39 protein-coding genes and 3 rRNA genes (2 of these 42 only partly in view) are annotated in these 57,671 nt (G+C 69.8%); 21 read left to right on the top strand and 21 right to left on the bottom strand.

Annotation, left to right across the window (positions count from 1 at the left end; genetic code table 11):
- The 7 genes from KHP12_RS22820 to KHP12_RS22850 form a co-directional block, all read left to right on the top strand.
- On the top strand, window positions 1-1,527 hold the 3' portion of the coding sequence (locus KHP12_RS22820; RefSeq protein WP_211833610.1) for a hypothetical protein. It extends 576 nt beyond the left edge of the window; 1,527 of the gene's 2,103 nt are visible here — the last part of the coding sequence; the start codon falls outside the window, past its left edge; its stop codon occupies window positions 1,525-1,527.
- Window positions 1,528-1,748: 221 nt separating this feature from the next.
- Window positions 1,749-2,063, top strand: coding sequence for a hypothetical protein (locus KHP12_RS22825; protein WP_211833612.1), 315 nt, complete (start codon window positions 1,749-1,751; stop codon window positions 2,061-2,063).
- An 84-nt stretch (window positions 2,064-2,147) separates the two neighbouring features.
- The gene (locus KHP12_RS22830) at window positions 2,148-3,032 is read left to right on the top strand and encodes a deazapurine DNA modification protein DpdA family protein (RefSeq protein WP_211833614.1); all 885 of its coding nucleotides are present in this window, start codon (window positions 2,148-2,150) and stop codon (window positions 3,030-3,032) included.
- Entirely contained in the window at window positions 3,029-3,907 is an 879-nt protein-coding gene (locus KHP12_RS22835; RefSeq protein WP_211833621.1) for a bifunctional DNA primase/polymerase, read from the top strand. The genes KHP12_RS22830 and KHP12_RS22835 overlap by 4 nt, the downstream gene beginning before the upstream one ends.
- A gap of 2 nt (window positions 3,908-3,909) precedes the next feature.
- On the top strand, window positions 3,910-5,385 hold the full coding sequence (locus tag KHP12_RS22840; protein ID WP_211834896.1) for an AICE element replication initiation protein: 1,476 nt from the start codon (window positions 3,910-3,912) through the stop codon (window positions 5,383-5,385).
- A 507-nt stretch (window positions 5,386-5,892) separates the two neighbouring features.
- Window positions 5,893-6,096 (top strand): helix-turn-helix domain-containing protein, encoded by a 204-nt coding sequence (locus KHP12_RS22845; RefSeq protein ID WP_307819103.1) that lies wholly within the window; start codon window positions 5,893-5,895, stop codon window positions 6,094-6,096.
- On the top strand, window positions 6,096-7,301 hold the full coding sequence (locus tag KHP12_RS22850; protein WP_211833624.1) for a tyrosine-type recombinase/integrase: 1,206 nt from the start codon (window positions 6,096-6,098) through the stop codon (window positions 7,299-7,301). The genes KHP12_RS22845 and KHP12_RS22850 overlap by 1 nt, the downstream gene beginning before the upstream one ends.
- Before the next feature lie 68 nt (window positions 7,302-7,369).
- Here the strand turns inward: KHP12_RS22850 and mtnA are convergent, their stop codons facing one another.
- Window positions 7,370-8,527: an S-methyl-5-thioribose-1-phosphate isomerase gene (mtnA, locus tag KHP12_RS22855; RefSeq protein WP_211833626.1), complete on the bottom strand. Its 1,158-nt coding sequence runs from the start codon at window positions 8,525-8,527 to the stop codon at window positions 7,370-7,372.
- 149 nt (window positions 8,528-8,676) lie between these two features.
- On the opposite strand from mtnA, the gene KHP12_RS22860 reads away from it, so the two are divergent.
- Window positions 8,677-9,942 (top strand): DUF7847 domain-containing protein, encoded by a 1,266-nt coding sequence (locus KHP12_RS22860; protein WP_086884837.1) that lies wholly within the window; start codon window positions 8,677-8,679, stop codon window positions 9,940-9,942.
- Between the two features lie 309 nt (window positions 9,943-10,251).
- Here the strand turns inward: KHP12_RS22860 and rrf are convergent.
- The 5 genes from rrf to ahcY all read right to left on the bottom strand — a co-directional run bounded on the left by rrf (window position 10,252) and on the right by ahcY (window position 18,260).
- Window positions 10,252-10,368, bottom strand: a 5S ribosomal RNA gene (gene rrf, locus KHP12_RS22865).
- Between the two features lie 91 nt (window positions 10,369-10,459).
- Window positions 10,460-13,581: ribosomal RNA gene (locus KHP12_RS22870) — 23S ribosomal RNA — on the bottom strand.
- A 287-nt stretch (window positions 13,582-13,868) separates the two neighbouring features.
- Window positions 13,869-15,395, bottom strand: a 16S ribosomal RNA gene (locus KHP12_RS22875).
- Together the 16S, 23S and 5S rRNA genes form the textbook arrangement of a ribosomal RNA operon.
- Before the next feature lie 653 nt (window positions 15,396-16,048).
- Entirely contained in the window at window positions 16,049-16,666 is a 618-nt protein-coding gene (locus KHP12_RS22880; RefSeq protein ID WP_086885279.1) for a hypothetical protein, read from the bottom strand.
- 136 nt (window positions 16,667-16,802) lie between these two features.
- Window positions 16,803-18,260, bottom strand: coding sequence for an adenosylhomocysteinase (ahcY, locus tag KHP12_RS22885; protein WP_086885280.1), 1,458 nt, complete (start codon window positions 18,258-18,260; stop codon window positions 16,803-16,805).
- Window positions 18,261-18,726: 466 nt separating this feature from the next.
- Here ahcY and KHP12_RS22890 point away from each other — a divergent pair, with 466 nt between their 5' ends.
- Window positions 18,727-20,898, top strand: a complete 2,172-nt coding sequence (locus KHP12_RS22890; protein WP_210610426.1) for a fructose-specific PTS transporter subunit EIIC — start codon at window positions 18,727-18,729, stop codon at window positions 20,896-20,898.
- A 531-nt stretch (window positions 20,899-21,429) separates the two neighbouring features.
- Here KHP12_RS22890 and KHP12_RS22895 read toward each other — a convergent pair.
- The 7 genes from KHP12_RS22895 to KHP12_RS22925 all read right to left on the bottom strand — a co-directional run bounded on the left by KHP12_RS22895 (window position 21,430) and on the right by KHP12_RS22925 (window position 30,197).
- The gene (locus KHP12_RS22895) at window positions 21,430-22,353 is read right to left on the bottom strand and encodes a cation diffusion facilitator family transporter (RefSeq protein WP_210609377.1); all 924 of its coding nucleotides are present in this window, start codon (window positions 22,351-22,353) and stop codon (window positions 21,430-21,432) included.
- Window positions 22,354-22,459: 106 nt separating this feature from the next.
- Window positions 22,460-23,656 (bottom strand): mannose-6-phosphate isomerase, class I, encoded by a 1,197-nt coding sequence (manA, locus tag KHP12_RS22900; RefSeq protein ID WP_086882077.1) that lies wholly within the window; start codon window positions 23,654-23,656, stop codon window positions 22,460-22,462.
- Window positions 23,657-23,797: 141 nt separating this feature from the next.
- On the bottom strand, window positions 23,798-25,135 hold the full coding sequence (locus KHP12_RS22905; protein ID WP_086882076.1) for an SIS domain-containing protein: 1,338 nt from the start codon (window positions 25,133-25,135) through the stop codon (window positions 23,798-23,800).
- A 103-nt stretch (window positions 25,136-25,238) separates the two neighbouring features.
- Window positions 25,239-25,421, bottom strand: a complete 183-nt coding sequence (locus tag KHP12_RS22910) for a Trm112 family protein (protein ID WP_037954286.1) — start codon at window positions 25,419-25,421, stop codon at window positions 25,239-25,241.
- Window positions 25,422-26,351: 930 nt separating this feature from the next.
- Window positions 26,352-27,710, bottom strand: a complete 1,359-nt coding sequence (locus tag KHP12_RS22915; protein ID WP_086882075.1) for a phosphomannomutase/phosphoglucomutase — start codon at window positions 27,708-27,710, stop codon at window positions 26,352-26,354.
- Window positions 27,711-27,887: 177 nt separating this feature from the next.
- The gene (locus tag KHP12_RS22920) at window positions 27,888-29,504 is read right to left on the bottom strand and encodes an L-lactate permease (RefSeq protein WP_086882074.1); all 1,617 of its coding nucleotides are present in this window, start codon (window positions 29,502-29,504) and stop codon (window positions 27,888-27,890) included.
- A gap of 243 nt (window positions 29,505-29,747) precedes the next feature.
- Entirely contained in the window at window positions 29,748-30,197 is a 450-nt protein-coding gene (locus KHP12_RS22925; RefSeq protein WP_037954293.1) for a DUF3499 domain-containing protein, read from the bottom strand.
- 340 nt (window positions 30,198-30,537) lie between these two features.
- Between KHP12_RS22925 and KHP12_RS22930 the strand changes: the two genes are divergently transcribed.
- Window positions 30,538-30,957 carry a metallopeptidase family protein gene (locus KHP12_RS22930; RefSeq protein WP_037954294.1) on the top strand — a complete coding sequence of 140 codons (420 nt, stop codon included), beginning with the start codon at window positions 30,538-30,540 and terminating at the stop codon, window positions 30,955-30,957.
- Window positions 30,958-31,287: 330 nt separating this feature from the next.
- On the opposite strand, the gene KHP12_RS22935 is transcribed toward KHP12_RS22930, so the two are convergent.
- The 3 genes from KHP12_RS22935 to KHP12_RS22945 form a co-directional block, all read right to left on the bottom strand.
- Window positions 31,288-32,886: a DUF5719 family protein gene (locus KHP12_RS22935; protein ID WP_086881403.1), complete on the bottom strand. Its 1,599-nt coding sequence runs from the start codon at window positions 32,884-32,886 to the stop codon at window positions 31,288-31,290.
- Window positions 32,883-36,929 carry a glycosyltransferase family 2 protein gene (locus KHP12_RS22940; protein ID WP_086881404.1) on the bottom strand — a complete coding sequence of 1,349 codons (4,047 nt, stop codon included), beginning with the start codon at window positions 36,927-36,929 and terminating at the stop codon, window positions 32,883-32,885. The genes KHP12_RS22935 and KHP12_RS22940 overlap by 4 nt, the downstream gene beginning before the upstream one ends.
- Before the next feature lie 300 nt (window positions 36,930-37,229).
- Window positions 37,230-37,493, bottom strand: a complete 264-nt coding sequence (locus KHP12_RS22945) for a WhiB family transcriptional regulator (RefSeq protein WP_004952403.1) — start codon at window positions 37,491-37,493, stop codon at window positions 37,230-37,232.
- Window positions 37,494-38,203: 710 nt separating this feature from the next.
- Here KHP12_RS22945 and KHP12_RS22950 point away from each other — a divergent pair.
- The 4 genes from KHP12_RS22950 to KHP12_RS22965 all read left to right on the top strand — a co-directional run bounded on the left by KHP12_RS22950 (window position 38,204) and on the right by KHP12_RS22965 (window position 42,373).
- Window positions 38,204-38,725 (top strand): cysteine dioxygenase, encoded by a 522-nt coding sequence (locus KHP12_RS22950; protein WP_086881405.1) that lies wholly within the window; start codon window positions 38,204-38,206, stop codon window positions 38,723-38,725.
- 49 nt (window positions 38,726-38,774) lie between these two features.
- Window positions 38,775-39,737, top strand: coding sequence for a 2-phospho-L-lactate transferase (gene cofD, locus KHP12_RS22955; RefSeq protein ID WP_086881406.1), 963 nt, complete (start codon window positions 38,775-38,777; stop codon window positions 39,735-39,737).
- Window positions 39,734-41,140 (top strand): coenzyme F420-0:L-glutamate ligase, encoded by a 1,407-nt coding sequence (locus tag KHP12_RS22960; protein ID WP_210609379.1) that lies wholly within the window; start codon window positions 39,734-39,736, stop codon window positions 41,138-41,140. Before cofD ends, KHP12_RS22960 begins: the two co-directional genes overlap by 4 nt.
- 321 nt (window positions 41,141-41,461) lie before the next feature.
- Complete coding sequence (locus KHP12_RS22965; protein ID WP_086886619.1) at window positions 41,462-42,373, top strand: DNA-3-methyladenine glycosylase family protein; 912 nt, start codon at window positions 41,462-41,464, stop codon at window positions 42,371-42,373.
- Window positions 42,374-42,713: 340 nt separating this feature from the next.
- Here the strand turns inward: KHP12_RS22965 and manB are convergent, their stop codons facing one another.
- Together manB and KHP12_RS22975 are read right to left on the bottom strand one after the other, a co-directional pair.
- Window positions 42,714-43,820, bottom strand: a complete 1,107-nt coding sequence (gene manB / locus KHP12_RS22970; protein ID WP_037954308.1) for a mannose-1-phosphate guanylyltransferase — start codon at window positions 43,818-43,820, stop codon at window positions 42,714-42,716.
- A 71-nt stretch (window positions 43,821-43,891) separates the two neighbouring features.
- Entirely contained in the window at window positions 43,892-45,316 is a 1,425-nt protein-coding gene (locus KHP12_RS22975; protein WP_086886120.1) for a peptidoglycan recognition protein family protein, read from the bottom strand.
- Window positions 45,317-45,444: 128 nt separating this feature from the next.
- On the opposite strand from KHP12_RS22975, the gene KHP12_RS22980 reads away from it, so the two are divergent.
- The 4 genes from KHP12_RS22980 (at window position 45,445) to KHP12_RS22995 (ending at window position 51,190) form a co-directional block, all read left to right on the top strand.
- On the top strand, window positions 45,445-46,197 hold the full coding sequence (locus KHP12_RS22980; protein ID WP_086886119.1) for a TIGR03089 family protein: 753 nt from the start codon (window positions 45,445-45,447) through the stop codon (window positions 46,195-46,197).
- Window positions 46,198-46,415: 218 nt separating this feature from the next.
- Complete coding sequence (locus KHP12_RS22985) at window positions 46,416-47,579, top strand: LCP family protein (protein WP_246648687.1); 1,164 nt, start codon at window positions 46,416-46,418, stop codon at window positions 47,577-47,579.
- Between the two features lie 227 nt (window positions 47,580-47,806).
- A complete protein-coding gene (locus tag KHP12_RS22990; protein WP_086884460.1) occupies window positions 47,807-49,498 on the top strand; it encodes an LCP family protein in 1,692 nt (563 codons plus the stop codon).
- 69 nt (window positions 49,499-49,567) lie between these two features.
- On the top strand, window positions 49,568-51,190 hold the full coding sequence (locus KHP12_RS22995; RefSeq protein WP_086884461.1) for an LCP family protein: 1,623 nt from the start codon (window positions 49,568-49,570) through the stop codon (window positions 51,188-51,190).
- Between the two features lie 94 nt (window positions 51,191-51,284).
- Here KHP12_RS22995 and KHP12_RS23000 read toward each other — a convergent pair whose 3' ends face one another.
- Window positions 51,285-52,301: a glycosyltransferase family 2 protein gene (locus tag KHP12_RS23000; protein WP_037954319.1), complete on the bottom strand. Its 1,017-nt coding sequence runs from the start codon at window positions 52,299-52,301 to the stop codon at window positions 51,285-51,287.
- A 221-nt stretch (window positions 52,302-52,522) separates the two neighbouring features.
- On the opposite strand from KHP12_RS23000, the gene KHP12_RS23005 reads away from it, so the two are divergent.
- Window positions 52,523-53,980, top strand: a complete 1,458-nt coding sequence (locus tag KHP12_RS23005; protein ID WP_086879851.1) for an LCP family protein — start codon at window positions 52,523-52,525, stop codon at window positions 53,978-53,980.
- Window positions 53,981-54,046: 66 nt separating this feature from the next.
- On the opposite strand, the gene KHP12_RS23010 is transcribed toward KHP12_RS23005, so the two are convergent.
- Window positions 54,047-54,619, bottom strand: a complete 573-nt coding sequence (locus KHP12_RS23010; RefSeq protein ID WP_086879850.1) for an acyl-CoA thioesterase — start codon at window positions 54,617-54,619, stop codon at window positions 54,047-54,049.
- Between the two features lie 107 nt (window positions 54,620-54,726).
- Between KHP12_RS23010 and KHP12_RS23015 the strand changes: the two genes are divergently transcribed.
- Window positions 54,727-56,064, top strand: coding sequence for an LCP family protein (locus tag KHP12_RS23015; protein WP_211833629.1), 1,338 nt, complete (start codon window positions 54,727-54,729; stop codon window positions 56,062-56,064).
- Between the two features lie 68 nt (window positions 56,065-56,132).
- Here KHP12_RS23015 and KHP12_RS23020 read toward each other — a convergent pair whose 3' ends face one another.
- Window positions 56,133-57,308, bottom strand: a complete 1,176-nt coding sequence (locus KHP12_RS23020; protein WP_276328609.1) for an acyl-CoA dehydrogenase — start codon at window positions 57,306-57,308, stop codon at window positions 56,133-56,135.
- A 165-nt stretch (window positions 57,309-57,473) separates the two neighbouring features.
- Here KHP12_RS23020 and KHP12_RS23025 point away from each other — a divergent pair, with 165 nt between their 5' ends.
- Window positions 57,474-57,671: the beginning of a UDP-glucose dehydrogenase family protein gene (locus KHP12_RS23025; protein ID WP_086879848.1), read on the top strand. It continues 1,143 nt past the right edge of the window; the window shows 198 of its 1,341 coding nt (coding positions 1-198); its start codon is at window positions 57,474-57,476; its stop codon lies beyond the right edge, outside the window.

Below are 57,671 nucleotides of genomic sequence, written 5' to 3' on the forward strand. Positions count from 1 at the left end.
ACCTACGACCGCATCGCTCAGTACTCCGTGCAGCTCTCCGCTGATGCCCGGCTGCCGCACGGCTGCACCGCCACCGCCGGCCCCGGCATCCACCAGGGCCGGACCATCATGGACGTGACCACGGTCAACGTCCTGGAAGAGGAGCGGACCTACCCGGCTGACTACGGGCCGCTGTCGGTGCTGACGGGCATCCCGTGGGGCTACCGGACCAACGCCGAGCAGATCCGCGCGTACCTGCGGGAACAGTGCGCGCTGGTCGTCGGCCCGACCGGATCGGGCAAGACCAACATGGTGCATGCGATCCTCGCCGGATTCGCCCGCGCCGAGGACATGCTGACCTGGGTGATCGACCTCAACGCCGGTTCCGCGGGCCTGCCCTGGGTCCTGCCCGCCCTCAACGGCGAGATCAGCCACCCCGAGGGCAAGCCCGTGCGGCCGGGGGTGGACTGGCTCGCCGGTACCTACGAGGAAGCCGTGACCATGCTGGACGCGGCGGTACGGGTCGCCAAGCAGCGCAAGATGGGCTACCAGGACCTGCTCGCCAAGGCGAACACCGACCTGCTGCCGATCAGCCCGGCCATCCCTCAGATCATGCTCGTCATCGATGAGGGCGCGGAGATCCTGGCCAGCACCGACCGGCGGATGCGCAAGCTCGGCGAGAAGATCCTGGAAGTCATCCGGATCGCCCGCGCGATGGGCCTGCGCACCGTGCTGACCGCGCTGGGAGCTACCGGCAGCGTCCTGGGCAACCTGATGATCCGCCGGGAAGCCAAGGTCCGCGTTGCCCTGACCGGTGGCGAGACCGAGGGCATGGACCTGAGCAAGATGTTCCCCGGCACCCGCGGCCTGCGCGTGGACCAAGCCCCCTACAAGGGCTCGGGGTTCATGGGCACCCCGGAGTCCCCGGCCGCGCTGTTCAAGACCTGGCGCGTCCTGCCGAACCAGATCCGGGAGATCATCGCCGCCACATCCGACCGGCACCCCGTCCTGGACACGCTGTCCGCCAAGGCAGCCGGGCCCGCCTACGCCCGCCGCTGGGACACCGACCGCATCGGATGGATGCGCGACCACACCCCCCGCACCGATCAGGGCACCGACAACGCTCCTGCCGGGCAGGGGCTGAGGCTGTCCGCGCTGCGGGACGAGCAGGACAGCGGGCAGGACGCGTCGGAGGACGCGATGCTGCGCCGTTTCCGGGCCGAGATCGACGCCCAGTTCGCCACCGCCCCCGACTCTGACGCCTCCCCGGCCGAACGGGGTGGGCTGAACCTGTCCGCGCTGCGGGGCGGGCAGGACAGTCCGGCGCAGCGGGAAGCGCTCGCGCTGCTGCTCGCCGCTGGCACCGAGGGCACCGGAGCATCCGCCATCGCCCGCGCGCTCGCCGACACCCACGGCACGACCCGTCAGACGGTCGTCGGCTGGCTCAAGACATGGGCGGACAACGGCACCGCCGTGCGTGTCGGGGAGGGCACCAAGGCCCGCTACGTCCACCGCCAGCACGCCCCCGGGCAGGCCCCCGAGAGCTGATCGCTTGTCGCCTGTCGTCCCGCACCGAACAACGGGTCCCCGGGGCGAGCCAGGGGCCCGGAAACAGCTTGTGACCTGCGAGGCGACAAGCGACAAGACAAGACAAGCGACAAGCCAGACGACAAGCGACACGACAAGAAAGACGACAAGCACACCACCCACCGCACGGGCCCGCGTCACCTGTCGGCGCGGGCCCGCGGTACACCCCGAGGGAGCCAGAAATGAGCCAGCACACCCCGCCCGGCCAGATGGCCCCGCACATACCCGCCGACGTCTTCCAGCGCGCTCAGGCCACCGGGCAGCCGGTCGTCATCGTCGTCAACGACACCGACCCGACCGGCTTCCCCTGGCAGCGCGTTCTGATCCCGTTCGCCATCGCCGGAGCGGTCGTCGCCGGGGGGTGGGGGCTGGCCGCTGCCCTGTGCTGGCTGATGGACGTCGCCGCCCACACCGCAACCGTCATCGCTGGAGCCACCGCCGGACCCCTCGGCGTCGGCGGCATCACCCTCAAGCTCTTCGGCTCCAAGAACAAGTAAGGCCCAGGGCGGCCCCCTCTCACGCCAATGAAGCGGGGCCGCCCTGGTCTCCAGTCCTCAACAGACCTGTTGGAGGTATCCAGCATGACCCAACCGACCGTGATCCGGCGAGTGATCCCGCGCCCGGCGCGGCAGCTCCCGGACGCAGCCGCGCGCCCCGGGGGCATGCGGTTCTACCTGACCACCCACAAAAAGCACTGGCTGCGGGAGACGTCAGTGCCGCTGTTCTTGAAGTCCGAGCACCTTGTCTCGGCCGTCAAGCCGCTGCGGGCCATCGGCCGCTACGCCGTGGACTCCGGCGGCTTCACCGAACTCCAGCGGCACGGCCGCTGGACCCGTACCCCCCGCCAGTACGTGACTGACCTGCGCCGCATCTGGGAGCACATCGGCCCCTACGACTGGGCAGCCGGACAGGACTGGATGTGCGAAGACCTGATTATCAACGGCGGTACATCCCGCGCCGGAACCTTCGCCGGGACCCGCCTCAGCGTCGCCGAACACCGCCGCCGCACCGTACACAACTTCCTGGAGCTGAGGTCTTTGGCTCCCGACCTGCGGATCATCCCCAGCCTTCAGGGCCGGACCATCCCCGAGTACCACGCATGCGCGGACCTGTACGAGTACTACGGCGTAGACCTGCGCGCTGAGCCCACCGTGGGCCTTGGCTCCGTGTGCCGTATTCAGTCCACGGCCCAGGGTGCCGCGATCGTCACGGCCATGGCCGCTCGCGGCTACCGGCTCCACGGCTTCGGCTTCAAAACCCTCGGCTTGGAACGCGTCGGTCACCTGCTGGCCTCCGCCGACTCCGCTGCATGGAGCTTCCACGCCCGCAAGCGCCCGCCCCTCCCCGGCCACACCACGCACAAGAACTGCGCCAACTGCCTGCCCTACGCCCTGCGCTGGCGTGACCGCGTCCTTGCCGAAATCCCCTCACATCGGCCCGCCCCGGAAGGGAGCTCCCACGCATGACCAGCACTCATCTGGCCACGCTCTCGCCCCTGCGGACCGCGCTGGAGCTGGCCGCGGCCGGTCTGCCAGTGCTGCCCCTGCGCAGGGGCAAGGTGCCGTTCGGGAACTGTCGCACCTGCGCGAAGGACGCCCGGACCGGCAGGGCCGTCTGTGGCGGGCGGCCGAACATGAAGGAAGCGGGCCCCTGCCAGTGCCCCGGTCCCTGCCACGCGTGGGCCGCCGCCACCGCCGACACGTCCGTCATCGCCTCGCCCGCGTGGGCGTCGGCGTGGCGGGAGGCCGTGACGGTCGCCTACCACCCCGGCGGTGCCGGGCTGACCGTGGTGGACCTCGATGACACCGCAGCCGTTGCATGGGCCTGCCAGACCCTGCCCGCCACACGGACCGTGCCGACGACCCGCGGTGAACACTGGATCTACCGAGGCGCCATGCGCTCCGTAAACGCCGTCCGCGACGGCGTGGACATCAAGTCCACGATGGCCTACGCCCGGTGGCTCGGCACCGGCACCGGCACCATGACGGCCCTACCGGACATCGTGCGCGCACTGGCCGTGAAGGAGCCCTCCACGGTCCGGTCGGCCCCGCAGGCCATCCCCGTACCCGCACCGGCCGGGGAAGGGGCCTGCCCTCACCGCACGCCCACCTACCTGAACCGTGGCATCGCCATGGCCGAGCAGCGCATCACCGAGGCCACCAGCGCGATCCACACCACCGTCTACCGGACCTTCCTCGCCGTGCTCTCCACGCACGGCCGGTGCGGCTGCCTCACCGAGGCCCACATCGCGCGACTGTTCACCGCCGCCCAGGCCAAAGGCGAATCGCCCCGGCACTGCACCGACGCATGGACCAACGCCCGCACCACGTTGGGACTGTGACCATGTCCGACGACGAGAAGTCCCCGGCCCGCGAGGTCATCACGGACTACGCGCAGGCCCACTTCCGGTACTTCCGCACCGCCGACGGGACCGTGTACGCGCAGAAGAACGGCCACCCCGTGGCCCGACCCATCCGCTCCCAGGGCACCACGGGAAGCCACCGCCAGGAACTCATGGTCGGCCTGTTCAGGGACGGGCGCGGCGCGTTCAACGGGACCGCACTCAAGGAGGCATTGGACTTGATCGAAGCACTCGCACTGACCGAGGACGTGCAGCCCGTCCACATCCGCGTCGCCCCCGGACTCGACGGAGCGACCTGGCTGGACCTGGGCCGCAACGACGGGCAGTCGGTCCGAATCCACCCCACCGGCTGGGACATCGCCATCCCCGACCCGCGTGAAGTGTGCTGGCGACGGACCCAGCTCACCGGGGAACTGCCCCTGCCCGCCAAGGACACCAACGGCAAAGGCATCGACCTCCTGTTGCGGCTGTGCAACTTCGCCAACGCGGAGACCGAATGCCTGGCCATCGCCTGGCTCATCGGCTGCCTCGAACCGTCAGTGCCCGTCCCCGCCCCCTTCCTCACCGGCCCCCAGGGCGCGGGCAAGTCCACCGGGGGCCGCATGCTCGTGAGGATCATCGAGGGAATGAGCGGCGACCTGCGCCGGGCCCCCAAGGATGAGGAGAACCTGATCGCGGCAGTGGCGGCCGGATGGGTCACGGCCCTGGACAACCTCTCCCACATGACCCCGGACCTGTCCGACGCCATGTGCTGCATCGTCACCGGAGCCGAGAACGTCAAACGCGCCCTGTTCACCGACGGGGACGTCTTCCGCGCCCGCTACCGTCGCCCCCTCCTGCTGACCGGCATCGACGTCGGCGTCATCCGGCCGGACCTCGCGGAACGGCTCCTGCCCCTGCGTCTGGAGCGGCCCCGCATCCGACGCACCGAGGCCGAGCTGTGGGCGGAGTACGCGGACATTCTGCCCGTCGTTCTCGGATCTCTCCTGGACCTCACGGTCAAGGTCCGCGCCGCTGAGGCGGAGACCCCCACGGACCTGCGGATGGCGGACTTCGCGCACCTGTGTGCGCAGCTCGATGCGGCAACCGGTCTCGGGGCGCTCGCCGCGTATCGGGCCAGCCTGGACGACCTGAACGATGACGTGATCGAGGGCGACCTTCTGGCGCAGACCGTTCTCAAGCATGCGGACACCATGGAGCCAGGCGAGGCGCAGCGGATGACTTCCACCGAGTGGCTGCACTGCCTCAGTCGCCTCTACAACGGCGACGAACTACGTCCCCTGCCCAAGGGGTGGCCGACCACGGGAAAGGTCCTCTCTGACCGCCTCAAGCGCCTCCAACCGACGCTTGCCGCCCGTGGCGTCCTCATCGACTGGGGCCGCACCAGCGAGGGCCGCTACCTCGAAATGACCCGCCAACCGGCCTCGCCCCCACACGAGCAGAAGCCGGTGTTCTGACCCGCGACCACGCGATCACTCCCCGGACAAGCAAGAGGAGCACCCCGGGGCGGAGCGTGCTCCTCTTGCTGTTCGGCGGAACGCCGCCCGATGGGCGCGCCGCGCAGCGGCTCCTTATTTCACGCTGTGAGGCGCACCTCACCACAAACAGACACCCCCTCTTTTGTCCTAAGAGGGAAGACGCTGCGTCATCTGCGTCATGCAGGCGGAAAAACAGCCCGTGAGCTGCGGATACAGGCATGACGCAGGCGGCGACCTCTGCGTCATCCTGCGTCATCTGCGTCACGCGATGACGCACCCCATGACGCGCTGATGACGCACCCCCTGATCACTGCGTCACACAAAACCGCAGGTCAAAAGCCCAAATGACGCTGATGACGCAATGACGCAGAAATCCGCGCTTCGGACAGACGCGAACTCCCGAGGCAGGCCCCGCCCCGGCAAGTCCGCATCGGCCCTCTCGACGCATGGACGCATATCCCGCGAGGAGACACCACCTTGAGCGCCGTGACCACACCCGCGCCCCTTGATGAGTCCACCGAAGCCCTCACCCCCCGCGAAGCGATGACAGCACTGCGGATCGGCCGAGACACGCTCTACAACCTCATCCGTTCCGGCGAACTGCGCAGCTTCACCATCGGCAGGGCCCGCCGCATCCCCGCCGCCGAGATTCCTGCCTTCATGCGCAGGCGAATGGAGGAAAACCACTGATGGCACGCCGCCGCCCCAATGGTGCGGGGACGATCACCAAGCGCAGTGACGGCCGGTATCAGGCTGCGGTCTACGTGCCGCAGCCTGACGGCACCACCAAGCGCAAGTTCGCGTACGGCAAGACCTACGACGAGTGCGACGACAAGCGCCGGAAGCTGATCGAGCGAGCGCAGAACGGCGTCCCGACTCCCACCAGGGACATGACCATGGGTGAGTGGTTCGAGTACTGGCTGACGTGCATCGTCAAGCCCAGCCTCTCGGACGGGAGCCATCGGACGTACGAGAGCGCAGTACGGCTCCACCTCCACCCGCGGCTCGGCCGCAAGGTGATGCTCAAGCTCGGGGTCAAGGAGCTCCGGGCGGTCATGACCAAGCTCGCCGAGGACAAGGGCGCCAAGACCGCTCGCCATGCTCACCGCGTCCTCAAGGCGTCGCTGACCGCCGCCATGGTGGAAGACATCGGGCTGACCCGGAACGTGGCCAAGCTCGTCCACGTACGGGCGTCCACCGATAGCGGCAAAAGCTGGGACGCGGTCAAGGTCCTGCGATTCCTCGCCGAGGCGCGGCGGCGGACGGTCTACTATCCGGCCCTGCTGCTGATCCCGCTTCTCGGGCTGCGTCGCGCTGAGATATGCGGTCTCCGTTGGGAGAACATCGACCTGGAGAAACGCGTGCTGTGGGTCGAGCAGCAGCGACAGCGAACGAGCGCAGGCACGGTCGATGTGGAGACCAAGACCGAGACGTCCAAGGCGCCGCTCCCCCTGCCCGCTCAGTGCATCGCACCGCTCAGGTGGCAGCGCCTCCGGACGGCGTGGCTCCGGGAGCGGGCGCTGTCGAGCGGTCGGCCATGGGTGGACGATCCCGAGGGACACGTGTTCGTCACCCGCACCGGGCAGCCGCTCCAGGCCGACTGTCTGTATCAGACCGTCCAGCGAGTCACAGCAAGCGCCGGGCTCGGCAAGATGAACCCCAAGGGGCTCAGGAAGTCGTGCGGCACGCTGCTGGTACATCTCCGGGTGCACCCGAGGATCGTCAAAGCCGTTCTGCGGCACAGCCGGATCTCGACCACGTTGGACATCTACGCCGAAGCGCTGGACCCGGACGTTATCGAGGCGGTTGGTCAGCTTGACCTACTGCTCCGGCAGCCGGACCGCCTCGACCGGTTGCAGACAGTGACAGCCGAGGACGACGAACAGCCCGACTGATGTCATCCGGAGATGTCACGGCCCCTCTGCCCGCGCATCAGCGCAGGTAGAGGGGCCAAAATCGCGCGTTACCCCGACATCATCCCATTACCCGATCGTGACCTGGACCACAGCTCGGCGATACCGTCCGCGGTGACCGGGGAAATCACGCCGTCCTCGGTGACGATCGCCGTCACCAACTCCGGGGGTGTGACGTCGAAGGCCGGATTGTGGGCCTGTGTGCCCAGCGGAGCGACCGGCACTCCAGTGCCCGCCTCCTGCCCGGCGATGGGAACGTACGGAATTGTGATGTCCGTCACTTCGTGTCCAGGGCGCTGTTCGACCTCGATCGCGGCTCCGTCGGGAGTGGCCGGGTCCACCGTGGTGGTCGGGGCGACCACCACGAACGGCACATGGTGGTAGCGGGCCAGCACCGCGAGCGGATAGCTGCCCACCTTGTTGGCCACCGAGCCGTCCGCGGCGATCCGGTCCGCACCGATGAGCACCGCGTCCACCTCACCGGCCGCGAAGAGCGAGCCCGCCGCGTTGTCGGCGAGCAGCGTGTACGCCATACCAGCCCGCGCCGCCTCGTACGCGGTCAACCGCGCCCCCTGGAGCAGGGGCCGGGTCTCGTCCACCCAGAGCCGCCGCAGCTGCCCCACCCGGTGCACCGCCTTGACCACGGCCAGGGCGGTCCCCTCACCTCCGGAGACCAGGGCGCCGGTGTTGCAGTGGGTGAGGATCCGATGACCCCCGGCAGGCAGCAGCTCTTCGAGGAGCGCCTGACCATGGGCCGCCATGCGCTTGCTGGCCTCGGCGTCCTCCCGGTGCAGCACACGGGCCTCGGCGAGGGCTGCCGCGGCGGCCTGGGCGTCATCCGCGTCATCCCGGAGCGCGGCGTGATACGCGGCGACGGCCCGCCGGACGCCATAGGCGAGGTTGACGGCCGTGGGACGGGCATGGGCGAGCGATTCGGCGGCCTCGTCCACATCGAAGCCACGGGCCGCGGCGAGCGCGATCCCGTACGCCCCGGCGAGGCCGAGCAGCGGGGCGCCGCGCACGGCAAGGGAGCGGATCGCCTCCACCAGCGCCGGCACATCGGTGCACACCAGATCGACCTCTTCGGCGGGCAGCCGGGTCTGGTCGAGAAGTACCAGTACGGGCCCTTCCGGGGGCTCCTCCCAACGCAGCGCCAGAGCGGTAGGAGGTATGGAGCCTTCCGGGGACACCGGATGCTGATCAGCCATCCGCACAGTTTGCCTTGTGCGCCACCGACTATTGAAGTGCCGGGCCGCCCCCAGTGACCGGTACGGGGTGGAACGCACCGTGGCACGATGGCTGACATCCGCCCGCCGCGGACGCCGCGGCCGGTCAACGAACAACCTACGGAGCGACGATGAATGACTCTCCGGGCTGGGCCCCGCCCGGATCGTCCCCTTCCGACGAACCGGACCACGGCGCTCAGCAGCAGGGCGAGCCCGCCGACCAGCCCGCCCCGGAGCAGCGAGCATGGGGCGAACAGTGGGCCCGCCGCCAGCCGCCGCCCGGCCGCTGGGCGGCGACGGGACGCCGCACGCCACCGCCGGTGCCACCCGCGCCCGCGCCGGGTGGCGGATGGGGCACCGGCCGGCGTCAGCCGCCCGCTCCCCGCCCCGGTGTCATTCCGCTGCGGCCGCTGGGCGTCAGCGAGATCCTGGACGGCGCGGTGGCCATCATGCGCGCCCACTGGCGCACGGTCCTCGGCATCTCGCTGATCGTCTCGATCGTCACCCAGGGGCTGATCACGGCCGCCACGGGACTGTGGTTCAACAACGGCCGAGGGAACGAGAGCAAGGTCCTCGACGATCCGGACGCCACCGTCGGCCAGGCGCTGCGCGCCGTCGGAGACACGCTCGGGGACAGCGGAGTCACCCTGCTGCTCGGCGTCCTCGGGACGATCGTCACCACCGCCCTGCTCACCGTGGTCGCGGCACGCGCGGTGCTGGGCCGGAACGTGTCCGCCAAGGAGGCCTGGGCCGGCGCCCGGCCGCACCTCCTCCAGCTGTGCGGGCTGCTCCTGCTGATCCCCACCATCGCCGCGGCCGTCATCGCCGCCGGTATGACGCCGGGTCTGCTGCTGGCCGTCGCGGGCGTGCCGAGCGAGGGCGCCGCGCTGGCCTCTCTGGGCGGGCTCGCCGCGGCATGCGTCGCCGCCTGGCTCTGGGTCCGCTTCAGCCTCGCCGCTCCCGCCCTGATGCTGGAGAAGCAGGGAATCATCCAGGCCCTGCGACGCTCCTTCAAGCTGGTGCGCGGCTCGTGGGGCCGTGTCTTCGGCATCCAACTGCTGGCCGTCGTCCTGGTCTTCATCGTCGGCGCCATCGTCGAGATCCCCACCAGCCTGGTCGCCATGGTGATCGGCGGGGACAACGCCATGGACTGGCTGTCCGGCGCATCCGTCTCCGTCGGCTGGACCTTCCTGATCGTGGTCGGCGTCGGCGGAGTGATCAGCTCGACCATCACCTTCCCGATCAGCGCGGGCGTGACGGCCCTCCTCTACATGGACCAACGCATCCGGCGCGAGGCCCTCGACCTGGAGCTCGTCCGCGCTGCGGGGATGTCGGGAAACTCGGCAGAAGGTCATGGCGAGGACCAGCCGACCGTCGGCTCCACGTCCTGGAACTGACGGCATCACAACAAGTGGGGACGGACGGGGCGTCACCCTACGCCCCCTCACCGCACAGCCCGTCATGCTCACAGGCCATCACCTTCCCCTCCGCCCGCTCGGCACCTACGTCTGCTGTCTCTTGGGCCTCTTGACCGATCGTCAGCAGACCGCCTGACTGGCCTTCACTGACTACTCTGAGTGACCCCAGCCACGCTGCGCCAGAGCGCTGATGCCTTTTCACTCGATCCGGTGGAACATGCGATCGAGTGGGAACGCAAAAATGCCTCGGCCCCGAGCACTATGTACTCGGGACCGAGGCTAAAATTTGTTCGGCGGCGTCCTACTCTCCCACAGGGTCCCCCCTGCAGTACCATCGGCGCTGAAAGGCTTAGCTTCCGGGTTCGGAATGTAACCGGGCGTTTCCCTAACGCTATAACCACCGAAACACTATGAAGTTGAACCGGACCCAGCCCACACAAAGGGGGCGGTCGGACGGTTCATTGCTTCAGAACCAACACAGTGGACGCGAGCATCTGAGGACAAGCCCTCGGCCTATTAGTACCAGTCAACTCCACCGGTCACCCGGCTTCCATATCTGGCCTATCAACCCAGTCGTCTACTGGGAGCCTTAACCCATCAAGTGGGTGGGAGTCCTCATCTCGAAGCAGGCTTCCCGCTTAGATGCTTTCAGCGGTTATCCCTCCCGAACGTAGCCAACCAGCCATGCCCTTGGCAGAACAACTGGCACACCAGAGGTTCGTCCGTCCCGGTCCTCTCGTACTAGGGACAGCCCTTCTCAAGACTCCTACGCGCACAGCGGATAGGGACCGAACTGTCTCACGACGTTCTAAACCCAGCTCGCGTACCGCTTTAATGGGCGAACAGCCCAACCCTTGGGACCGACTCCAGCCCCAGGATGCGACGAGCCGACATCGAGGTGCCAAACCATCCCGTCGATATGGACTCTTGGGGAAGATCAGCCTGTTATCCCCGGGGTACCTTTTATCCGTTGAGCGACGGCGCTTCCACAAGCCACCGCCGGATCACTAGTCCCGACTTTCGTCCCTGCTCGACCCGTCGGTCTCACAGTCAAGCTCCCTTGTGCACTTACACTCAACACCTGATTGCCAACCAGGCTGAGGGAACCTTTGGGCGCCTCCGTTACCCTTTAGGAGGCAACCGCCCCAGTTAAACTACCCACCAGACACTGTCCCTGATCCGGATCACGGACCCAGGTTAGACATCCAGCACGACCAGAGTGGTATTTCAACAACGACTCCCCCTGAACTGGCGTCCAGAGTTCACAGTCTCCCACCTATCCTACACAAGCCGAACCGAACACCAATATCAAGCTGTAGTAAAGGTCCCGGGGTCTTTCCGTCCTGCTGCGCGAAACGAGCATCTTTACTCGTAATGCAATTTCACCGGGCCTATGGTTGAGACAGTCGAGAAGTCGTTACGCCATTCGTGCAGGTCGGAACTTACCCGACAAGGAATTTCGCTACCTTAGGATGGTTATAGTTACCACCGCCGTTTACTGGCGCTTAAGTTCTCAGCTTCGCGGGATCGAAATCCCACTAACCGGTCCCCTTAACGTTCCAGCACCGGGCAGGCGTCAGTCCGTATACATCGCCTTACGGCTTCGCACGGACCTGTGTTTTTAGTAAACAGTCGCTTCTCGCTGGTCTCTGCGGCCACCACCAGCTCACACCGCAAGGGTGATCACCAGCAATGGCCCCCCTTCTCCCGAAGTTACGGGGGCATTTTGCCGAGTTCCTTAACCATAGTTCACCCGAACGCCTCGGTATTCTCTACCTGACCACCTGAGTCGGTTTAGGGTACGGGCCGCCATGAAACTCGCTAGAGGCTTTTCTCGACAGCATAGGATCATCCACTTCACCACAATCGGCTCGGCATCAGGTCTCACCCTTAAATGAGGGACGGATTTACCTACCCCTCGGGCTACACCCTTACCCCGGGACAACCACCGCCCGGGCTGGACTACCTTCCTGCGTCACCCCATCACTCACCTACTACAGGTCTGGTCCGTCGGCTCCACCACTCCCCTTTGCCCGAAGGCTCCGGGGCGGCTTCACGGACTTAGCATCGCCTGGTTCGGCGTTGGCGCTTCAAAGCGGGTACCGGAATATCAACCGGTTGTCCATCGACTACGCCTGTCGGCCTCGCCTTAGGTCCCGACTTACCCTGGGCAGATCAGCTTGACCCAGGAACCCTTAGTCAATCGGCGCACACGTTTCTCACGTGTGTATCGCTACTCATGCCTGCATTCTCACTCGTGAACCATCCACAACTCGCTTACACGGCTGCTTCACCCGGCACACGACGCTCCCCTACCCATCACAGCCCCCGTTAGAGGTATATGCTGCAATGACACGACTTCGGCGGTACGCTTGAGCCCCGCTACATTGTCGGCGCGGAATCACTTGACCAGTGAGCTATTACGCACTCTTTCAAGGATGGCTGCTTCTAAGCCAACCTCCTGGTTGTCTCTGCGACTCCACATCCTTTCCCACTTAGCGTACGCTTAGGGGCCTTAGTCGATGCTCTGGGCTGTTTCCCTCTCGACCATGGAGCTTATCCCCCACAGTCTCACTGCCGCGCTCTCACTTACCGGCATTCGGAGTTTGGCTAAGGTCAGTAACCCGGTAGGGCCCATCGCCTATCCAGTGCTCTACCTCCGGCAAGAAACACACGACGCTGCACCTAAATGCATTTCGGGGAGAACCAGCTATCACGGAGTTTGATTGGCCTTTCACCCCTAACCACAGGTCATCCCCCAGGTTTTCAACCCTGGTGGGTTCGGTCCTCCACGAAGTCTTACCTCCGCTTCAACCTGCCCATGGCTAGATCACTCCGCTTCGGGTCTTGAGCGCGCTACTCTATCGCCCTATTCGGACTCGCTTTCGCTACGGCTTCCCCACACGGGTTAACCTCGCAACACACCGCAAACTCGCAGGCTCATTCTTCAAAAGGCACGCAGTCACGAGACACCAGCAAGCTGATGTCCGACGCTCCCACGGCTTGTAGGCACACGGTTTCAGGTACTATTTCACTCCGCTCCCGCGGTACTTTTCACCATTCCCTCACGGTACTATCCGCTATCGGTCACCAGGGAATATTTAGGCTTAGCGGGTGGTCCCGCCAGATTCACACGGGATTTCTCGGGCCCCGTGCTACTTGGGAGATGAGCAAGCAAGCCATCACGATTTCAACTACGGGGGTCTTACCCTCTATGCCGGACCTTTCGCATGTCCTTCGTCTATCGCAATGGTTTCTGACTTGCCCAGTCGCCGGCAGACGACTGAAGCTCATTCCCACAACCCCGTATGCGCAACCCCTGCCGGGTATCACACACATACGGTTTGGCCTCATCCGGTTTCGCTCGCCACTACTCCCGGAATCACGGTTGTTTTCTCTTCCTGCGGGTACTGAGATGTTTCACTTCCCCGCGTTCCCTCCACATACCCTATGTGTTCAGGTATGGGTGACAGCCCATGACGACTGCCGGGTTTCCCCATTCGGACACCCCCGGATCAAAGCTCGGTTGACAGCTCCCCGGGGCCTATCGCGGCCTCCCACGTCCTTCATCGGTTCCTGGTGCCAAGGCATCCACCGTGCGCCCTTAAAAACTTGGCCACAGATGCTCGCGTCCACTGTGCAGTTCTCAAACAACGACCCGTACCCCGTCACCCACACCTATTGATGTGGTTCACCGGGACCGGCCGAAGGACGAGCGTCATAGCCCGTGCCCTCAGACACCCAACAGCGTGCCCGGCCCGGCCCCTGCATCCAGCGGTCTCGTTCCACGCCCCGAAGGGGCAGTACTAGAGACAGCGGACCAGACGGCCGTGCCGAGTAGTCAACGTTCCACCCATGAGCAACCGTGCAAGACACTTGCTTGCAGTCGGCTATGTGCTCCTTAGAAAGGAGGTGATCCAGCCGCACCTTCCGGTACGGCTACCTTGTTACGACTTCGTCCCAATCGCCAGTCCCACCTTCGACGGCTCCCTCCACAAGGGTTGGGCCACCGGCTTCGGGTGTTACCGACTTTCGTGACGTGACGGGCGGTGTGTACAAGGCCCGGGAACGTATTCACCGCAGCAATGCTGATCTGCGATTACTAGCGACTCCGACTTCATGGGGTCGAGTTGCAGACCCCAATCCGAACTGAGACCGGCTTTTTGAGATTCGCTCCACCTCACGGCTTCGCAGCTCATTGTACCGGCCATTGTAGCACGTGTGCAGCCCAAGACATAAGGGGCATGATGACTTGACGTCGTCCCCACCTTCCTCCGAGTTGACCCCGGCAGTCTCCTGTGAGTCCCCATCACCCCGAAAGGCATGCTGGCAACACAGAACAAGGGTTGCGCTCGTTGCGGGACTTAACCCAACATCTCACGACACGAGCTGACGACAGCCATGCACCACCTGTACACCGACCACAAGGGGGACCCTGTCTCCAGGGTTTTCCGGTGTATGTCAAGCCTTGGTAAGGTTCTTCGCGTTGCGTCGAATTAAGCCACATGCTCCGCCGCTTGTGCGGGCCCCCGTCAATTCCTTTGAGTTTTAGCCTTGCGGCCGTACTCCCCAGGCGGGGAACTTAATGCGTTAGCTGCGGCACGGACAACGTGGAATGTCGCCCACACCTAGTTCCCAACGTTTACGGCGTGGACTACCAGGGTATCTAATCCTGTTCGCTCCCCACGCTTTCGCTCCTCAGCGTCAGTATCGGCCCAGAGATCCGCCTTCGCCACCGGTGTTCCTCCTGATATCTGCGCATTTCACCGCTACACCAGGAATTCCGATCTCCCCTACCGAACTCTAGCCTGCCCGTATCGAATGCAGACCCGGGGTTAAGCCCCGGGCTTTCACATCCGACGCGACAAGCCGCCTACGAGCTCTTTACGCCCAATAATTCCGGACAACGCTTGCGCCCTACGTATTACCGCGGCTGCTGGCACGTAGTTAGCCGGCGCTTCTTCTGCAGGTACCGTCACTTTCGCTTCTTCCCTGCTGAAAGAGGTTTACAACCCGAAGGCCGTCATCCCTCACGCGGCGTCGCTGCATCAGGCTTTCGCCCATTGTGCAATATTCCCCACTGCTGCCTCCCGTAGGAGTCTGGGCCGTGTCTCAGTCCCAGTGTGGCCGGTCGCCCTCTCAGGCCGGCTACCCGTCGTCGCCTTGGTAGGCCATCACCCCACCAACAAGCTGATAGGCCGCGGGCTCATCCTGCACCGCCGGAGCTTTCCACGCGTATCCCATGCGGGAACGCGTCGTATCCGGTATTAGACCCCGTTTCCAGGGCTTGTCCCAGAGTGCAGGGCAGATTGCCCACGTGTTACTCACCCGTTCGCCACTAATCCCCGGCCGAAACCGGTTCATCGTTCGACTTGCATGTGTTAAGCACGCCGCCAGCGTTCGTCCTGAGCCAGGATCAAACTCTCCGTGAATGCTTCCGGGCTATCCCGGCAAACACTGCACGAGAGCGGAACCACCAGAGGAATAATCCGATGGTTCACAGCGTCCTCGCTGTGTTTTTTCTTCAAAGGAACCTCGTCCACGAGTGGACGGGGTATCAACATATCTGGCGTTGACTTTTGGCACGCTGTTGAGTTCTCAAGGAACGGACGCTTCCTTTGAAACCGTTTCACCGGTTTCTCCGGGCGCTTCCCTTCGGTGTTTCCAACCTTACCAGATCCGATTTCCGGTCGTTTCCGATCCGAATTCCGTTTCCGGTGGCCGCTTGGAGGGCCTTGCCTTTCGGCGTGTTTTCGACTTTAGCAGATGATCATCCGCCGAACCTAATCGGCTTCGCGTGATGCCTGCGGGTGTCAAAAGGTGCTCCGTTTGGATTTCCATCCGTCTGCGGAGCGGTTCAGATGTGCTTTGGGGGGTGAGCAGACCCTGCTCACCACAACCGTTTAAACCTACCTCCCCGGACTACCTCGGTCAAGGACTCCGGGCAAGATTCTTTGTGCGGTCCAGCCGGAGTGTCTGTGCACTCCGTTCGCCGCGACCCTCAAACATACGCATCGGCGCTCCCTGGGTCAATAGGTTCCCGGAAATTTCTCAACGCCGCAGGTCAGAGGCGGTGAGATGACCGTCAGGCCGCGAAGGACGACGGTGGGCTCTCCAGGTGCTCCAGCTCGATCCCCGGGGCGGCGAGCACCACATCGCCGGCGATGTGGACCGTCCGTATCTCTCCGGTATCCAGCTCGCTCACCTGGTACTCGTCCACAACGAGCGGCCCGGTGTCGGTGGCGTGACCCGTTCTGCCGAGAAGTGCCCAGGACTGATCCAGGGTGAGGGGCGCGAGGACCGGATCGGTGAAGGCCACGAGGCGTACGCGGACGGCTCCGGCGCCCGGTTCCAGGCGTAGCAGCCGGGAGACGGCGACCAGGAAGGCCGGGGAGGCGCCGGTGAAGGAGTGGGCGCGGACATTGCCCTCGGTCGCGTGCTCACCGGTGGGGTCCGTACGGACCCAGGTGACCCCCTCCAGGGCGGCGCCCCTGACCTGCCAGCTGGACGCGTGCAGCTCCACCCGGAGCGGGCGGCCGAGCTCGTCGAGGGTGAGGTCCACGGACCCGGTGTGATCGCCGGAGGGTGAGGTCCGCTGTGCGACATAGCGCCAACCGCTGGGGCCGGGAGCGCACTGGAAGTGCTCCTCGCCCAGGGGGGCGTGATCGTGCGGGTCGTGGAGGGAGTAGCGGCCGCGGGGCATGGTGAGGTCCTTGACGAGCGTCGGGCCCGCCCGGCCGAATGGCGCGGACGGGCCCTGGGGCCCCCGCCGGGGCGGGGGCCGGGTCAGCGGCCGCCGACGGTGTGGTCGGCGGCGCCGGTGCGATCAGCGGATGCGATCAGTAGCGGTAGTGGTCGGGCTTGTACGGGCCCTCCACCGGGACGCCGATGTAGGAGGCCTGCTCGGGCCGGAGCGTGGTCAGCTTGGCCCCGAGCGCGTCCAGGTGGAGACGGGCGACCTTCTCGTCCAGGTGCTTGGGGAGCACATAGACGTCGGTCGGGTACGACTCCGGCTTGGTGAAGAGCTCGATCTGGGCGATGGTCTGGTTCGCGAAGGAGTTGGACATCACGAACGACGGGTGACCGGTCGCGTTGCCGAGGTTCAGCAGACGGCCCTCGGAGAGCACGATGATCTTCTTGCCGTCGGCGAAGGTCCAGGTGTGGACCTGCGGCTTGACCTCGTCCTTCACGATGCCCGGAAGGGCGGCGAGCCCGGCCATGTCGATCTCGTTGTCGAAGTGGCCGATGTTCCCGACGATCGCCTGGTGCTTCATCTTGGCCATGTCCGAGGCAAGGATGATGTCCTTGTTACCGGTCGTGGTGATGAAGATGTCGGCGGTCTCCACCACGTCCTCCAGGGTGGCGACCTGGTAGCCGTCCATCGCGGCCTGGAGCGCGCAGATCGGGTCGATCTCGGTGACGATCACCCGGGCGCCCTGACCGCGCAGCGACTCGGCGCAGCCCTTACCGACGTCACCGTAGCCGCAGACGACAGCGACCTTGCCGCCGATCAGCACGTCGGTGGCGCGGTTGATGCCGTCGATCAGGGAGTGGCGGCAGCCGTACTTGTTGTCGAACTTGGACTTGGTGACCGCGTCGTTCACGTTGATCGCCGGGAAGAGCAGCGAGCCGTCCCGCTGCATCTCGTAGAGGCGGTGAACGCCGGTGGTGGTCTCCTCGGTGACCCCGCGGATCTCGGAGGCCAGCTGCGTCCACTTCTGCGGGCTCTCCGCGATGGTGCGGTTCAGCAGCTCGAGGATGACGCGGTGCTCGTCGTTCTCGGCGGTGGCGACGTCAGGGGCGGCGCCGGCCTTCTCGTACTCGACGCCCTTGTGGACGAGGAGGGTGGCGTCGCCACCGTCGTCCAGGATCATGTTGGGCCCGCCGGTGGGGGTGCCGGGCCAGGTCAGCGCCTGCTCCGTGCACCACCAGTACTCCTCCAGGGTCTCGCCCTTCCAGGCGAAGACCGGGATGCCCTGCGGGTTCTCCTGGGTGCCCTCGGGGCCGACGGCGACCGCGGCCGCGGCGTGGTCCTGAGTGGAGAAGATGTTGCAGGAGGCCCACCGGACCTGGGCGCCGAGGGCGACCAGGGTCTCGATCAGCACGGCGGTCTGCACCGTCATGTGCAGCGAGCCGGTGATACGGGCACCGGCCAGCGGCTGCTGCTCGGCGTACTCCTTACGGATCGCCATCAGGCCGGGCATCTCATGCTCGGCGAGGGTGATCTCCTTACGGCCGAAGGCAGCCAGAGAGAGGTCCGCGACCTTGAAGTCCTGACCGGAGACGGCTGTCGTCATAAGTGCTGCTCCTCCTCGATCATGTGCGAGCGAGAGTGGTTCGGCTGGGCATGTGAGGCGTCGGGCAGAGTCCCGCGACAACGGGCACACCTGTCCCCTTCTACCTCACAGTGCGCAGTCCGTCGGAGGCCCTCTCTCCCTCGGCCGACCCGCGGTGCGGGCCGCCCGACCGCCATCAGCAGCGACGTCTGGCTCGGTCACGAATCTACACCGATCGGCGGAGCGAACCCCAGCCCCCATCGGTCATCTTCGGCCGTACGGCTATGACCAGGGACGACGACCGGGGCGACGGGTGTGCTGCTCGGGGGTTGTCGGTCTGCGTCGTTCGGGGGCCGATGGTCGCGTTGTTTCCGGAGTCGGGGGTTCAGGTCGTCGCTTTGATCACGGCCGGATGTATTGCACGATGCCGCGAGCGCGGGGACGCTGGCAGCTTCCCGCGCCCGCTCAACGCGTTAAGGAGAACCACGTGACCAGTCCAGCCGATCCCCCCAACGGTGCGGGGCCCAGCCGACCGGGGCTCAAATTGCTCGCGGTGACCGCATGTCCCACGGGTATCGCCCATACCTATATGGCCGCTGAGAAGCTGGCCCAGGCGGCGGAGTCGCTCGGCCACAGCATGAAGGTGGAGACCCAAGGCTCGATCGGGGCCGAGAACGTACTGTCTGACAACGATGTCACCGAGGCCGACGGCATCATCATCGCCGCCGACAAGGACGTCGACCGCAGTCGCTTCGTCGGTAAGAGGGTGCTTGTCGTCGGGGTCGCCGATGGCATTCACCGGCCGCAGCGGCTGATCGAGCAGGTGCTGGACGCGCCGGTGTACGAGGGCGACGGCTCCGGTGCCGGGCGCGGTGCCTCGGGGGCGGCGGCTTCCGGGGGTGGTGGCGGTGGCGGCAGTAAGGGGCGCAGCGTCACCTATAAGGCGCTCATGAACGGTGTCTCGTACATGATCCCGTTCGTGGTGGTCGGCGGTCTGCTGATCGCGGTGTCGCTGGCCCTGGGCGGTGATACGACGTCCAAGGGCATCGTCATCCCCGACGACTCCTTCTGGAAGACGGTCAACGACATCGGGAGCATCGGCTTCGAGCTGATGATCCCGGCCCTGTCCGGCTATATCGCCTACGCCATCGCGGACCGGCCGGCGTTGGTGCCCGGCATGGTGGGCGGCTGGATCGCGGCGCACGGCGAGCTGTACGACAGCGAGGCGGGCGCCGGGTTCATCGGGGCGATCGTCACCGGCTTCCTGGCCGGTTATCTGGTGCTGTGGATCAAGCGGGTCAAGGTTCCGAAGTTCGTCCAGCCGATCATGCCGATCATTGTGATCCCGATCGTGGCGACCTCGGCGCTCGGCCTTTTCTTCATCTATGTCCTCGGCGAGCCGATCTCCTGGGTCTTCGAACAGCTGACTGATTGGCTCGGCGGACTGACCGGCACGAGTGCGGCGGTGCTCGGCATCATTCTCGGGCTGATGATCGCGTTCGATATGGGTGGTCCGGTCAATAAGACGGCGTTCCTCTTCGGTGCCGGGCTGGTGTCCAAGAACCCCGAGGTCATGGGGGCGTGTGCGGCGGCCATTCCGGTGCCGCCGCTCGGTCAGGGGCTTGCCACGCTGCTGCGCCGCCGGATGTTCGACGACCAGGAGCGGGAGACCGGGCTCGCGGCGCTCTTCATGGGCTTCTTCGGCATCACGGAGGGCGCGATTCCGTTCGCGGCGGCACGTCCCGCGCGGGTCATTCCGGCGAACATGGTGGGCGGTGCGGTCGCCGGGGCGATAGCCGGGGTGGCGTCGGTCGAGGACAACGTGCCACATGGGGGGCCGATTGTGGCGGTGCTCGGTGCGATTGGCGGGGTGCCGATGTTCTTTGTCGCCGTGGTGGTGGGTACGGCGGTGACGGCGTTGGTGACGATTGGGCTGATGTCGGTGGGTGGGGGTGCTGTGGGTTCGGGGGCTGCCGTTGATTCGGGGGCTGCTGTGGGTGGTGCGGGTGCTGTGGGTGTTGTGGGTGCCGCCGTGGGTGGTTCCACCGGGGCTGCGTCGGGCGCGGCTGAGCCCGTTCTTGCCGGGGTGGGCGGTGGTGAGCGTGCCGGGGAGGCGAGTGGTGCTGCGGGTGCCCGTAAGGCGGTCGCTTCTCAGGGGGTGGCCGCCGCCGAGACCGGCGAGGTCGAGGCTGTCCCTGAGGGTCAGGTGCTGTCCGGGTATCTCACCGAGCAGACCGTGAAGGAGCGGTTGGCGGCCGACGGTAAGGACGCCGCGATCCGTGAGATGGCTGAGCTGCTGGCCACGACCGGCAAGGTCGCGGATGCGGCGGAGCTGGTGCGGGCCGCGTTTGCCCGGGAGGACCAGGGCACGACTGGGCTCGGCGAGGAGATCGCGATTCCGCATGCCAAGACGGATGCGGTGACCGCTCCGGTCGTCGGCTTCGCGCGGTCCCCTGAGGGGATCGAGTGGGGTGCGCCGGATGGGACGAAGGCCCGGCTGGTGTTCATGATCGCGGTGCCGGAGGCGGATGCGGGGGATGAGCATCTGCGGATTCTGGCGTTGCTGTCGCGGAAGTTGATGGCCGAGGAGTTTCGGGTGCGGTTGTTGGCGGCGGGGGATGTGGAGGGGATTTTGGGGGTGCTTGGGGAGATTGAGTAGGGCGGGGGGGGTGGGGGTGGGGGTGGGGTTTCTCCCCCACCCCCACCCCTTCCCGAAATCGGGGCAGAGCCCCGGCCCCCTCCGGGGCTTCGCCCCGGATCCCAGCTCAGGGGCTCGGCCCGGGCTCCGGTTCGGAGCTGTGCCGGGGCCCCAGCCCGAGTGCTCCGCACCGGGCCCCGGTTCGGGGGTCTGCCCGGCCCCAGTCGAGCGCTCCGCCCCAGGCCCCGGCTCAGGGGCTCTGCCCCTCCCCCATCGAGTGCTCCGCCCCAGGCTCCGGTTCGGGGACCTGCCCGACTCCCAGTCGAGCGCTCCGGCCCCCGGGGCTCCGGTTCGGTTCCTGGAGCTCGGAGGCTCGGTTCCCCTGTCCCCGACCCCTGTGTCCCCGACCCCTGCCCCGCCGGTCCGGCGGGGCAGGGGTCGGCGCACGCTGTCGGGGCCGGTGGTGCGTCGCGGGGTGCGGGGCTGTGGCCGGTTTGTGCCCATCCGTTCCGCCCTGCGGAAACAGAAGCCCACAAACCGGCCGGGTCTCGCTCAGGCGGATGTCGAGGTTCGGAGGATGTCGGGTTCCAGGTAGATGACTCGGGCGATCGGGACTGCCTCGCGAATGCGGGCCTCCGCCGCGTCGATCGCGCGGGCGACCTCCGCGGCCGTGTCGTCGTGTTGGACCGCGATCTTGGCGGCGACCAGGAGTTCCTCGGGGCCGAGGTGGAGGGTGCGCATGTGGATCACGCTGGTGACGGTGTCGCCGTCCACGACGGCTTCGCGGATCTTGGCGACCTCCGTGGCGTCGGCCGCCTCGCCCAGCAGCAGCGACTTGGTCTCGGCCGCGAGCACCAGGGCGATCAGCACCAGCAGGATGCCGATGCAGAGGGTGCCGATGCCATCCCAGACGCCGTCGCCCGTCAGCATGGTGAGGCCGACGCCGCCGAGCGCGAGGACCAGGCCGACGAGGGCGCCGAAGTCCTCCAGGAGGACGACGGGGAGCTCGGGGGCCTTGGCGCGGCGGACGAACTGGGACCAGCTCTGCTGGCCCCGGATCTCGTTGGACTCCTTTATGGCCGTACGGAAGGAGAAGCCCTCGGCGATGATCGCGAAGACGAGCACCCCGACCGGCCAGTACCAGTGCTCCAGCTCATGGGGGTGCTGGATCTTCTCGTAGCCCTCGTACAGCGCGAAGACACCACCGATGGTGAACAGCACGATGGAGACGAGGAAGCCGTAGATATAGCGCTCGCGGCCGTAGCCGAAGGGGTGCTCGGGGGTGGCCTCGCGCTTGGCCTTCTTCCCGCCGAGGAGCAGCAGCCCCTGGTTGCCCGAGTCGGCGATCGAGTGCACGCCTTCGGCGAGCATCGACGACGAGCCGCTGAAGGCGAACGCCACGAACTTGGCTGCGGCGATAGCCAGGTTCGCGCCCAGCGCGGCAACAATCGCCTTGGTTCCGCCTGATGCACTCATATGTGCCGAATTTCCCTTCCGCTTACATGGCAGCTCATGGCGGCTTTGCCAGTGCTTTACCGCCTCACGGCGGGCCATTGTTCCAGCCCCTCGAGCGGGCCGTACCTCAGGCGTTCACTGTGGCCCTGAACACAGTGCCATCGCCGCTCAGGGCGGTCTCCTCACCGGCCGGTACGAAGGCCGACTCCCCGCGCTTCAGCGGGAGTGCGCCGTCCGCGCCGCGCAGCGAGACCTCGCCCGAGGCGCAGAGCAGGATCTGCGGGCCGGTCGCCGGCAGCGGGCGGGGTGCGGCGCCGTCGGCGAGGACGTGGCGGGAGAGCCGGAACTCGTCGATCGGGGTGGTGTAGAGCTCCTCGCCGGAGGGGTCCGCCTCGGGACGCAGCACGGCGGGGGCGGCGCTCTCGAAGCGGACGACGCGCAGCAGCTCGGGGACGTCCACGTGCTTGGGCGTCAGTCCGCAGCGCAGCACATTGTCGGAGTTGGCCATGATCTCGACGCCCAGGCCGTCGAGGTAGGCGTGCGGTACCCCGGCGCCGAGGTAGAGGGCCTCGCCGGGCTGGAGGGTCACGAAGTTGAGCAGCATCGCGGCGATCACACCGGGGTCGCCCGGGTAGTGCCGGGCGATGGAGGCGTACGCCGTGTACGCCGGGGCGTGCGGCCCGTCCTGCGCGCCGAGCCGCTCGGCGGCGGCGGTCGCCGTCCTTACGGTCTCCGCCATCGCCTCCGGGTCGGCCGTAAGGACGGCGGTCAGCACCTCGCGCAGGGCGTGCGACTCCGGGTGGGCGTGCAGGATGTCGACGTACGGCTTGAGCGAGTCGACCTCGAGGGCGGCCAGCAGCCCGGCCGCCTCGTTCGGGTCGCGGAAGCCGCACAGCCCGTTGAACGGCGTGAGCGCGCATATCAGCTCGGGCTTGTGGTTGGCGTCCTTGTAGTTGCGGTGCGGGGCGTCGGCCGGGACGCCGCGCTCCTCCTCGTCCGCGAAGCCCTCCTTGGCCTGCGCGAGGTCCGGGTGGACCTGGAGCGACAGCGGCGAGGCGGCGGCCAGCACCTTCAGCAGGAACGGCAGCCGGGGCCCGAAGAGGCTTACGGCGTCCGCGCCGAGCTCGCCCTCGGGGTCCGCGGCGATCACCTCGGAGAGCGCGACGGAGCCCGCGCCCCGGTCGACCCGGGACGGCGCCCCCGGGTGCGCCCCCATCCACATCTCGGCCTGCGGCTCCCCGGTCGGCCGGACACCCAGCAGCTCCGGGATGGCGGTGGTGGAGCCCCAGGCGTAGGGGCGCACGGTGTTGACGAGGCGGTCCATGCGGTGCGGTTCCTGACTGTGCAGTGAAGGACGTGGGGCGGGTGGTGCGTGCCTTACGGCCTTGAGCACGGCCTTACAGCTTTGAGTACGGCCTTACGGTCGTACGGTCGTGCTCAGGTCTGCTCAAGGTCTATGACGGCCTCAAGTTCTATCCGGCGAAGCGAGCGCGAGGTAAACGGCGGCGAAATCCGTGATGGCGAGAAGTTCCGCGGCGCTCTCCAGTGGGGTGCCCTCGGCAGGTTCCAGCTCGCTGAACGCGGTCTCGTGCGCCAGCGCGAGCTCCCGGGCGGTCGGCACGGCCGAGATGGGGCCCACCGGCTCGTCGTGGAGCAGCACGATCCGGGCGCGGAGCGCCTCGGGCTCCTCCACCCGGTCGCGGAAGAAGTCGTCCGGGTCGGCCCCGCCCGCGAACGCCCCGGTCAGCAGCGCGCCATGTGCCGCGAGCGCCCCTGGGAGCTCGGCGACGAGCGCGGGGCGCCCGGCGAGCGCCGCGAGCAGCTCTGAGAAGCGCCGTCCGGTCGCGGCCGCGACCGGGCCCTCGGTCCACAGCAGCGGAAGCGCCCCGGCGAGCTCGGCCGCGAGCGTCTTGGCGGGGTTGGTGTAGGTGGCGATGGCCGGGCCGCAGCGCTCGGCGACCTGGTCGAGCCGGTCGGCGACCTGCTGGAGCGCGGTGGGCGGCGCGGACACCAGGCCGATCCGGTCGACCAGCAGGAGCAGCGGGGTGAGCAGGGCCCACAGCGTGCCGGGCAGCGCGGGGCCGGTCATCTCGTCGGGGGCGGTGCCGGGCGGCTCGACGGGCTGCGGGACGGAAGGCGTCCCGTACGGGGCGGGGGCGTCGCCCAGGGCGCCCTCGGCGAGGGCGGCGTCCTCGGTGCCGGGCGCGCCGGGCGCGTGCGGCTCCCCGCGGTACGGGTCGGTGCCGTACCCACCGGGGCCGTACCCGCCGGTGGCGTACCCGCCTGTGGCATACGGAGCCGAGCCGTACGGCGCCGTGGCCAGCGGCACCATCAGGCCGCGGGCCTGGGCGACCGCGTCGGCCAGCGGGGACTGGGCGGGGGCCACCGAGACGATCGCGCAGCCGCGGCGGTACGCCTGCTCGACCAGGCGCGGAAGGCCCGGTTCCGTGCCCTCAGGGGTCGCGACGACCAGCAGGTCCAGCGGGCCCGCCCAGCCGGGCAGCGTCCAGCGCAGGGCGCCCGGCGCGGGGGCCACGCCGGTGGGCGCGATCAGGCTGACCGGACAGTTGCCCCCGCTGAGCGCGCCGAGGAGGTCGGCGGTGCAGCTTCCGGCCGCCCCCGGGCCCGCGACCATGACGGCGCGCGGGCGCCCGTCCGGCTTGAGGTCGCCTATCCCGGCCTCGGCGGCGTGCCGGGCGGCGGTACGGACGCGGGCGCCGGCCTCGGCCGCTCCGCGCAGCAGCCCGCGGGTATCGGCGCGGGCGAGGGCCTCGGGGGCGTCGAGGAGGGATTCGTCGAGCATCGTGCTTCGGCCTCCGATCGCCGTGGCGGGCGGTACGCGTGGGATCGCGCGGGGCTTACGCGTGGGACCGCGCGGGGCTGGGCCCCGGCGGCGGGCCGCCGGGTCAGGCCGGGCGGCGCGCCTCGTCGACGAGCAGCACGGGGATTCCGTCCCGCACGGGGTACGCGAGACCGCACCCCTCGCCCGTGCACACCAGCTCGAGGGTCTCCGGGGACTGCTCCTCGCGCAGCGGGGCGTGGCACGCCGGGCAGGCGAGGATCTCCAGAAGACCGGCTTCGAGCGGCATGAGGTCGTCCCTTCGGGTATGCGTCCAGCCGGACATCGGTCCGGCGAGGTCAGCGTACCGCCGGGCGGGCCCGGGGCGCGGCCGGTGTGCCCCGGAGCCCGGGGACGGGCGGCCCGCGTACGCCGGAGCGGCGGGGACGTCCCGGGGACGCCCTGGGGCTCCGGTAGCGGTGTGGGTCCCGCGCGCGGGCCTCCGTACGGACGCGGGGGCCTCCGCAAGGGCGCGCGGTGCGGGAGCCGCACCGATGGCCGTAAGCGCCGCGGGGGCGCTGCGGACCTCCTGCGGGCCCGTAGGACGCGGATCGGCCGCAGAGGCCGCACACGGATCTCCACAAGGACGCCGTGAACCTCCCACAGGCCCCCGTAAGAGGCGTAGGGGCGCAGAGGGCGCGCACGGACACCTCGTAGGACCTGCGGACCTCCCTGTAAAGCCGCGGACGGCGCACCCGGTCCAGCCCCGCGACCCGACGGGCCCGGAGGCGAGCGCGGCCAGGGCGCGAGGCCGGGTGCGCCCCTGAGGAGGCGGACGGCTGCGCGCGGCCCCCCGTAAGGACATCGCGGACCCCTATGGACGCTGCGGCCGCCCCCTGCGTAGCCCTTACGGCCGCGCGGACAGCCGTAAGGGCGCGCGGGCCTCCGTACGGGGCCATCCGCCTCCCTTAGGAGTCGGATGGGCCCGCGCCGACATCCGTAAGGGCTGCGGGGGGGTCCGGCGGATCTTTCCCCGACTCCGCCCCTTCCCACAGCGCCGATATGCGGCTCCGCCGCGTGGCAGGGGCTTCGCCCCTGGACCCCGGGGCCGACGAGCCGACCGTCGGCCGCGGTCAGCCCGCCGGTCAGGACGCCCCTTCCCTCACCTGGGACGGGAGTCCCAGGTGAGGGAAGGGGCGGGGAACAGCCCGCCGCAGACGTCAGGATCCGTCGGGCACCCCTAGGCGCGGACGATGGAGAGGACCTCGTCGCGGACCTCGGCTGCCGTCTCCTCGTCCCTGGCCTCGACGTTCAGGCGGAGGAGCGGCTCGGTGTTGGAGGGGCGGAGGTTGAACCACCAGTTGGGGGTGGTGACCGTAAGGCCGTCGAGTTCGTCGAGTTCGGCGCCCTCGCGGCGCTCGTACGCCGCCTTGACGGCCTCCATGCGCCCGGCCTGGTCGTCGACGGTGCTGTTGATCTCGCCGGAGGCCGCGTACCGGTCGTACTGGGCGACCAGGTCCGACAGCGGGCCCTTCTGGCCGCCGAGTGCGGCCAGGACGTGCAGGGCGGCCAGCATGCCGGTGTCGGCGTTCCAGAAGTCGCGGAAGTAGTAGTGCGCGGAGTGCTCGCCGCCGAAGATCGCGCCGGAGCGGGCCATCTCGGCCTTGATGAAGGAGTGGCCCACGCGGGTGCGGACGGGGGTGCCGCCGTTCTCCTTGACGACCTCGGGGACCGACCAGGAGGTGATGCAGTTGTGGATGACCGTGCCGCCCGGGTGCTTGGCCAGCTCGCGGGAGGCGACCAGGGCGGTGATGGCGGAGGGGGACACCGGCTCGCCGCTCCCGTCCACGACGAAGCAGCGGTCGGCGTCGCCGTCGAAGGCGAGCCCGATGTCGGCGCCGGTCTCCCGGACCCGGGCCTGAAGATCGACGATGTTCTTGGGGTCGAGGGGGTTGGCCTCGTGGTTGGGGAAGGTGCCGTCCAGCTCGAAGTAGAGGGCGTCGAGCTCGAGCGGGAGGCCCTCGAAGACGGTCGGGACGGTGTGGCCGCCCATGCCGTTGCCCGCGTCCACGACGACCTTCAGCGGCCGGATGGCGGTCAGGTCCACCAGCGAGCGCAGATGGGCGGCGTAGTCGTCGAGGACGTCACGCTGGGTGATGGTGCCGGCCTCGGCGGCGGGCTCGGGCGCGCCGCCCTCCGCCCATCCCTCGACCAGGTCGCGGATCTCGGCGAGCCCGCTGTCCTGGCCGATGGGGGCGGCGCCCGCGCGGCACATCTTGATGCCGTTGTACCGCGCGGGGTTGTGGCTGGCGGTGAACATCGCGCCGGGCAGGTCGAGATAACCGCTCGCGAAGTAGAGCTGATCGGTCGAGCACAGTCCGATCTCGGTCACATCCACCCCGAGCGAGGCGGCGCCGCGCGCGAAGGCCCGCGCCAGACCGGGCGAGGAGGGGCGCATGTCATGGCCGACGACGATCGCGTCCGCGTCGGTCACCCGGGCGAAGGCGGCGCCGAAGAGTTCGGCGAGCGACTCGTCCCACTGGTCCGGGACCACACCGCGCACGTCGTAAGCCTTCACGATCTGCGACAAGTCGGGCACAGCCAACCCCTTCTGGAGGTCCTGGTGGAGATGTCTCTACGGACGTCTCCGCGTACGTCCCATGCGGAGTACGTTCCCGCGGAGTACGTCCCTGCGGACCTCAAAACCTACCCGCAGGACCTGGGCCGGAACTGTGAGCCCCGTCGCGCGGCGTGCTACCAGCCATCCCGGACAGGGTCACGGCAGCATCCAGCTCAGCAGGAACGACGACTGCGCGACGACGATCAGGCACATCACCAGCAGCAGCGCGAGGCTCCACGGCAGCACCTTACGGAGCAGATCACCCTCGCGCCCCTTCAGCCCGACCGCCGCGCACGCGATGGTGAGGTTCTGCGGGGAGATCATCTTGCCGAGCACCCCGCCCGAGCTGTTGGCGGCGGCCAGCAGATCCGGGGACAGCCCGGACTCGCGGGCGGCGGTCACCTGGAGGGCGCCGAAGAGGGCGTTCGCGGAGGTGTCCGAGCCGGAGACGGCGACGCCGAACCAGCCGAGCACCGGGGAGAGGAAGGCCAGCCCGGCCCCTGCGGCGGCGACGAAGTGACCGATGGTGGCGGCCTGCCCGGAGAGATTCATGACATAGGCGAGCGCGAGCACCGAGGTGACCGTAAGGATCGCATGACGCAGTTCGCGCACCGTGGCCGCCCACTCCCGCAGGGCGTCGCCCGCGGTGACCTTCAGCACGGCGGCGGTGGCCACCCCGGCCACCAGCACCAGGGTGCCGCCGGTGGCGATCAGCGGCATCGAGAAGACATTGGCGCCCACCGCCTTTCCAGCGGGGTCGGCGACGTCCAGGAAGGGCCAGTCGAAGGTGCGGGTGGCCTTGGCCAGGAGGTCCTTGACCGGGCCGATCTGGGCGACGGAGAAGATCGCGACGATGAGCGCGTACGGGGCGTAGGCGCGCACCACCTCCCGGCGCGGGTCCTCGCGGTCCAGGTCGTCGCTGCGTACGCCGGTGAGCACGGCGGCGCGCACCGGCTCCTCGGCCGGGCGCCGGGCGGCGGGCACGGCCATCAGCACGGCCGCGCCGACCAGTGCCGCCGCGATGTCGGCGAGCTGGACGGAGAGGTAGTTGGAGACGGTGAACTGGGCGATGGCGAAGGCGACCCCACAGGCGAGCGCGGGCGCCCAGGTCTCGCGCAGCCCGCGCCGTCCGTCGACGAGCACGACCAGCAGCAGCGGGACGACGAGGGCGAGCAGCGGGGTCTGGCGGCCCACGACGGAGGCCACGGAGTCCAGCGGCAGCCCGGTGACCTGAGCGAGCGTCACCACCGGGGTGGCCATGGCACCGAAGGCGACCGGCGCGGTGTTGGCGACGAGCGCGACGACGGCGGCGCGCACCGGGTCGAAGCCGAGCGCCACGAGCATGACCGAGCAGATCGCCACCGGTGCGCCGAACCCGGCGAGCGCCTCCAGGAGCGCGCCGAAGCAGAAGGCGATGACGAGGGCCTGGACGCGGGGGTCGTCCGAGAGCCGGCCGAAGGAGCGGCGCAGCACGTCGAAATGGTCGGTGCGGACGGTCATCCGGTACACCCACAGGGCGTTGACGACGATCCACAGGATGGGGAAGAGGCCGAAGAGCGCCCCTTGGGCGGCGCTGGAGACGGCCTGGCCGACGGGCATCCCGTACGGGAGGCAGGCGACGAGGGCGGCGACGACGAGCCCTATGGGGCCCGCGTAGTGGGCGCGCATCCGCACCCCGCCGAGCAGAACGAGGACGGTGACGAGGGGAAGGGCGGCGACGAGGGCGGACAGGGAGAGTGAATCGGCGACGGGGTCCAACTGCTGCACGAACACACAGGCCTCCCGGTATGGGCCATCCCTGGAAGGTCACATCCGTGATGCGGAAACGGAGGACCCTGGGGTGCACGCATGGTCGTGTCCGCGCCAAGTCTCAGTCAATGCTCCGTCAGCAAGTGATCCCGGGGAACGCCGCGGAATGCGGCGGAACGAGGGAAGACCGCGTAACGCGGGAAGATCGCGGAGAAAGCGGGGCAGGGTACGCGCGAAGGTCGCGGGAGATCGCCGGAGCGAAGCCGATCAGGACTCGGGTGACCGCAGGACTCGCAGATGGCCGCGGCGCGCGACCTCACGCGGGTCGCCCTCCCGGCCGCCCTGACCGCTCCCGGAGCCGCCGGAACCGGCCGCCGCCCCCGCCGCGCGCTCATGCGGGCGTGCGGCCTCGCGGACCGCGTTGGCCAGCGCCTCCAGATCGTCACCGCTGGGCCGGGGCGGACCGCTGTCGACGGCGAGCCGGACGACCTCCCAGCCGCGCGGGGCGGTGAGCCGCTCGGAGTGCTCCGAGCACAGGTCGTAGCAGTGGGGCTCGGCGTAGGTGGCGAGCGGCCCGAGAACGGCGGTCGAATCCGCATAGACGTACGTCAGCGTCGCGACGGCGGGGCGGCCGCAGGCGGTGCGCGAACAGCGACGTACAGGGCTCACGACGTTGGACGGTACCGCACTCTTGAGCGGGCCGCGACGACTCTCCACCAGCTCACTCCGCCGTGTCGTCCCGGTTCGCACCGTGCACCCGAAACGTGAACTTACTGGTTGACCAGCGTGGACCGCCGACGCGGCCAGAACCGCCGACAACGAATCCGGTCAGCACTCGAACCGAGAGGGATCATCCTGGGCCAGGGAAGCGACTCAAGAGACGTCCGTTTTTGGACCCAAGCATGGCTGGAATGGTCATTTGGCGACATCCGGCACGGCTGTCCGGTAAGCGCATGAGCGTGGGTCGGCGACGGCTACCCTCGGAGTGATGACCAGGCCCGTACACCCGCATCAGTCCGAGCCGCGTCCCCGTCGTCGCGATCGCCACGGACGAGGTATGCGCGGCCCCATCGCGCCTCCCCAGGTGCCGCTCTCGGTCAGCCGCGCGGAGTCCTTCGTCGATCTTGTGCAGGACTCGGCGGAGCGGCTGGAGAGACGCTGGCCACAGCTGTCCGGGGTCGACTTCACGGTGCTCGAGGTGCCCACGTCGGGGCTCGGCGGCCCGGGGTCGGGCGGTGGCCCGGACGGGCCCGGCGGGGCGGACGGCTGGGACGGCGAGTCCGTGCCGCTCGGACGCTTCATCGCGGCCCGCGGGGACGCGCCGGACCGGATCGTGATCTACCGCCGCCCGGTCGAGATCCGGGCGAAGAACCGGGACGAGCGGGCGCTGCTGGTGCATGAGGTCGTGGTCGAGCAGGTGGCGGAGCTGCTGGGGCTGGCGCCGGAGTCCGTGGACCCGCGGTACGGGCAGGACTAGTCCGCGGTACGAGCGGGAGCGGCCTGCGGTACGGGCAGGGGCAGCGGGCACGCCGTACGGGCAGGGGCAGGAGGCGTCCGGCGGTACGCGTACGCCTGCGGCGGGCTGCTCCCCTCCCCGCCCCTTCCCACAACTGGGGCTCCGCCCCAGACCCCGCTCCTCAAGCGCCGGAGGGGCTGGGAAGCGGGGCTCCGCCCCAAGGCCCCGCTCCTCAAGCGCCGGAGGGGCTGGAAGGCGGGACTTCGCCCCAGACCCCGCTCCTCGAACTCCCCCAGCTACCGGTGGGAGGTGCCCCCCGGAGGGGCTGGAAGGCGGGGCTCCAGTCCCGGTCTAGTCGTCGTTGAGCAGGGACAGGTCCTGGGCCGCCTCGGGCACCGCGACCGTGCCCCGGTCGTCCGGCAGCGACTGGATCGTGAACATCGGGACCCCGTCCTGCGACAGCGCCAGCATCCGCGAGGCGTGCACCGGGCCGCCGGAGAGCCGCTCGACCGTCACCGCGTACGGGCCCTTGCCCGAGGTCGGGCGCGGTGGCTCCAGGGCCTTGGTGGTGCCGCCCTTGACCTCGTAGGTCTTGCTGACCGGGCTGCCGCCCCCCGCGCCCGCCGAGGCGGTGACGCGCACCTTGGCGGAGCCGCGCGGCGCCACCAGGGAGAGCGTGGAGCCCTTGGTGCGGTTGTCGGCCGCGGTGGCGCTGCGCTCGATCGGGGCGGTCGCGGGGATGAACGCCGTCTCCTGGTTGCTCCCCTTGCCCCGGGTCACCTGGAGCGCGGCCACGACCGGTGTGGCCGGGCCCTCGCCGCCCTCGGGGGTGAGCAGCAGCGAGCCGGGCTCGCCCTTGGTCACGTCGCCGAGGTCGATCGCGCTCGTCATCCCGCTCTTGACGTGCAGCGACTCATGCCCGGCCGGGCTGATCGCGTTGTTCGGCCCGGCCAGCCGCACCTTGAGGTCCGCGTCGTCGGACCCGGGCGCGAAGACGATCAGGCGGGCCGAGGTCGCGTCCTTGGGGATGCCGGGGATCGCGACGCTCGTCGAGGGCACCGCGGAGGCCGGGAGCCAGTCGCTGCCCGCCTTCTGGTCCACGGCCTGCACGGCCGCCCCGATCCGGCCGCTGCGGGCCGTCACATGGAGCGAGGCGCCGGCCGCCCGCTGGTCGGTGAGGGTCGAGAGCAGGATCGGGACCGTGGAGCGGGGCGGGACCGTGATCGCTTCGTCGGTGGACGGCTTCAGCCGGCCGCTCGGGCCGTAGAGCTTCAGGTCCACCTCGGCCGCGGCGTCGTCCGGGTTCGTCAGATGGACGAAGTCCTGGCGGTTCCGGTCGGTGCTGACACCGGGGAGCCAGAAGTCCGTGTCGGGCGCCGTGCACGCGGTGCCCAGGAGGCCGCGCCCGCTGCCCGCGTCGATCGTGGTGGTCTGCTGGACGGTCCAGCCGGGCGCGAAGCGGCCGTCGGCGGTGCCGATGAGCGCGGGCGCGCCCGCGCTGCTCTCCTCGGTGGTGACGGGCTTGCCGGGCTCCTTCAGGGGCAGCACGGGCTTGTCGCCGCCCGGGGCCGTCTGGCCGCCCTTCCCGCCGTCCTTGCCGTCCTTACCGGTCTTGCCGGTCTTGCCGGTCTTGCCGTCGTCCTTACCGCCGTCGCCGCCGGGATCCGCCGTGTCGTCGGCGGGGTTCTGGGCGGGCAGCAGTTCGGCGGCGCCGTCCTTGGCGTCCACGCCGTCCCGCTTGGGCGTGTACGCGGTGTAGGTGGTGCTGCTCACGTCCGAGGAGGAGGGCGTCGGGCACAGCAGCGTCGAGCGCTGCACGGGCAGCCGGGTGGCGGCCTTGGCGGAGGCGTCCGCGTCGTCGGAGGAGGAGCCCCCCGTGAGGGCCGCGACGCCGGTGACGGCGGCCAGCGCCGTGGCGGCGCCGATCAGGGACAGGGTGGTGCGGTTCATCGCTGCTGATCGCTCCCGTCGCGGCGGTCCTCGGGGTCGGCGCCGCCGTACGTCGTGTCGCCCTGCGGGGAGTAGCCGCCGTCGGCATAGGGCTGCTGCTGGTCGTAGCCGTAAGGGTCGGCGTACTGGCCGCCCGCGTACTGGTCCGCCGGGTACTGGCCCTCCTGGTCGGCCGGGTACTGGCCATCCTGGTAGCCGGCCGGATAGCCGGTGTCCTGATAGCCGCCCTGGTAGTCACCGGCCGGGTACTGGCCGGTGGAGTACTGGCCCGCGTAGCCCTCGCCCTGGTACTGCTCGCCCTGGTACTGCTCCCCCGCGTACTGCTGCTCTCCCTGGTACTGACCGGCCGGGTACTGGCCGTATCCGGCGTCGGCGTACGTCTGCGCGTCCCACTGCTGCCCGTACTGCTGCTGGTGCGGCACCGCCGCGTACGGGTCACCGGCGGCCGTCTGGTCGCCGTAAGGGTCGTTCGCCATCGCGTTGTCGCCGTAAGGGTCACCCATGGCGGCCGGCTCGGCAGCCGGCGGCATGGGCGGCTCGCCCGGCATCGGCGGTTCACCCGGCATGGGCGGCTCCCCCGGCCGCGGGGGAATCTCGCCCGGCTGCCCGGGCGTGGCGTCCGCGGCGGCCGGGTCCGTCTCCGGCAGCCCCTTGGCGCCCCCGTCCTGCGCGGCCTGCGCCTCCGCGGCGGCCCGCAGCCGCCGCGCCCTGCGGCCGTCGCCCGCCAGGTCCTCGGCGGTGACGGCGGCGGCCGCGCCCTCCGCGTCCGGCATGTCGTCGTCGACGTTCCGGCGGCGGCCCGGCAGCGCGAGCACCAGCAGCACGACCGCGAGCAGCCCCTGCGCCCACACCCATGCGGTGTGGGTGATGGGCGTGTCGTAGGTGAGGTCCAACCGGCCGCCGCTCGCCGGGAGTTCGAAGCCCTGCGCCCAGCCGTCGACCGTCGTCGGCTTCAGCGGCTTGCCGTCGAGCGTGGCCTGCCAGTCGGGCGCGGACCGGTCGGCGATCCGCAGCACCCGTCCGGCCGTGCCGTCCGGGACGGTGGTGTGCGCCTCGACGGGGCCGGAGGCCACATGCACCGGCTTGGCCGCCGCCCCGCCCGCCGGGCGGCCCGAGGACTCGGCCGGGACGATGGAGAGCCGCGAGACCCGCTGGTCGACCCGCCACAGCACGCCGCCGTGCTCCCGGCTGAGCTGGGTGAGGCCCGGGGTCGCGTTCAGCACCCGCTCCATCTCGGGCGGCGCGCCCTTCTGGACGTACACATAGCGCACCGCGTAACCGCCGAGCTGACGGGTCTGGTCGGCGCCGGAGCCCGCGATCAGATTGGCCACCACGCCGTCCAGCCGGGTGTCGGAGCCGCCCGCGGCCGCGAGTTCGCCGTCGCCGAGCCGGGCACCGGAGCCGCGTACCAGGGCGTAGTCCGCGTGGGCGGCGGCGCTGCCGCCGCCGAGCACCAGGGTGCGGGCCTGGTCCTCGGTGGCGCTCTCAGCCGCCACGAACGCCGGGACCTGCGAGGGGTCGCGCCGCCCGACCGGGCCGTCCGCGCCGCCCGTCATCCAGGTGACGGCGGTGTACAGCGGCGCGGCGACCGTGGCGACCGCGATCAGCAGCGCCACCGGCTGGCGCCAGCCGAAGCTCTGCGCCGCCACCCGCTCCTTCGCGTCCTCGGCGCCGACCACGGCGGCGGTCAGCAGCGCCAGGCCGTAGACGAGGGTCGCGGGCCCGGCCCAGCCGGAGCCGTTCGTGAGCGCCGCGAAGAGGAAGCCGGTGAGCGCCACGGCCCACGCGGTGCGCACCACGGTCTGCCGTTCCCCGCGCATCAGGGCGGCGAGCGCGGCCAGGACGAAGCCGAGCAGCAGCAGCGTGCCGCCGCCGTTGGGGCCGCCGGGGCTGAGCGCGAGCAGGTCCAGAGCGGACGCGGAGCCGGCGCCGCGGTCCAGCCCGGCCTCCTTCAGGAAACGGGCCGGGTCGGTGAGGAGGTCCAGCGACCAGGGGGCGAGCACGACGAGCGGGGTGACGACGAGGCTCAGGAACCGCAGCCCGTACCCCATGAGCTGCTCGGTGCCGCTCTGCCGTTGGCGCAGCACGAGCACACCGGCGCCCAGGAGGAGCGCCATCGGCCAGACGACCGGGGTGAAGGCCATGGTGAACGTCAGCAGCAGCGCGTACGCCCACGTCGCCCGCCAGCTCGGCAGCCGCGTCCCGTTGCCGGTGAAGCCGGTCGCGGCGGCCGCCGCGCGGGCCATCAGCGGCAGCAGTACGGCGAGCACGGCGGTGCCGAGCCGTCCACCCGCGAGCGCACCGGTCGCGGCCGGGAGGAAGGCGTACGCGACGCTTCCCCAGGCGCGCAGCAGCCGGGACTCGACCAGCGGCCGGGAGGCGAAGTACGCGATGAACCCGGCCAGCGGCACCGAACACACCAGCAACAGGGTCAGCGTGAAGCCCGTGGAGCCCAGGAAGACCGTGGCCAGCGAGGCGAGGGCGGCCAGATACGGCGGTGCGGACTGCGTGCCGCCGGTGCCGACCGGATGCCAGCCGTCCACATAGCTCGACCACAGCTCGGAGACATGGGCGGGCGCGGGCAGCAGGGCGCCGCCCGCGAGCGCGCCGGCGCCGAGCAGATCCCGGCAGGCGACCAACGAGACCACCAGCAGCACGAGGAAGAGCATCGGGCCGGGCTTGCGCGCGATCCGCTTGAGCCGGGCGAACTGCTCGATCTCCAGGAAGTCGGCGTCGTCGCCGCCGGGCCCGGACTCGACCGCGCCGTGCCGCCCCCCGGAGGACAGCTCGGGCTCGGAACGGCCACCAATATTGCTGGCGACTTGCTCCACCGTCGCCCTTACGGTCGCGCCGGGCGGCGGGAAGAGCGGCCGCAGCTCGCTCGGCTCCGTCGCGGGGCGGCCTCTGCGCTTACGGGCGGCGAGGATCCGCCCGGGCCGCAGCAGGACGCCGAAGAGACCGGCGACCTCGTCCAGGGCCTGCCCCGGCACCTTGCCCACGAGATAGGCCAGGGTGCGCAGCAGCGTGCCGAACATCAGCCGCAGCATCACATAGGGCAGCAGCGCGCCCCGGGTGTTGACCAGCAGGGTGTAGACGGCGCCCGCCTTGTCCACGCGGTGCGGGTTCGCGACCGAGCGCCCCACGCAGTCGATGGGCCGCCGCTCGCGCGCGGACGCCTCCGCGTGCCGCAGTACGGCGTCCGGGGCGACCAGCACCTGGTGCCCGGCCGCCTGGGCGCGCCAGCACAGGTCGACGTCGTCGCGCATCAGGGGCAGCCGGGAGTCGAAGCCGCCCAGCTGCTCCCACACATCGCGGCGCACCAGCATGCCCGCGCTGGACACCGACAGCACCGGGCGCACCTGGTCGTGCTGGCCCTGGTCCTGCTCGCGCCGCTCCAGGCCGGTCCAGCGGCGGCCGCTGCGGGCGATGCTGACGCCGACTTCGAGCAGTTGCCGGCGGTCGTACCAGCCGCGCAGCTTGGGTCCGACGATCGCGGGCTCACGGTTGGCGGTGAACTCGGCGTCGACCACCCGCAGCAGCTCGGCCAGGGCGTCGGGCTCGGGGGCGCAGTCGTCGTGCAGCAGCCACAGCCACTGGACGGGCTCGCCGTGCGGCAGCTCCGGCATGTCGTACGCGTCGTCGCGCCAGGTGCGGTTGACGGGGTCCCAGCCGCTGGGGCGCTTGAGGTAGGTGAGCTCCTCGGGGCCCAGCACCGGGGCCGTACGGACCGCTTCGGCGACGGCCGTGCCGAAGCCGCTGCGGCGCGCCATGTGCAGCACCCGCTCCTCGCCGAGGGTCTCGGTGAGGAGCCGGGCGGAGTCGTCGGCGCTGCCGGTGTCGGCCGCGATGACGCTCTGGACCGGGCGCTCCTGGCCGAGCAGACCGGACAGCGCGTCGGGCAGCCAGCGGGCGCCGTCGTGGGCGACCAGGACGGCGGTGACGATATGACGCGGATAGGCCGGTGTCTGAACCGGTTCGTGAACGGGCGCAAACGCGGCGGAGGCGGCCGGGTATTGGGCCGCCGGGTGGCTGTGCACGGACATCGAGGTACGGGCCCCGGTTCGCTGGACTGCGGTGGACGCGCGCGCCCCACGGGGGCGTTGGAGCGTCTCGGACGGGGCCCCACACTAACGGCTGTGTATGCGACCGGTCCGCCTCCCGTCGCCATGGGCTCGCGGGCGGACCGGTCGCGGTGGCTCACTCCGCCGTGAACTGTGCGGATATGTCAGCGCGGGTCCTGCGGTTCTGCCAGGGCCGACGGATCTGTCCGATGTCGGACGCCGTGGGTCGGACGGCGGATCCCGGACGCCGTGGGTCGGACGGCGGATCCCGGACGCCGTGGGTCAGACGGCGGCCTTCTTCAGGCGGCGGCGCTCGCGCTCGGACAGACCGCCCCAGATACCGAAGCGCTCGTCGTTGGCGAGGGCGTACTCGAGGCACTCGGAACGGACCTCGCAGGCGAGGCAGACCTTCTTCGCCTCACGGGTGGATCCGCCCTTTTCCGGGAAGAACGACTCGGGATCGGTCTGGGCGCACAGCGCGCGCTCCTGCCAACCGAGCTCCTCGTCCGCCTCTTCGACCAGCAGTTGCTGGAACAACTCGGTCATGTGCGCCCCTCGTCTGTCTTTGCGTCCCCGTGCCTGATGCCGTTGGTGAAGCGGCAGAACGACACGAGTGAAATTACAAGTGCGCCGATCCGGGCCAGTCAAGCCGAGATCTGCTATTGGGCCTCTTATTCACTCTGCGGAACCAAGGCTGCGCGGAAAGTGTTCAAATCGGCCTAAACGCGACACCTTCCCCATCCGTTGCCTGAGGTCCCTCCTCTCACTCACTGAGGAGGACGCCATCGGCGCCGGTCCCGTTGCATCGCGCGGGAGATGGTGCGGAGTGGGCGGGGTGGTGCGGGAGTGATGCGCGTTGATGCGCCGTGTCACCAATACAACGCGCGCACAAACCTTTCTGCCTCCACAGCGACCGGATGAGGTGAACCTTGACCTGAAATGTGAGATGAAGTTGACAGCGGTGCGGCGCTCCCGGTCTCCTAGGTCGCATGTCAGTGACCCAAGCGCCCCTGCCGACCCGTGACCACGGGTTCCGCTGCGCTGTGCGGGCTCGCTGTCGCTGTTCGAGCTGTTGATGCCTCCCGAGCTCCAGCTGCCCCCGCGTTCCGCACGCGGCGTCTCGTACTGAGACCGCACACCGCGTCCAGATCGCACCTCGCGCCCTTACCGCGCCGCTCCCGCCCCATCGCGTCCTTACGGCGCTCACGTCCTTACGGCGCTCTCTCCGCGCCCTTCCCGCCGAGGAACCCCACCGCATGAACAGCGACGTCCAGATCGCCGGTGACCCGCTCGCCATCCCGCATCTGCTGCCGCCCGTACCCGCGCACCCCACTACCGTCTCCGCCTTCGCGGGCCTGGCCCGCACCATCGCGGCCGACCGCGACGGCTGGGCGCCCCTCGTCCAGTACGACGCCACCAGCCGCTGGTACCACCGGCTGCGGACCGGCCCCGGCTATGAGGTGTGGCTGCTCAGCTGGGTGCCCGGACAGGGCAGCGGCGCCCATGACCACGGCCGCTCCTCCGGGGTGCTGACCGTGCTCCAGGGCGAGCTCACCGAGCGGGTGGGGACGGGCGGCGCGCGGCATGCGCTGCACGCCGGCGCACAGCGCGTCTTCGCGCCCGGTTATGTGCACGACGTGGTCAACGACGCCCTCGAACCGGCCGTCAGCCTGCACATCTACTTCCCCGGGCTGACCGAGATGCCGCTGCACCCCACCCAGAGCGCCGCGTTGCCCGCCGGGGCCGGGGCGGAGGCGCTGGGCGCCCTCGGCGGCTGAGCCGCCCCGAACGCCCCCGATGTCCGAGGCTGCTGCAAGACTGTGCTCCATGCGCATTGTGGTTCTGGCAGGCGGTATCGGCGGCGCCCGTTTCCTTCGCGGTCTGATGTCGGCGGCTCCGGACGCCGACATCACCGTCATCGGGAACACCGGCGACGACATCCACCTCTTCGGCCTCAAGGTCTGCCCCGACCTCGACACCGTGATGTACACCCTCGGCGGTGGCATCCACGAGGAGCAGGGCTGGGGCCGGGCCGAGGAGACCTTCACCGTCAAGGAGGAGCTGGCGGCGTACGGGGTGGGACCCGAGTGGTTCGGCCTCGGCGACCGCGACTTCGCCACGCACATAGTCCGTACGCAGATGATGGGCGCGGGCTATCCGCTGAGCGCCGTCACCGAGGCGCTGTGCGCCCGGTGGCAGCCGGGGGTGCGGCTGCTGCCCATGACGGACGACCGCGTCGAGACCCACGTCCTGATCGACGCCCCTGATGGTGAAGGCCGTAAGGCCGTCCACTTCCAGGAGTACTGGGTGCGGCTGCGCGCCTCCGTGCCCGCCCACGCGGTCGTTCCCGTCGGCGCCGACCAGGCCAAACCGGCGCCTGGCGTCCTGGAGGCCATCGCCGACGCCGATGTCGTCCTCTTCCCGCCGTCCAACCCGGTCGTCAGCGTCGGCACGATCCTCGCCGTGCCCGGCGTGCGCGAGGCCATCGCGGACGCCGGGGTCCCGGTCGTGGGCCTGTCCCCCATCGTGGGCGACGCGCCCGTGCGCGGCATGGCCGACAAGGTGCTCGCCGCCGTGGGCGTGGAGTCCACCGCCGCCGCCGTCGCCAAGCACTACGGCTCCGGGCTGCTGGACGGCTGGCTCGTCGACACCGTGGACGCGGGCGCGGTCGAGGAGGTCGAGGCCGCCGGGATCCGCTGCCGGGCGATCCCGCTGATGATGGCGGACCTCAAGGCCACGGCGGCCATGGCGACCGAGGCGCTGACGCTGGCGGAAGAGGTGCGGGGATGACGGAACGTGCGTCGTACCAGGTGTGGGCCCTGCCCGGGATGCCCGAGGTGCGGCCCGGTGACGACCTCGCCAAGCTGATCGCCGACGCCGCGACCTCGGGTGGTCTGCCGGGGCTCGCGCACGGCGATGTGCTGCTGGTCACCTCCAAGATCGTCAGCAAGGCGGAGGGGCGCGTCGTCGAGGCGGCCGACCGCGAGGCGGCCATAGACGCCGAGACGGTGCGGGTCGTGGCGCGGCGCGGCCGCACGCGGATCGTCGAGACCCGTCACGGTCTGGTCATGGCCGCCGCCGGGGTCGATGCCTCCAACACCCCTTCCGGGACCGTCCTGTTGCTCCCCGAGGACCCCGACGCCTCGGCGCGGGCGATCCGGGCCGGGCTGCGGGAGGTGCTCGGCGTGGAGGTCGGCATCATCGTCACCGACACGTTCGGGCGGCCGTGGCGGAACGGGGTCACCGATGTCGCCATCGGGGCCGCCGGGGTGCGGGTGCTGGACGATCTGCGCGGCGGAGTCGACGCGTACGGGAACGCGCTGAGCGCGACCATCGTCGCCACCGCTGACGAGCTGGCCGCCGCGGGTGACCTGGTCAAGGGCAAGGCCGGGGGGCTGCCGGTGGCGGTGTTGCGGGGGCTTCCGCAGGTGGTGGCGTTCGAGGGGCTGGACGGGGCTGAGGGGGCCGAGGGGTCTGAGGGGTCTGAGGGGTCTGAGGGGGCCGAGGGCTCTGACCGGCGGGGGGTTGATGAGGACGAGGGCGCGCGGGCGTTGGTGCGCGGCGCCGCGGACGACATGTTCCGGCTGGGCACCTCCGAGGCCGTACGGGAGGCGGTGACGCTGCGGCGTACGGTGCGGGAGTTCACCGATGAGCCGGTGGACGGCGCGGCGGTGCGGCGCGCGGTCGCCGCCGCCGTCACCGCGCCGGCGCCGCACCATACGACGCCGTGGCGGTTCGTCCTGCTGGAGTCGGAGGAGTCGCGGACGCGGCTGCTGGACGCGATGCGGGACGCCTGGATCGCCGACCTGCGCGGGGACGGCTTCTCGGAGGAGAGCATCGCCAAGCGGGTGCGGCGCGGGGATGTGCTGCGCAAGGCGCCGTACCTGGTGGTTCCGTGCCTGGTCGCCGACGGCGCCCACACGTATCCCGACCCTCGGCGGAACACGGCGGAGCGCGAGATGTTCGTGGTCGCGGCCGGGGCCGGGGTGCAGAACCTGCTGGTCGCGCTGGCGGGTGAGGGGCTGGGCTCGGCGTGGGTGTCGTCCACGATGTTCTGCCGCCCGGTGGTGCGCGAGGTCCTGGGCCTGCCGGACGACTGGGACCCGATGGGCACGGTCGCGGTCGGCCAGGCGGCGGTACCGCCGGGGGCGCGGCCGGAGCGGGGGGTCGAGGGGTTCGTGGTGGTGCGGTAGGTGGGGGTTCGGTAGGTGGGGGTTCGGCGGTGGGGGTTCGCGGTGGGGGTGCTGTGAGGGCTGGGGGGCGGGGTGTGTGGGGTTGGGTTGGCCGGGTCGGGGTTGTGCGGAGTGGTTGTGCGGTGGGGTCGCGTGCGCGGGGGTTGGGGGCGCGCGTTGTGTGGAGTGGGAGTGCGGGGGCGGGGGTGGTTGCTGGGGTGCGCCTTGGGATTGGCCGGGGGTGGCTACTGGGGGTGGCTGGGCGCCGTAGGGCGCGATGCGCGGTCGGTGGTGTGGTGGGTGCCGGACCGGCGGGCCGGCGGTGGGTCGTAGGGTGGCCGCGTGTGTGTGAGACGTGTCTGGAGTCCCCCAGGCCCCTGTGACCTCGCGCGTAACCTCGGTGTGTTGCAGCGAGGGCCGGGGGATCCCGCGTTTCAGGTCGACGCGGACGGCGCGTTCTGGCGGGCGAGCCGGACTCCGGCCGGGCCCGGGACCCTACGGATCGCGCGCCAGGGCGCGGAGATCGAGGGACGGGCCTGGGGGCCGGGGGCGGAGTGGCTGCTGGACGGTCTGCCCGCTCTGCTCGGGGCGGACGACGACCCGTCCGCGTTCGTGCCCCGCCATCGGCTGGTCCACGAGACGCACCGGCGTCATCCCGGCCTCCGGCTCATCCGGACCGGGCTGGTCCTCGAGTCGCTGATCCCCTCGATCCTGGAGCAGAAGGTCACCGGCGTCGAGGCGTACCGGGCCTGGCGGCTGCTGCTCCGGCGCCATGGCGAGCCCGCGCCCGGGCCGGCCGAGGGGATGCGGATGCGGGTCATGCCCGATCCGCGGGGCTGGGCGCTGATTCCGTCGTGGGAGTGGCATCGGGCGGGCGTGGACGCGAAGCGCTCCTCGACGATTCTGCGGGCGGTGCGGGTTGCTCGGCGGCTGGAGGAGGCGGCGTCCATGGACCTTGCCGCTGCCTCGGCTCGGCTGCGGGTGATTCCGGGTATTGGGCCTTGGACGGCGGCGGAGACGTTGCAGCGCAGTAATGGGACGCCGGATGCGGTCACGGTTGGTGATCTGCATTTGCCAGGGATTGTCGGGTATGCGCTGGCGGGGGTGCGGGGGGCGGATGATGAGGCGATGCTTGAGCTTTTGGCGCCTTATGCGGGGCAACGGTATCGGGCGGCGCGGCTGATTTTGTTGTCCGGGCGGATGCCGGCTCGGCGGGCGCCGCGGTTGGCGGTGCGGGACTTTCGGGGGATGTAGGGCCTCGGGCTCTTGGGTGCGGTTGCCGTCGCGGGTGCGGTCGCGATCGCGGTTGCCGTTGCGGGGCGCGGTCGCCGTTGCCGGGTGCGGTTGCCGTTGCTGGGCGCGGTCGCCGTTGCCGGGTGCGGGGCCGTGGGCGCCTTCGGCGATGAGCCCCCACCCCGCCCCTTCCCGAAACGATGGGGCTCCGCCCCCTCGGCCCCCACCGGGGCTCCGCCCCCGACCACCCCGCTCCTCAAACGCCGGAGGGGCTGAAATGCAGGGCTCCGCCCCCGACCACCCCGCTCCTCGAGCGCCGGAAGGGCTTAGTTCTCGCCGGGGGAGCGGGGGCGTCAGGGCGTCACTGGTCGGATGAGAAGCGGACCGCGCCCGCCGGGATGTCGGCTCCGCACCACACGCGCACTCCGTCTCGTAGCTCGTTGTCGGGGCCGACCAGGGCGCCGTCGCCGACTACCGCGCCCTGGAGGACCGTGCGGGCGCCGATTCGGGCGCCGGCGCCGACGAGGGAGTCTCGGACCTGGGCGCCCTCTTCCACGATGGCGCCCTCCAGCACCGTGCTGCCGTCGATGCGCGCGCCCGCGCCCACCCGGGCCTGGCGGCCGATGACCGTGCCGCCGGTCAGTTTGGCGTCGACCGCGACCGAGGCGCTGTCCAGGACGAGGCGGTCGCCGCAGCGGCCCGGTACGGCCGGGGAGGGGGCACGGCCCAGCACCAGGTCCGCGGAGCCGCGGACGAACGCCTGGGGGGTGCCCAGGTCGAGCCAGTAGGTGGAGTCGACCATGCCCTGGAGGTGGGCGCCCTCCGCGAGCAGACCGGGGAAGGTCTCGCGTTCCACGGAGACGGGGCGGTCGGCGGGTATCGAGTCGATGACCGAGCGGTTGAAGACGTACGCGCCCGCGTTGATCTGGTCGGTGACGATCTCCTCGGGGGTCTGCGGCTTCTCCAGGAACGCGGTGACCCTGCCCCGTTCGTCCGTGGGCACCAGCCCGTACGCGCGCGGGTCCGGGACTCGGGTGAGGTGCAGGGAGACATCGGCGCCCGCCGTGCGGTGGTTGTCGACGAGGGCGCGGATGTCGAGGCCGGTGAGGATGTCACCGTTGAAGATGAGCACCGGGTCGTCGGGGCCCGAGCGCAGTCGGGAGGCGACGTTGCGGATGGCGCCGCCGGTCCCGAGCGGTTCCTCCTCCGTCACGTACTCCAGGTGCAGGCCGAGCGCGGAGCCGTCACCGAAGTACGGCTCGAAGACCTCCGCCAGATAGGACGTGGCGAGCACGATGTGCTCGACCCCGGCGGCGCGGGCGCGGGCGAGTTGGTGGGTCAGAAACGGGACGCCCGCCGCCGGGACCATCGGCTTGGGAGTGTGCACCGTCATCGGGCGCAACCGGGTTCCCTTGCCGCCGACCAGGAGGATCGCCTCTGGCGATGGCGTTGCTGGCGCGTTGGTCACGTACGTCTCTGCTTCCTGCTGGGGCTCGCCGGTCGGCGGCCAGTGTATGCAGATCCCCCGACCGCGCCTGATCAGCGCCCCTGGAGGCGGGCGGCCGTCTTCCGTACCGAACCGAGCTTCTTGTAGAGACGCTTGCCGGGGCACTCGGTGGCGAAGCCGTCGCGGTGACCCGCGATCACATGGAACTTTACGTTGGCGCCCTTTTTGTACTTGTTGCCGCCGCCCGACACCAGATGCGTCGTACCGCGCGGATTCCGCTTGAAGAGGCCCAGTTTCCACGCGGTGAGCTTGGCGACGGCCTTCACGGCCTTGGCCGAGGGCTTCTTGGAGGTGAACGTGCCGAGGACAGCGACGCCCATGCTGTTGGTGTTGAAGCCCAGCGTGTGCGCCCCGCGTACGGCTTTGGTCACACCGCCGGAGCGGCCTTCGTAGATTTTCCCGCACTTGTCGATGGTGAAGTTGTAGCCGTAGTCACGCCATCCCAGGCTCTTCACGTGGTAGCGGTAGATACTGCGCACAACGGAGGGCGCCTGTGAGCAGCTGTAGTTGTTGCCCGTCACGGTGTGGTGGATGAAGGCGACCTTCACGGTCTTGCTGTAGACATGGCCCGTTTCGCGGATCTTCTCGTCGGCGCCCCAGCCCGCGCGCGTGACGATGGCGGGCCGCGGCGCGCTGTAGCGGGCGGCGGCCGCCGTGGCTGCCTCGGCGTCGGCATCGGTGTCGAGCGCGCTGGGCGGCGGGGTGGTGGTCACGGAGGGTCCGGGGGTGGTCGGCTTCGCACCCGGCACGCCACTCCCTGACGACGGCGCCCCACCCCCCGCCGTCGGCATCGGATGCCCCGCCGTCGGTGCCGGATGCCCCGGAAGCGCGCGGAGCGCGGCCCGGTCCGGCCCCGGCGGCGCCGGGGGCTCACCCGGGTCGATCAGCTCCAGCCGCAGCCCGGACGGCAGGGCCGCCGCCCCAGCGTCCGCCGCCCGCGCGTCCGACCCCGCGTCCGCCCTCGCCGCCCGTTCCGGCCGTACCCGCGCCTCGACGGCGTCCGAGGCGCCGACCCACAGCGGCGCGGTGCCGCCGTGCGCCCGTGCGCCGCGGAGTTCGGGCGAGTCCGGGTCGGGGGCCTCGTCCCCGTACGGCAGCAGCTCGCGCCATGGCGACCACGCGCCGCCGACCGCGCGGGTACGCACCTGCGCCCGGCCGCGGAGCTCCGCGGCGGGCCGGTCCCAGACGACGCCGACGAGCGAGAACGGCCGCACGCCCGACGCCGTGACGCCCCGCTCGGCCGCGGCGTCACCGCGCCGGGCGGCCACACCCCGGTCCGTCCCGCCACCCACGAGCGAGTCCAGCGAGTCCAGCGGGCGCAGCGGCAGCGACCGCGTGGAGCCGACGGCGACGGTCCGCTCGGCCCGGGCGTGGGCGGGGCCGGGATGCAGGGCGAGGGGAAGGGCGAGGGCGGCGGTGCACGCGACGCCGATCGAGGATGCCAGGTATGCACGCATGATTGAAATCGTCTACATAAGGGGACAAACCTGTCCATTCGGAAGAGCGCGCACGTCGCGGACCGTCCGCTGACCCGGACCCCACCGACCCCATCCGCGCCGCATCTTCGGCGCGTAGGCTTGCGCGGGTGAACGCCACCGATCGCACCCCCGCCGACCTGCTGGGATCCGCGCTCGACGCGGATCCCTCCCGCCCGCTCGTGACCTTCTACGACGACGCCACGGGCGAACGCGTCGAACTCTCCGTGGCCACCTTCGCCAATTGGGTGGCGAAGACCGCCAATCTCCTCCAGGACGATCTCGCCGCCGCGCCCGGCGACAGATGCGCACTACTGCTCCCCGCCCACTGGCAGACCGCCGTGTGGCTGGTGGCCTGCTCCTCGGTCGGGGTCCTCGTGGACATCGGGGGCGACCCGGCCTCCGCCGACCTCGTCGTCAGTGGCCCGGACAGCCTCAAGGAGGCACGGGAGTGCTCCGGGGAGCGGGTGGCGCTGTCGCTCCAGCCGCTGGGCGGCCGCTTCCCCCAGCTGCCGGAGGGGTTCGCGGACTACGCCGTGGAGGTGCCCAGCCAGGGCGACCGCTTCGCCCCGTACTCCCCCGTGGACCCGGATACCCCCGCGCTGGCCGTCGGCGGTGTGGAGCTGACGAGCGCCCAGGTGGTGGAGCGGGCGGGCGCCGACGCCGCCGGTCGGGGGCTCGGGCCCGGTTCGCGGATCCTCTCGGGGCTTTCGTACGGCACCTGGGAGGGGCTCTCGTACGGGCTGTACGCGCCGCTGGTCAGTGGCGGTTCGGTGGTGCTCTGCCGCCATCTGGACCGGCTGGACGAGAAGGAGCTGGCCGGGCGCAAGCAGAGCGAGCGCGTCACCGCCACCACACCCTGAGGCCACGGCCGCCACCACACCTTAAGGCGACGGTCGCCACCCACACCCTGAGAACAACAGCCCCCAGCCCCAGCCCTCTGCCCCTCCCCTGACCCGTCCGGCGGACCGAGAGCCGAGCCCACGGGCCGCGCCGCCCACCCCGCGCGATGATCTACGGATACGTACAACCATGCATGGGCTTCGCATGTCTGTTCCGTTAATCGGCATCCCGGCATGCGATGCCGCTCCGCCCCCGGGCGGAAGACGGGTGGGAGGACGCGGACGTGACGACCGACAGCTCTGAGCCTGCGCCGAGACGCAGGCGCCGCTGGCCGCGCGTCCTGGCGCTGGGCGTGGCCCTGCTGGTGCTGTCGGCCGCCGGGGTGGGCTGGTGGTTCTACGAACGCCTCGACGGCAATATCCGCACCGACACCCGGACCGCGAACGAGCTGAAGAAGTACGAGGCCGAGCGGCCGGTGTCGGTGGTGCGGGACGCGCAGAACATCCTGCTGATCGGCTCCGACAACCGGGGCGGCAAGGGCAACGGCAAATACGGCAAGGACACCGGCACCCAGCGCTCGGACACCACGATCCTGCTGCACCTCCAGGCCGGCGGTAAGAGCGCCACCGCCGTCTCCGTCCCGCGCGATCTGATGGTGGACATCCCGGCCTGCGAGGGGCCGGACGGAAAGCGCGCCCAGGCCCGGTTCGCCCAGTTCAACTGGGCGTTCGAATCCGGTGGCGCGGCCTGTTCGATCCGCACCGTCGAGAAGCTGACCGGGATCCGCGTCGACCACCACATGATCGTGGACTTCAGCGGCTTCAAGCGGCTGGTGAACGCGGTCGGCGGGGTGGAGATGTGCCTGAAGGAGCCCGTGGACGACGCCGAAGCGCATCTGAAGCTGCCCGCGGGCCGTCAGGTCCTCCACGGCGAGCAGGCCCTGGGCTATGTGCGCGCCCGGTACAGCATCGGCGACGGCAGCGACACGGAGCGCATCGGGCGGCAACAGGAGTTCATGAGCTCGCTTGTGAAGAAAGTGCAGAGCAATGGTGTGCTGCTCAATCCCGCGAAGCTGTATCCCGTGCTCAACGCCGCGACGTCCTCGCTGACCACGGATCCGGGCCTGGATTCGCTCAAAGATCTGTACGCTCTGGTGCGCGGGGTGCGGGACATCCCGCGGGACAAGATCCGCTTCCTCACGATTCCGCGGCAGCCCTACACGTACAACAAGAACCGCGATGAGCTCGTCCAACCCGATGCCGACCGGCTGTTCCGGCAGTTGCGGCTGGATCGGCCGGTGCCGGTGTCCCACGCCGTCACGGCCTCGGCGGGTGGCGGGCCCAAAGCCGCCGATCTCACCGGCTACCAGGGGACGACCGCGGCGCGCGGCATCTGCGAGTAAAAGAACCATAAGAGCGGCCCATGAATCGTGAAGGATCAGATAAGGATTGGGCAGATTGCCCAGTTGTAGGGAAGTGGAATTTGTCACCGGCGTCGCTTGACGCTGATCTGGACGGATAGTGTGAGCGATCCGGTGCGCTCTACGAGGTGGCCGCGCACTGCACGAAGACAGATGGAGCGCCTTGAGGGGGAGGCGCCGCGTGGCACCGACGGAGGACACAGGCGACCGTGGACGCGCAAGGCCCTGGCGGGGCGGGTGACTTCGACCCAGCCGATCAGTGGGTGTTCGACCCGAATACGGGCAACTACGAGCTGCGGCTGAATCCCGCCGAGACATCGGCGGACGACACCACGGAGCTGCGACGGGTCACCAGATCATCGAGCGATGACGGCACCACCGGCTCCGAGCCCAGAGGGCGTCGCCGCGCGGCCAAACGGGAGGCGGAGAAGGAGCAGGCGGCCGGCCCGGTCAGCCGTCGCAAGCCGAAGCCGAAGAAGTCGAAGACGAAGAAGGCGCTCTACTGGGGCAGCGGCACCCTGGCCTTCCTGCTGGTGGGCGGTTCGGCCGCGGCGTACTTCGTCTATCAGCACCTGAACAACAACATCAGCAAGGTGGACGTCGGCGAGAACAACGCCGCGGTCTCCGACGGCCCGATGAACATCCTGCTGATCGGCACCGACCGGCGGGACGGCAAGGGGAACGAGGGCTACGGCGACGCGGGTAGCGTCGGCCACGCCGACACCACCCTGCTGTTCCACGTCTCCGAGGACCGGTCGAACGCGACGGTGCTGAGCTTCCCGCGCGACATGATCACCGACATCCCGGACTGCACCGTGAAGGAAGACGGCCGGAGGAAGAAGATCCCGGGCGAGGACGAGGTGCGGTTCAACACCAGTCTGGGGCAGGAGGGTCGCGACCCCGGCTGCACCTGGCAGACGGTGGAGAAGATCACCGGGCTGGAGATCGACCACTTCATGATGGCCGACTTCAACGCGGTCAAGAGCATGTCCACGGCGGTCGGCGGGGTGGACATCTGCCTCGGCAAGGACATCAACGACCCCAAGTCGCACCTGAATCTGAAGAAGGGGCGGCACACGGTCAAGGGCGAGCAGGCCCTGGCGTTCGTCCGGACCCGGCACGCCGTCGGCTTCGGCGGCGACCTGGACCGGATCAAGCTCCAGCAGCAGTTCCTGAGCTCGCTGATGCGCAAGATGAAGGCCAGCGGGACGCTCACCAACCCGGGCAAGATGTGGGACCTGGCCCAGACGGCCACCAAGGCGCTCACCGTGGACACCGGGATCGGCACCGTCTCCAAGCTGGCCTCGCTGGGGAAGAACCTGAGCAAGGTCGATCTCAAGAACGTCACCTTCGCGACCGTTCCGGTCGTCGACAACACCGACGGTGCGACCGTGCTGCTCGACAAGACCAAGGCCGAGCCGCTCTTCTCCATGGTCCGGCAGGATGTCTCGCTGACCGAGGTCAAGAAGAAGGAGAAGGCGGCCAAGAACGAGCAGGCGGGGCGGCTGAAGGGGCCGAAGGCCGATCCCGCCGACGTCCGGGTCAAGGTGCTCAACGGCAGCGGGCAGTTCGGCGCCGCCCAGGAGACCGTCGACTGGATGCAGAACACCGAGGGGATGTCCCGCACCAGCAACGGCGGAAACGCTCCGTCAGAACTGAAGAAGACGACGCTGGAGTACGCTCCCAACCAGGCCGACCAGGCGCGTCGGCTGGCCGACAGCATGGGGCTGCCCGCCTCCGCCATGAAGGAAGGCACGAAGGACGCCGAGCCGATGGCGGAGATGACCCTGACGCTGGGCGCGGACTTCAAGGGCGCCGGCACACCGATCTCCGCCCCGTCGAAGGCGCCGAAGGACATTCAGAGGGTCGAGGCCGACGACAAGGACGTCTGCGCCAAGTGACTGTCGCCGGCCAGCGGATCCACCCTCGTCCATCGGGCCGGACGACCGAGAAACTGCGGGGAGGGCCCGATGCGGGAGAGCAGTGTGCGGGGGGAGAGAGGGCGGCGGGCCACCGTTCCCGAACCACGTGAAAACGGTGAGGACGACAGCCCGCCGGAAGGGGAGGGCCCCGCGTCGCACGGCGCGGGGCGCCGGCCGGGTGGTCAGGGGCGGCCGAAGCGGAGCCGCGGGGTGCGGATCCTGCGCTGGACCGCCCTGACGCTGGCCGTGCTGGTGCTGGGCGCGGCCGGCGCCGGATATTTCTACTACGAACACCTGAACGGCAATCTGAAGAAGGAGGCTCTGGACCTCGGCGACAGCAAGATCGGCAAGCCCGAGCCCAACGCCGCCGGACAGACCCCCCTCAACATCCTGCTCATCGGCTCCGACAGCCGGAACACCGCGGAGAACGTCAAGCTGGGCGGCGCCAAGCAGGACGCGGACCGCAAGCCGCTGGGCGATGTGCAGATGCTGGTGCACGTCTCGGCCGACCGCAGCAACATGTCGGTGGTCAGCATCCCGCGCGACACCCGGGTGACCATCCCCCAGTGCACCGATCCGCACGACGGCACGGTGTATCCGAAGACCGAGGGAGCCATCAACCAGTCGCTCCAGCACGGCGGCCCGGGCTGCACGGTCGCCACCTGGAAGGAGCTCACCGGCGTCTACATCGATCACTTCATGATGATCGACTTCTCCGGAGTGGTCTCCATGGCGGACGCCATCGGCGGCGTCCCGGTGTGCGTGGACAACAACGTCTACTCGCATGACAGCAAGGGCCATGGCTCCGGGCTGAAGCTGACCAAGGGCACCCACAACGTCAAGGGCGTCCAGGCCCTCCAGTGGCTGCGCACCCGCTACGGCTTCGAGGACAACAGCGACATCGGCCGGGCCAAGGCCCAGCACATGTATATGACGTCGATGATCCGCCAGCTGAAGTCGGGCACCAAGCTCAGCGACCCGGGCAAGCTGATGGACCTCGCGGAGGCCGCCACCGACGCGCTGACCGTCGACCACGGCCTCGGGACCGTCAAGAAGCTGTACGACCTGGGCAATGACTTCAAGCGGGTGCCGACCAAGCGCACCACGATGATCACCATGCCCTGGGAGTACGGCGGCGGCGGGGAGTACGTACTGCCCAAGCCGGGCGACGCCGAGCAGACCTTCTCGCTGCTGCGCAACGACATAAGCCTGGACGGCAGGGACAAGAAGAAGCCCGACGCCACCCCGGCGCCCACCGCGCCCAAGGAGCAGATCCCGGTGGTGGTGCAGAACGGCACCGCGAGCACCGTCCTGGGGCCGGTCTCCGGCCGGGCGGCGGTCATCACCTCCGAGCTGGCGCGGCTGGGCTACGCCAAGGCCACCGCGAACACGATGCTCATCTCGCAGGCCGACACCACCGTCCTCTACCCGGACGAGCCCCGGCAGGGCGACGCCCTGGCCGTGGCCAAGGCGCTGAAGCTGCCGAAGTCCGCGGTGAAGGCGTCGAAGTCGGTGCGGGAGATCACCCTGGTGGTCGGCAACGACTGGCGCGAGGGCACCGCCTATCCGAAGGCGGCGGCGGACGACGGCGACAAGACGCCCAAGAGCGCGGACGCGCTCAACGGCGAGGAGAAGGGCTGTATGAAGGTCAACGCGGGCTACTCCTTCTGACGCCCGCCCGCCCGTCACGGCATGCGGAAGGGGCCGGACCCGATGCGGGTCCGGCCCCTCCGGCGTACGTGGTGTACGTGGTGTACGGGCGCGGCTACGGCGCCATGACCGCCGGGCGGCGGCTGGCGATGACCTTCTTGGCGAGCGCCCGCGGACTGGTCAGAAAGCCCCAGCCCCACGACATGTGCATGGTCGCGAGCGCCACCGGGATCCGCAGCCGGGCAGCCACCGGAAGCCCCTTGCCCGCGGGGAGCGAGCCCGCGACGATCGCGGCCAGATAGCCGCCGGGGATCACGAAGCCCCACGGGGTGACGGCCGCGCCCACCACGATGCCCGCCGCGATGGCGACGACGGCGGTCGGCGGGGCGAGATAGCGCAGATTGATCGAGCCCTGGTGGAAGCGGGCCACCACATGGCGCCAGCGGCCGTAGTCCTTGTACTGCTTGGCCAGGGCCCGCACGTTCGGCCGCGGCCGGTAGGAGACCTTCAGCTCGGGCGAGAACCAGATCAGCCCGCCGGCCTCGCGGATCCGGAAGTTCAGCTCCCAGTCCTGGGCGCGGATGAACTCCTCGTTGTACCCGCCCTGCTGCTCCAGCGCCTCGCGCCGGAAGACGCCCAGATAGACGGTCTCGGCGGGGGCCGCCTCACCACCGGTGTGGAAGGCCGCGTTGCCGACCCCGATCTTGGAGGTCATGGCGGCGGCGACGGCCTTCTCCCAGTCGTTCTCGCCCTCGGCGTGCATGAGCCCGCCGACGTTCTGCGCGCCGGTCTCCTCCAGGAGCCGTACGGCGGTCGCGATGTAGTCGGGCGAGAGCATGCCGTGGCCGTCGACCCGGACCACCACCGGATGGCGGGACGCCTTGATCGCCGCGTTCAGGGCGGCGGGGGTGCGGCCCGTGGGGTTGGGGACCGTATGCACCCGGGGGTCCTCCGCCACCAGTTCGGCGGCGATCTCGTCGGTGCGGTCCGTGGACGGGCCGAGCGCGATCACCACCTCCATCTCACCGTCGTACTCCTGCTCCAGGATGTGCCGTACGGCATTGCGCAGATGGCGTTCCTCATTGAGCACCGGCATGATCACGGAGACGGCCGGGAGCTGATGCGGGGGCATGGCACCTCGGGGTTCGGGGGCCGGGCCCCAGGAGACTGGGGGCGGGGGCCCCAAAGGACTGCGGTTTCCGGGCCACGTTACCGCGAATGGTGGACACCGGAGCGCGCCGCCCGGGTGGCAGCGCCCCGTACGGGCGGCGTGGGGCCGCCAAGGCGATCGTCGTATGGACCTACGGTGAGGCGGTTCCGCCCAGCCCGCCGAAGTTCACGGAGGTCCCCGGAGTGAGTGCACCGGCCCGATCGCCGCGCCCGTCGCGCCCCCGCTCCCGCCGCCCCCGCTGGGGGCTGCGGCTGGCCACGGGCGGCGCCTGTCTGGTGCTGGCGGTCAGCGGTATCGGGCATCTGCTGGTCAGGGAGCTCGATTCCGGAATCCACCGGGTGGATGCCTTCGGCGGCCTGGACAACCGGCCGAAGAGCACCGGCGGGGGCGTCAACTTCCTCGTGGTCGGCACGGACGGACGGGAGAAGATCACACCTCGGGAGAAGGCGCTGTACCGGCTGGGCGGAGCCCCCTGCCGCTGCACCGACACGATCATGCTGATGCATCTGTCGGGCGACCACCGCCGGGTCAGCGCGGTCAGCCTGCCCCGCGACTCGTACGCCAGGATCCCCGCGTACACCGACGCCACCGGCAAGCGCCATCCGAGCCATCCGCGGAAGCTCAACGCCGCGTACGCCGAGGGCGGGCCGAGTCTGACCGTGCGCACCGTGGAGCATCTGACCGGCGTCCATATCGACCACTACCTCGAGGTGGACTTCACCAGCTTCATGAAGACGGTCGATGTGCTCGGCGGGGTGAAGATCTGCACCGCGCGGCCGCTCAAGGACGACCACACCGGTCTCGACCTGCCGGCCGGCACCCATGTGCTGAACGGCGGCCAGGCGTTGCAGTACGTCCGCTCCCGGCATGTGGACGGCACCTCCGACCTGGGCCGGATCCAGCGGCAGCAGCGCTTCATGGCCGCCGTGGTCCACCAGACCACGGCCGGGCGCATCCTGCTCAACCCGGTGCGGTTCAACCGGGTGGCCGGGGCGCTGCTGGGCTCGGTCCGCGCGGACCACGGCTTCAGCGCGGAGGACCTGGTCGCCCTGGGGCGGGCGATGAGCGGGGTCACCCCCGCGTCCTCGGAGTTCGCCTCGGTCCCGGTGGTGCTGCCCGGTGTGCCGGTGAAGGGGGCCGGCTCCACGCTCCGCTGGAACCGGGCCAAGGCCGAGCGGCTCTTCACCACCCTCCGCGCGGACCGGCCGCTCGTCACCCACCGCCCGAAGCGTGTCCGGGCCACCCCGGTGGACGTGGACCCGGCCCGGATCCGGGTGCATGTGCTCAACGGCACCAATACGACGGGGCTCGCCCGCCGCGCGGACCGCGCGCTGCACGCCACCGGATTCGCCGCCACCGGCTCCCCCGCCGACGCCGCGACCGCCGACGTCCGGCACACGGTGATCGCGTACGACCCCATCTGGGACCGCTCGGTGCGCTCGCTCGCGGCCGCGCTCCCCGGGGCCCGGCTGAAGCCGGTGGTCGGGCAGGGCGCGGTGATGGAGATCACGATCGGCGCGGACTACAAGGGCGTACGGCCGGTCCGGGTCGAGGCGCCGAAGACCGACACCGCCGGGTTCGGTGCCGTCACCGGCGACGAGGTCGTCTGCCCCGAGGGCGGCGCCACCCGCTCCCTCTGACCCCGGGGCACGGGCGGTCGTCGCCGGCCCCGGGGGGTCACGGCCGGTCGGCGGCGACCCCGGGGGTCACGGCCGGTCGGCGCCCTCGGTGGTGTCGTCGGCGCGCCCGGCGGTGCGCTGGGCGCGGAGTTCCTTGATCGCGCGACGGCGGGCCAGCCGGTGGGTCCGGCGGATCTCGGCCTCCTGGTAGCGCCGCTTGTCCCGCTCGCTCTCCGGGATGACCGGGGGCACGGGCCGGGGCTTGCCGTCGCCGTCGACGGCGGCGAAGACCAGATAGGCGCTGCCCACCTGGGTGGCGGGCGTGGACTCGTTCCACCGCTCGGCCAGCACCCGCACCCCGATCTCCATGGAGGACCGGCCGGTCCAGTTGACCTGGGCCTTCACATGGACGAGGTCGCCGACCCTGACCGGTTCGAGGAAGGCCATCTCGTCCATCGACGCGGTGACCGCGGGCCCCTCGGAGTGGCGTCCGGCGACCGCTCCGGCGGCGTCGTCCACCAGCTTCATGATCACGCCGCCGTGGACGGTGCCGAGGAGATTGGTGTCACTGCCGGTCATGATGTGTGACAGCGTGGTACGAGAGGCGGAGGTGGGCTTTCCCGGAAGCTCCGGTTCCGCACCCTGGGCCTGTTTGGTCATGTCGTCCACCTTATGCGGACCAGATTCTTATCAGGTCTGCAACAGCCCTGCCGCGATCCGGCACCCGCCCTGTAATGCGACCCACCCGACCAGGCACACTGCATTGCATGAGCGAATGGCCCCAGGGATGGTCCGGCGACGGTAGCGGCCGGTACGGACGTGGTAGCGGCAGCGCCGAGCCGGAGGGGGCTCGCGCGATGCCACAGGTGAGGCGCGGCGCGCCCGGTGCGGGCGGTCCACCGCCGTACGACGAGCCGCCGCTGCCGCCCGGCCTCTCGCCGCACGGCACCGTTCCGCGGCAGCAGCCGTCCCAGGGCTATGACGACTACGACGACGGTTACAACACCGGTCAGGTCTACGGCCGCGGCAACGGCGGACCGGGCGGCGGCGACCATGGCCCCGGTGGCCCCGGTGGCCCCGGTGGCCCCGGCGGCCGCGGCCCGCGCCCGGTGAGGCCGAAGAACTGGAAGCGCCGGATAACCATCGGCCTGGTCACCCTGATCGTCCTGCTGCTCGCCGTCGGCATCGGCACCTACATCTGGGCCGACTCCAAGCTCCGCAACGAGGTGGACCTGAGCAAGGTCGAGGACCGGCCGGGCGGCGGCAAGGGCACCAACTACCTGATCGTCGGTTCGGACAGCCGCGAGGGCATGTCCGACGAGGACAAGAAGAAGCTGCACACCGGCTCGGCCCAGGGTCGGCGCACCGACTCCATGATCCTTCTCCATGTCGGTGAGAACGGCAACACCATGATCAGCCTCCCGCGTGACTCCTGGGTCACCATCCCGGCCTTCACCGGCTCGGAGAGCGGCAATCGGATCCCGCAGAGCCAGAACAAGCTGAACGCCTCGTACTCCTCCGAGGGCCCCGGACTGCTGGTCCGCACGATCGAGTACAACACCGGTCTGAAGATCGACCACTACGCGGAGATCGGCTTCGACGGCTTCGCCAACCTGGTGGACGGCGTCGGCGGCGTCGACATCGACGTCCCGCAGGACATGAAGGACAAGAAGTCCGGCAATGACCTGAAGAAGGGCAAGCAGACGCTGAACGGCCAGCAGGCGCTCGCCTTCGTCCGGCAGCGCTACGGCCTCGCGGGCGGCGACCTGGACCGCACCAAGAACCAGCAGAAGTTCCTGTCCGCGCTGGCCAACAAGGCGGCCTCGCCGAGCACGATCATGAACCCGTTCAAGCTCTACCCGACGATGGGCGCCGGCCTGGACAACCTGGTCGTCGACAAGGACATGAGCCTGTGGGACGTGAAGGACATGTTCTTCGCGATGAAGAGCGTCTCCGGCGGCGACGGCAAGCAGATGAACATGCCGATCTCCAACCCCGGCCTGGCCACCTCCAAGGGCAGCGCGGTGCAGTGGGACATGGCGAAGGTCAAGCAGCTGATGAGCGAGCTGAAGAACGACGACAAGGTCACCGTCTCCAGCAACTGATCCGGACCACCACCAAAGACCGCTGCCGGGCCCGACGGGCCCGGCAGCGGTCTTTGGTCTTTCGAAGACTACGGAAGGTTCCTTGCCATCACGATGCGCTGAACCTGGTTGGTGCCCTCGTAGATCTGCGTGATCTTGGCGTCGCGCATCATCCGCTCGAGCGGGTAGTCACGGGTGTAGCCGTAGCCGCCGAGCAGCTGGACGGCGTCCGTGGTGATCTCCATCGCGGCGTCGGAGGCGTAGCACTTGGCCGCGGCGCCGAAGAACGTCAGGTCCTCCTTGCCGCCGCCGAGGGACACCCGCTCGGACCGGGCCGCCGCCGCGTAGGTGAGCTGCCGGGCGGCCTCCAGCTTCATCGCCATGTCGGCGAGCATGAACTGGACGCCCTGGAAGTCACCGATCGGCTTGCCGAACTGCTTGCGCTCCTGGACGTACCCCTTGGCGTAGTCGAGCGCGCCCTGGGCGATGCCGAGGGCCTGGGCGGCGATGGTGATCCGGGTGTGGTCGAGGGTCTTCATGGCGGTGGCGAAGCCGGTGCCCTCGGCGCCGATCATCCGGTCGGCGGGGATGCGGACGTTGTCGAGGTAGACCTCGCGGGTCGGGGAGCCCTTGATGCCGAGCTTCTTCTCCGGGGCGCCGAAGGAGACGCCCGGGTCGGACTTCTCGACGACGAAGGCGGAGATGCCCTTGGAGCGCTTCTCGGGGTCGGTGACGGCCATCACCGTGTAGTACTCGGAGACCCCGGCGTTGGTGATCCAGCGCTTGACGCCGTTGAGCACCCAGAAGTCGCCGTCGCGGACCGCCTTGGTCTTCATCCCGGCCGCGTCCGAGCCCGCGTCCGGCTCGGAGAGACAGTACGAGAACATCGCGTCGCCCTTGGCGAGCGGGGCCAGGTACTTCTTCTTCAGCTCCTCGGAGCCGGAGAGGATGACCGGCAGCGAGCCCAGCTTGTTGACCGCGGGGATCAGGGAGGAGGAGGCGCAGACCCGGGCGACCTCCTCGATGACGATCACGGTGGCCAGCGCGTCCGCGCCCGAGCCGCCGTAGGACTCGGGGACGTGCACCGCGTGGAGATCGTTCGCGACCAGGGCGTCCAGCGCCTCCTGGGGGAACCGGGCCTCCTCGTCGACCTCGGCGGCGTAAGGGGCTATCTTCGCCTCGGCGAGAGAGCGGACGGCGTCCCGGAGCATGTCGTGCTCTTCGGACGGCCGGTACAGGTCGAAGTCGTTCACCGAGGACGTCAAGCCTCTCACTCCCCATAAAGCGCTAACTACCGTTAAGTAACTGAATTCTAGGGGCGACGCCTCGGTAGGTATACGTGAGCTACCTGACAGAGTCGGCTGAGCCCGTCCCCCGGTCCCGACTATGCTCAGGCACCGCATCTGCGATCGACCGTTCTGGAGCACTGCATGGCCCTCAAGATCACTGTGATCGGCACCGGCTACCTCGGCGCCACCCACGCAGCGGCCATGGCGGAGCTGGGCTTCGAGGTGCTGGGTCTCGACGTCGTGCCCGAGAAGATCGCGATGCTCACCCAGGGCCGGGTGCCGATGTACGAGCCCGGCCTCGAGGAGCTGCTGCGGCGCCATACGGTGGGGATCGAGGGG

The organism is Streptomyces asiaticus (assembly GCF_018138715.1).
Classification (GTDB): domain Bacteria; phylum Actinomycetota; class Actinomycetes; order Streptomycetales; family Streptomycetaceae; genus Streptomyces; species Streptomyces asiaticus.

Excerpts from the sequence above, each read along its gene's own strand:
- KHP12_RS22825 (WP_211833612.1), top strand. The coding sequence starts at position 1,749 with ATGAGCCAGCACACCCCGCCCGGCCAGATGGCCCCGCACATACCCGCC.
- KHP12_RS22830 (WP_211833614.1), top strand. The coding sequence starts at position 2,148 with ATGACCCAACCGACCGTGATCCGGCGAGTGATCCCGCGCCCGGCGCGG.
- KHP12_RS22835 (WP_211833621.1), top strand. The coding sequence starts at position 3,029 with ATGACCAGCACTCATCTGGCCACGCTCTCGCCCCTGCGGACCGCGCTG.
- KHP12_RS22840 (WP_211834896.1), top strand. The coding sequence starts at position 3,910 with ATGTCCGACGACGAGAAGTCCCCGGCCCGCGAGGTCATCACGGACTAC.
- KHP12_RS22850 (WP_211833624.1), top strand. The coding sequence starts at position 6,096 with ATGGCACGCCGCCGCCCCAATGGTGCGGGGACGATCACCAAGCGCAGT.
- mtnA (WP_211833626.1), bottom strand. The coding sequence starts at position 8,527 with ATGGCTGATCAGCATCCGGTGTCCCCGGAAGGCTCCATACCTCCTACC.
- KHP12_RS22860 (WP_086884837.1), top strand. The coding sequence starts at position 8,677 with ATGAATGACTCTCCGGGCTGGGCCCCGCCCGGATCGTCCCCTTCCGAC.
- KHP12_RS22880 (WP_086885279.1), bottom strand. The coding sequence starts at position 16,666 with ATGCCCCGCGGCCGCTACTCCCTCCACGACCCGCACGATCACGCCCCC.
- ahcY (WP_086885280.1), bottom strand. The coding sequence starts at position 18,260 with ATGACGACAGCCGTCTCCGGTCAGGACTTCAAGGTCGCGGACCTCTCT.
- KHP12_RS22895 (WP_210609377.1), bottom strand. The coding sequence starts at position 22,353 with ATGAGTGCATCAGGCGGAACCAAGGCGATTGTTGCCGCGCTGGGCGCG.
- manA (WP_086882077.1), bottom strand. The coding sequence starts at position 23,656 with ATGGACCGCCTCGTCAACACCGTGCGCCCCTACGCCTGGGGCTCCACC.
- KHP12_RS22905 (WP_086882076.1), bottom strand. The coding sequence starts at position 25,135 with ATGCTCGACGAATCCCTCCTCGACGCCCCCGAGGCCCTCGCCCGCGCC.
- KHP12_RS22910 (WP_037954286.1), bottom strand. The coding sequence starts at position 25,421 with ATGCCGCTCGAAGCCGGTCTTCTGGAGATCCTCGCCTGCCCGGCGTGC.
- KHP12_RS22930 (WP_037954294.1), top strand. The coding sequence starts at position 30,538 with ATGCGCGGCCCCATCGCGCCTCCCCAGGTGCCGCTCTCGGTCAGCCGC.
- KHP12_RS22935 (WP_086881403.1), bottom strand. The coding sequence starts at position 32,886 with ATGAACCGCACCACCCTGTCCCTGATCGGCGCCGCCACGGCGCTGGCC.
- KHP12_RS22940 (WP_086881404.1), bottom strand. The coding sequence starts at position 36,929 with ATGTCCGTGCACAGCCACCCGGCGGCCCAATACCCGGCCGCCTCCGCC.
- KHP12_RS22945 (WP_004952403.1), bottom strand. The coding sequence starts at position 37,493 with ATGACCGAGTTGTTCCAGCAACTGCTGGTCGAAGAGGCGGACGAGGAG.
- KHP12_RS22950 (WP_086881405.1), top strand. The coding sequence starts at position 38,204 with ATGAACAGCGACGTCCAGATCGCCGGTGACCCGCTCGCCATCCCGCAT.
- cofD (WP_086881406.1), top strand. The coding sequence starts at position 38,775 with ATGCGCATTGTGGTTCTGGCAGGCGGTATCGGCGGCGCCCGTTTCCTT.
- KHP12_RS22960 (WP_210609379.1), top strand. The coding sequence starts at position 39,734 with ATGACGGAACGTGCGTCGTACCAGGTGTGGGCCCTGCCCGGGATGCCC.
- KHP12_RS22975 (WP_086886120.1), bottom strand. The coding sequence starts at position 45,316 with ATGCGTGCATACCTGGCATCCTCGATCGGCGTCGCGTGCACCGCCGCC.
- KHP12_RS22985 (WP_246648687.1), top strand. The coding sequence starts at position 46,416 with ATGCCGCTCCGCCCCCGGGCGGAAGACGGGTGGGAGGACGCGGACGTG.
- KHP12_RS22995 (WP_086884461.1), top strand. The coding sequence starts at position 49,568 with ATGCGGGAGAGCAGTGTGCGGGGGGAGAGAGGGCGGCGGGCCACCGTT.
- KHP12_RS23000 (WP_037954319.1), bottom strand. The coding sequence starts at position 52,301 with ATGCCCCCGCATCAGCTCCCGGCCGTCTCCGTGATCATGCCGGTGCTC.
- KHP12_RS23010 (WP_086879850.1), bottom strand. The coding sequence starts at position 54,619 with ATGACCAAACAGGCCCAGGGTGCGGAACCGGAGCTTCCGGGAAAGCCC.
- KHP12_RS23015 (WP_211833629.1), top strand. The coding sequence starts at position 54,727 with ATGAGCGAATGGCCCCAGGGATGGTCCGGCGACGGTAGCGGCCGGTAC.